The 57,007-nt window shown below is 72.8% G+C and carries 50 protein-coding genes (2 of these 50 cut by a window edge); 29 read left to right on the top strand and 21 right to left on the bottom strand.

The annotated features are described in order from the left end of the window. Positions 1-306, bottom strand: partial view of an O-methyltransferase gene (locus tag ACIG47_RS03615; protein ID WP_397416610.1) — the 5' portion only. The gene continues 267 nt to the left of window position 1, outside the view; 306 of the gene's 573 nt are visible here — the first part of the coding sequence; the start codon lies at positions 304-306; its stop codon lies beyond the left edge, outside the window. A 176-nt stretch (positions 307-482) separates the two neighbouring features. Between ACIG47_RS03615 and sigE the strand changes: the two genes are divergently transcribed. The 6 genes from sigE to ACIG47_RS03645 are packed head-to-tail and all read left to right on the top strand — an operon-like array spanning position 483 to position 5,560. Further along, positions 483-1,082, top strand: a complete 600-nt coding sequence (sigE, locus tag ACIG47_RS03620) for an RNA polymerase sigma factor SigE (RefSeq protein ID WP_397416613.1) — start codon at positions 483-485, stop codon at positions 1,080-1,082. Then, complete coding sequence (locus ACIG47_RS03625) at positions 1,082-2,032, top strand: zf-HC2 domain-containing protein (RefSeq protein ID WP_397429649.1); 951 nt, start codon at positions 1,082-1,084, stop codon at positions 2,030-2,032. Before sigE ends, ACIG47_RS03625 begins: the two co-directional genes overlap by 1 nt. After that, the gene (locus ACIG47_RS03630; protein WP_397429650.1) at positions 2,029-3,477 is read left to right on the top strand and encodes a trypsin-like peptidase domain-containing protein; all 1,449 of its coding nucleotides are present in this window, start codon (positions 2,029-2,031) and stop codon (positions 3,475-3,477) included. Before ACIG47_RS03625 ends, ACIG47_RS03630 begins: the two co-directional genes overlap by 4 nt. A 55-nt stretch (positions 3,478-3,532) precedes the next feature. Next, the gene (locus ACIG47_RS03635) at positions 3,533-3,913 is read left to right on the top strand and encodes a twin-arginine translocase TatA/TatE family subunit (protein ID WP_397416621.1); all 381 of its coding nucleotides are present in this window, start codon (positions 3,533-3,535) and stop codon (positions 3,911-3,913) included. 40 nt (positions 3,914-3,953) lie between these two features. Continuing rightward, positions 3,954-5,027, top strand: a complete 1,074-nt coding sequence (gene trpS / locus ACIG47_RS03640; protein ID WP_397429651.1) for a tryptophan--tRNA ligase — start codon at positions 3,954-3,956, stop codon at positions 5,025-5,027. Continuing rightward, positions 5,024-5,560 (top strand): 2'-5' RNA ligase family protein, encoded by a 537-nt coding sequence (locus ACIG47_RS03645; RefSeq protein ID WP_397416627.1) that lies wholly within the window; start codon positions 5,024-5,026, stop codon positions 5,558-5,560. The genes trpS and ACIG47_RS03645 overlap by 4 nt, the downstream gene beginning before the upstream one ends. 85 nt (positions 5,561-5,645) lie before the next feature. Here the strand turns inward: ACIG47_RS03645 and ACIG47_RS03650 are convergent, their stop codons facing one another. The 3 genes from ACIG47_RS03650 to ACIG47_RS03660 all read right to left on the bottom strand — a co-directional run bounded on the left by ACIG47_RS03650 (position 5,646) and on the right by ACIG47_RS03660 (position 9,214). Beyond that, positions 5,646-7,334 carry a peptidase inhibitor family I36 protein gene (locus tag ACIG47_RS03650; RefSeq protein ID WP_397429652.1) on the bottom strand — a complete coding sequence of 563 codons (1,689 nt, stop codon included), beginning with the start codon at positions 7,332-7,334 and terminating at the stop codon, positions 5,646-5,648. A 94-nt stretch (positions 7,335-7,428) separates the two neighbouring features. Further along, entirely contained in the window at positions 7,429-8,274 is an 846-nt protein-coding gene (locus ACIG47_RS03655; protein ID WP_397429653.1) for a peptidase inhibitor family I36 protein, read from the bottom strand. Positions 8,275-8,332: 58 nt separating this feature from the next. After that, on the bottom strand, positions 8,333-9,214 hold the full coding sequence (locus ACIG47_RS03660; protein ID WP_397429654.1) for a peptidoglycan DD-metalloendopeptidase family protein: 882 nt from the start codon (positions 9,212-9,214) through the stop codon (positions 8,333-8,335). 242 nt (positions 9,215-9,456) lie between these two features. Between ACIG47_RS03660 and ACIG47_RS03665 the strand changes: the two genes are divergently transcribed. Together ACIG47_RS03665 and ACIG47_RS03670 are read left to right on the top strand one after the other, a co-directional pair. Further along, positions 9,457-9,909: a hypothetical protein gene (locus ACIG47_RS03665; RefSeq protein ID WP_397429655.1), complete on the top strand. Its 453-nt coding sequence runs from the start codon at positions 9,457-9,459 to the stop codon at positions 9,907-9,909. Between the two features lie 82 nt (positions 9,910-9,991). Beyond that, complete coding sequence (locus tag ACIG47_RS03670; protein ID WP_397429656.1) at positions 9,992-11,065, top strand: hypothetical protein; 1,074 nt, start codon at positions 9,992-9,994, stop codon at positions 11,063-11,065. Positions 11,066-11,103: 38 nt separating this feature from the next. Here ACIG47_RS03670 and ACIG47_RS03675 read toward each other — a convergent pair whose 3' ends face one another. Next, positions 11,104-13,971, bottom strand: coding sequence for an AfsR/SARP family transcriptional regulator (locus tag ACIG47_RS03675; protein WP_397429657.1), 2,868 nt, complete (start codon positions 13,969-13,971; stop codon positions 11,104-11,106). A gap of 176 nt (positions 13,972-14,147) precedes the next feature. Between ACIG47_RS03675 and ACIG47_RS03680 the strand changes: the two genes are divergently transcribed. Next, complete coding sequence (locus ACIG47_RS03680) at positions 14,148-15,035, top strand: YihY/virulence factor BrkB family protein (RefSeq protein ID WP_397429658.1); 888 nt, start codon at positions 14,148-14,150, stop codon at positions 15,033-15,035. A gap of 40 nt (positions 15,036-15,075) precedes the next feature. Here the strand turns inward: ACIG47_RS03680 and ACIG47_RS03685 are convergent, their stop codons facing one another. The 4 genes from ACIG47_RS03685 to sdhC form a co-directional block, all read right to left on the bottom strand. Next, a complete protein-coding gene (locus ACIG47_RS03685; protein WP_397429659.1) occupies positions 15,076-15,834 on the bottom strand; it encodes a succinate dehydrogenase iron-sulfur subunit in 759 nt (252 codons plus the stop codon). Beyond that, complete coding sequence (gene sdhA, locus ACIG47_RS03690; protein WP_397429660.1) at positions 15,834-17,666, bottom strand: succinate dehydrogenase flavoprotein subunit; 1,833 nt, start codon at positions 17,664-17,666, stop codon at positions 15,834-15,836. The genes ACIG47_RS03685 and sdhA overlap by 1 nt, the downstream gene beginning before the upstream one ends. Positions 17,667-17,734: 68 nt before the next feature. Then, complete coding sequence (locus ACIG47_RS03695) at positions 17,735-18,199, bottom strand: succinate dehydrogenase hydrophobic membrane anchor subunit (protein ID WP_397429661.1); 465 nt, start codon at positions 18,197-18,199, stop codon at positions 17,735-17,737. After that, the gene (gene sdhC / locus ACIG47_RS03700; RefSeq protein ID WP_397416653.1) at positions 18,199-18,582 is read right to left on the bottom strand and encodes a succinate dehydrogenase, cytochrome b556 subunit; all 384 of its coding nucleotides are present in this window, start codon (positions 18,580-18,582) and stop codon (positions 18,199-18,201) included. Before sdhC ends, ACIG47_RS03695 begins: the two co-directional genes overlap by 1 nt. Positions 18,583-18,851: 269 nt before the next feature. Here sdhC and ACIG47_RS03705 point away from each other — a divergent pair, with 269 nt between their 5' ends. The 13 genes from ACIG47_RS03705 (at position 18,852) to deoC (ending at position 32,949) form a co-directional block, all read left to right on the top strand. Continuing rightward, complete coding sequence (locus ACIG47_RS03705; protein WP_397429662.1) at positions 18,852-19,985, top strand: mannose-1-phosphate guanylyltransferase; 1,134 nt, start codon at positions 18,852-18,854, stop codon at positions 19,983-19,985. 178 nt (positions 19,986-20,163) lie between these two features. Next, positions 20,164-21,393, top strand: coding sequence for an amidohydrolase (locus tag ACIG47_RS03710; RefSeq protein ID WP_397429991.1), 1,230 nt, complete (start codon positions 20,164-20,166; stop codon positions 21,391-21,393). A 161-nt stretch (positions 21,394-21,554) separates the two neighbouring features. After that, the gene (locus tag ACIG47_RS03715) at positions 21,555-22,301 is read left to right on the top strand and encodes a hypothetical protein (RefSeq protein ID WP_397429663.1); all 747 of its coding nucleotides are present in this window, start codon (positions 21,555-21,557) and stop codon (positions 22,299-22,301) included. Between the two features lie 234 nt (positions 22,302-22,535). After that, positions 22,536-23,612 (top strand): BMP family protein, encoded by a 1,077-nt coding sequence (locus ACIG47_RS03720; RefSeq protein ID WP_397429664.1) that lies wholly within the window; start codon positions 22,536-22,538, stop codon positions 23,610-23,612. Between the two features lie 135 nt (positions 23,613-23,747). Next, entirely contained in the window at positions 23,748-25,271 is a 1,524-nt protein-coding gene (locus ACIG47_RS03725) for an ABC transporter ATP-binding protein (protein WP_397429665.1), read from the top strand. A gap of 40 nt (positions 25,272-25,311) precedes the next feature. Next, complete coding sequence (locus tag ACIG47_RS03730) at positions 25,312-26,658, top strand: ABC transporter permease (RefSeq protein ID WP_397429666.1); 1,347 nt, start codon at positions 25,312-25,314, stop codon at positions 26,656-26,658. Beyond that, positions 26,655-27,953, top strand: a complete 1,299-nt coding sequence (locus ACIG47_RS03735; RefSeq protein ID WP_397429667.1) for an ABC transporter permease — start codon at positions 26,655-26,657, stop codon at positions 27,951-27,953. The genes ACIG47_RS03730 and ACIG47_RS03735 overlap by 4 nt, the downstream gene beginning before the upstream one ends. Positions 27,954-27,964: 11 nt before the next feature. Further along, complete coding sequence (locus tag ACIG47_RS03740) at positions 27,965-28,378, top strand: cytidine deaminase (protein WP_397429668.1); 414 nt, start codon at positions 27,965-27,967, stop codon at positions 28,376-28,378. Further along, the gene (locus ACIG47_RS03745; protein WP_397416668.1) at positions 28,375-29,760 is read left to right on the top strand and encodes a thymidine phosphorylase; all 1,386 of its coding nucleotides are present in this window, start codon (positions 28,375-28,377) and stop codon (positions 29,758-29,760) included. Before ACIG47_RS03740 ends, ACIG47_RS03745 begins: the two co-directional genes overlap by 4 nt. A gap of 84 nt (positions 29,761-29,844) precedes the next feature. Continuing rightward, positions 29,845-30,759 carry a hypothetical protein gene (locus tag ACIG47_RS03750; protein ID WP_397429669.1) on the top strand — a complete coding sequence of 305 codons (915 nt, stop codon included), beginning with the start codon at positions 29,845-29,847 and terminating at the stop codon, positions 30,757-30,759. Positions 30,760-30,772: 13 nt separating this feature from the next. After that, entirely contained in the window at positions 30,773-30,979 is a 207-nt protein-coding gene (locus ACIG47_RS03755; protein WP_397416672.1) for a hypothetical protein, read from the top strand. Between the two features lie 96 nt (positions 30,980-31,075). Beyond that, complete coding sequence (locus ACIG47_RS03760; RefSeq protein WP_397429670.1) at positions 31,076-32,227, top strand: adenosine deaminase; 1,152 nt, start codon at positions 31,076-31,078, stop codon at positions 32,225-32,227. Next, on the top strand, positions 32,224-32,949 hold the full coding sequence (gene deoC / locus ACIG47_RS03765) for a deoxyribose-phosphate aldolase (protein ID WP_397429671.1): 726 nt from the start codon (positions 32,224-32,226) through the stop codon (positions 32,947-32,949). Before ACIG47_RS03760 ends, deoC begins: the two co-directional genes overlap by 4 nt. 72 nt (positions 32,950-33,021) lie before the next feature. Here the strand turns inward: deoC and ACIG47_RS03770 are convergent, their stop codons facing one another. Then, a complete protein-coding gene (locus ACIG47_RS03770) occupies positions 33,022-35,772 on the bottom strand; it encodes a glycosyltransferase (protein WP_397429672.1) in 2,751 nt (916 codons plus the stop codon). 139 nt (positions 35,773-35,911) lie between these two features. On the opposite strand from ACIG47_RS03770, the gene ACIG47_RS03775 reads away from it, so the two are divergent. Next, a complete protein-coding gene (locus tag ACIG47_RS03775) occupies positions 35,912-36,523 on the top strand; it encodes a hypothetical protein (protein ID WP_397429673.1) in 612 nt (203 codons plus the stop codon). A gap of 15 nt (positions 36,524-36,538) precedes the next feature. Here ACIG47_RS03775 and ACIG47_RS03780 read toward each other — a convergent pair whose 3' ends face one another. Then, positions 36,539-37,351: a siderophore-interacting protein gene (locus ACIG47_RS03780; RefSeq protein WP_397429674.1), complete on the bottom strand. Its 813-nt coding sequence runs from the start codon at positions 37,349-37,351 to the stop codon at positions 36,539-36,541. A 114-nt stretch (positions 37,352-37,465) separates the two neighbouring features. Between ACIG47_RS03780 and ACIG47_RS03785 the strand changes: the two genes are divergently transcribed. Then, entirely contained in the window at positions 37,466-38,632 is a 1,167-nt protein-coding gene (locus ACIG47_RS03785) for a nucleotide sugar dehydrogenase (protein WP_397416684.1), read from the top strand. A 2-nt stretch (positions 38,633-38,634) separates the two neighbouring features. Further along, positions 38,635-39,624: a dTDP-glucose 4,6-dehydratase gene (gene rfbB / locus ACIG47_RS03790; RefSeq protein ID WP_397429675.1), complete on the top strand. Its 990-nt coding sequence runs from the start codon at positions 38,635-38,637 to the stop codon at positions 39,622-39,624. 63 nt (positions 39,625-39,687) lie between these two features. Here the strand turns inward: rfbB and ACIG47_RS03795 are convergent, their stop codons facing one another. Continuing rightward, positions 39,688-40,308, bottom strand: a complete 621-nt coding sequence (locus ACIG47_RS03795; RefSeq protein ID WP_397429676.1) for a dTDP-4-dehydrorhamnose 3,5-epimerase family protein — start codon at positions 40,306-40,308, stop codon at positions 39,688-39,690. Positions 40,309-40,350: 42 nt separating this feature from the next. Here ACIG47_RS03795 and rfbD point away from each other — a divergent pair, with 42 nt between their 5' ends. Continuing rightward, positions 40,351-41,256, top strand: a complete 906-nt coding sequence (gene rfbD / locus ACIG47_RS03800; protein ID WP_397429677.1) for a dTDP-4-dehydrorhamnose reductase — start codon at positions 40,351-40,353, stop codon at positions 41,254-41,256. 301 nt (positions 41,257-41,557) lie between these two features. Here the strand turns inward: rfbD and rfbA are convergent, their stop codons facing one another. After that, entirely contained in the window at positions 41,558-42,424 is an 867-nt protein-coding gene (rfbA, locus tag ACIG47_RS03805) for a glucose-1-phosphate thymidylyltransferase RfbA (protein WP_397429678.1), read from the bottom strand. A gap of 118 nt (positions 42,425-42,542) precedes the next feature. Between rfbA and ACIG47_RS03810 the strand changes: the two genes are divergently transcribed. Then, a complete protein-coding gene (locus ACIG47_RS03810; protein ID WP_397429679.1) occupies positions 42,543-43,610 on the top strand; it encodes an LCP family protein in 1,068 nt (355 codons plus the stop codon). Between the two features lie 9 nt (positions 43,611-43,619). Here ACIG47_RS03810 and ACIG47_RS03815 read toward each other — a convergent pair whose 3' ends face one another. Both ACIG47_RS03815 and ACIG47_RS03820 read right to left on the bottom strand, forming a co-directional pair. Beyond that, complete coding sequence (locus ACIG47_RS03815; protein WP_397429680.1) at positions 43,620-45,404, bottom strand: phospho-sugar mutase; 1,785 nt, start codon at positions 45,402-45,404, stop codon at positions 43,620-43,622. Then, positions 45,404-46,243: a purine-nucleoside phosphorylase gene (locus ACIG47_RS03820; protein WP_397429681.1), complete on the bottom strand. Its 840-nt coding sequence runs from the start codon at positions 46,241-46,243 to the stop codon at positions 45,404-45,406. The genes ACIG47_RS03815 and ACIG47_RS03820 overlap by 1 nt, the downstream gene beginning before the upstream one ends. 88 nt (positions 46,244-46,331) lie before the next feature. Between ACIG47_RS03820 and ACIG47_RS03825 the strand changes: the two genes are divergently transcribed. After that, entirely contained in the window at positions 46,332-47,870 is a 1,539-nt protein-coding gene (locus ACIG47_RS03825) for an NAD(P)H-quinone dehydrogenase (protein ID WP_397429682.1), read from the top strand. 454 nt (positions 47,871-48,324) lie between these two features. Here the strand turns inward: ACIG47_RS03825 and ACIG47_RS03830 are convergent, their stop codons facing one another. The 4 genes from ACIG47_RS03830 to ACIG47_RS03845 all read right to left on the bottom strand — a co-directional run bounded on the left by ACIG47_RS03830 (position 48,325) and on the right by ACIG47_RS03845 (position 53,376). Beyond that, positions 48,325-48,789, bottom strand: coding sequence for a hypothetical protein (locus ACIG47_RS03830; protein ID WP_397416704.1), 465 nt, complete (start codon positions 48,787-48,789; stop codon positions 48,325-48,327). A gap of 49 nt (positions 48,790-48,838) precedes the next feature. Beyond that, on the bottom strand, positions 48,839-50,911 hold the full coding sequence (locus ACIG47_RS03835; protein WP_397429683.1) for an acyltransferase family protein: 2,073 nt from the start codon (positions 50,909-50,911) through the stop codon (positions 48,839-48,841). Positions 50,912-51,037: 126 nt separating this feature from the next. After that, on the bottom strand, positions 51,038-51,538 hold the full coding sequence (locus tag ACIG47_RS03840; RefSeq protein WP_397416708.1) for an NUDIX domain-containing protein: 501 nt from the start codon (positions 51,536-51,538) through the stop codon (positions 51,038-51,040). 59 nt (positions 51,539-51,597) lie between these two features. Then, entirely contained in the window at positions 51,598-53,376 is a 1,779-nt protein-coding gene (locus ACIG47_RS03845) for an acetyl/propionyl/methylcrotonyl-CoA carboxylase subunit alpha (RefSeq protein WP_397429992.1), read from the bottom strand. Between the two features lie 378 nt (positions 53,377-53,754). On the opposite strand from ACIG47_RS03845, the gene ACIG47_RS03850 reads away from it, so the two are divergent. Then, a complete protein-coding gene (locus ACIG47_RS03850) occupies positions 53,755-54,747 on the top strand; it encodes a hypothetical protein (RefSeq protein ID WP_397429684.1) in 993 nt (330 codons plus the stop codon). Positions 54,748-54,809: 62 nt separating this feature from the next. Here ACIG47_RS03850 and ACIG47_RS03855 read toward each other — a convergent pair whose 3' ends face one another. Continuing rightward, positions 54,810-55,493 (bottom strand): Maf family protein, encoded by a 684-nt coding sequence (locus ACIG47_RS03855; protein WP_397429685.1) that lies wholly within the window; start codon positions 55,491-55,493, stop codon positions 54,810-54,812. Between the two features lie 105 nt (positions 55,494-55,598). Continuing rightward, a protein-coding gene (locus ACIG47_RS03860) for a DUF885 domain-containing protein (protein ID WP_397429686.1) crosses the window boundary here: on the bottom strand, positions 55,599-57,007 show its 3' portion. It continues 292 nt past the right edge of the window; 1,409 of the gene's 1,701 nt are visible here — the last part of the coding sequence; its start codon lies beyond the right edge, outside the window — the gene reads right to left on this strand; the stop codon is at positions 55,599-55,601.

Here is a 57,007-nt window from a genome sequence, read left to right on the forward strand (position 1 = left end):
CAGCCGGGGCAGCACGTCCCCCGGCCGCCCCGGGATGATGCGGGTGCGCTGCGGCGCGACGCCGTCCTCCGCGAACGCGACCCGCGCGGCCCGCTGGTGCTCCACCTCGCGGTCGATGGTGGTGAGCTGACCGTCGTGGGGCATGCCCCGCAGCAGCCAGAGCGCGGCGACGCCGGCACCCGTGCCGACCTCGACCACCGCGTGCGCCCCGGTCGCGGCGGCCAGCACGCGCAGCACCGCGCCGACACCCGGGAGCACGGCCGGCGTACCGAGCTCCGCAGCCCGTTCGCGGGCACGCAGCAGCACCTCGTCCTCGGGGACGAAGGCCTCGCTGTAGACCCAGGCCGCGACCCTGCCGTGGCCGGACGGCTCCGCTGTGCTGATGGCTTCCTCCGCTGGACCTGTCCAGATGTGTGCATCACGTGCGGCGTCAGGGTACAGCCCGTGGGAACGACTGGGCCGACACGTACGTTGAGAGGACGATGACTTCTGTGAGTACTCGCGCAGCAGATCCAGGTGCGTCGACCCCGACCGGGGCCGGCGCCGCCGACATGCCCTGGCAGCCGCCCACGTGGGAGGAGATCGTGCGGGAGCACTCCGCACGCGTCTACCGCCTCGCGTACCGGCTCACGGGCAACAAGCAGGACGCGGAGGACCTCACGCAGGAGACCTTCATCCGGGTGTTCCGGTCGCTGTCCAGCTACACCCCGGGCACGTTCGAGGGCTGGCTGCACCGCATCACCACCAACCTGTTCCTGGACGGCGCGCGCCGCAAGAAGCGCATCCGCATGGAGGCGATGGGTGACGACGACGGGCACGTCGCCGACACCGGTGACTTCGGCCGCCCGGAGCGCGGGTACGAGCACGCGAACCTCGACCAGGACGTGCAGCGGGCGCTCGACGCGCTGCGCCCCGAGTACCGCGCCGCCGTCGTGCTGTGCGACATCGAGGGCCTGAGCTACGAGGAGATCGCCGTGACCCTGGGCGTGAAGCTCGGCACCGTGCGCTCCCGGATCCACCGGGCCCGGGCCCAGCTCCGCGACGCGCTGGAGCACCTCGCGCCGACCCGCGGGGGTGCCTGATGGGGCACCTCGGCGACCTGATCAGCGCGCTGGCCGACGGGCAGCTGTCGCCCGCGGACACCGAGAAGGCGCTCTCCCACGTGACGACGTGCCGCCTGTGCGCCCGCGAGCTGGACACGGCTCGCGCGGCCCGGCGTGCGCTGTCCTCCGCCGCCGACGTCGTGCCGGACCCGGCCCTCACCGCACGTCTCATGGCGCTCCAGGCGAGCATCCCGCCCACCGACGAGGACCCGCTGCGCCGCCCGCTGCTGGGGCCGGACCCGCTCTCGGTCCCGGCCTGGCAGACGGCCTCGTTCACCGGTGGCGGCGGTTTCGACGGCAGCCTCGACAAGCCGGCGCGCCGCCGCCGGACCACCCGGATCGCGGCGCTCGGCGTGGGCGGCGTCGGGGTGCTGGGCCTGGCCCTCTTCACGCTCGGGGACGTCCCCGTGGTGTCCCCGCAGCTCTCCGCGCAGACCAGCATGACGATGCTCGGCCGCACGGGCCCCGACACCGCGGCGGCGGGCCAGGACGTGCTCGCCACGCTGGAGGGCGGTTCCGGCGGACGGACCTCTGCGGCGCTCGACTGGGTGGCGGACAACGGCTGGGTGGCCCCGTCCGACCTGCCCGACGGCTACACGGTCTCGGCCATGCGCCTCGTGGGCGACCAGGGACAGACGCTGGAGATCGACCTGACGGGCCCGTCGGGCCGCGCGGTGGTCCGGGAGCGTCCGGGTCAGCTCGCCCAGGACGGCGCGACGACGGTGGGCGGTGTCCAGGTGCTGGCCACCGAGCCCGCCCATGTGGCGTGGCAGTCCGACGACATGGTGGTGGACGTCGTCGCGGAGGCACCGGAGGAGGTGCTGAGCGAGCTCGTGGCGTCGTTCGGTGCGCATGGCTACGATGCCGGGGTCCTGCCCCGCATCGCCCGCGGGTGGCACACCGTGACAGGAGCCATCGAAAGCCCATGACCGACGAGAACCCGTTCGCGCCGCCCACGCCGCGAGCAGCAGTGCCTCCGCCGAAGGAACCGTCGGCCCCGGCCACCCGGTCCGACGCCGATGTCCCGGCGCCCGGTGCTCCGGTGGCCGGTGCACCGGCGGCGGGCGCCGAGGGCGAGCACGGGCAGGCGCAGGGCACCGCACAGCTCCCGGCGCGGCCGGTCGAGCGACCCACGGAGCAGCTCCTGACCACGGTCCCCCTGCCGTCCCCGGCGGCGCCGGACGAGGCCGGGCCGGCCGACGCGGCCACGTCGTACCCCGAGGGCTCGCATCCCGACGCCCCGCACCCGGCGCCGTCGCCGCGCACCCGTCGCGGGCGGCTCGGTGCCCGCTCCGTCGCGGCCGTCGTGCTGCTGGGCCTCGTCGCGGGGGCCGGCGGCGGGGTGGCCGCCTACGGCCTGCTGGACGCCCAGGACTCCGCCCGCCCGGCGGACGCCGCGCTCCCGGAGCCCGCCGCCGGTGCCACCCACGTGGACCGGCCGGAGGGGTCGGTGGCGGCCATCGCCGCCGCCGCGCTGCCGAGCGTCGTGTCGATCGAGGTGCGTGCCGAGCAGGGCGTCGCCACGGGCTCCGGCATGATCCTCAAGGCCGAGGGCTACATCCTCACCAACAACCACGTGGTGGCCGAGGCGGCGTCGGGGGCGGACGTCACCGTCACGTTCGCCGACGGCCACGAGCAGCCCGCCGAGCTGGTCGGCACCACGCCGGACTACGACCTCGCGGTGATCCGCGTCGACGAGACCGGCCTGACGCCGCTCGTGCTCGGCGACTCGGACGACGTCGTGGTCGGTGACTCCGTGCTCGCCGTCGGCTCGCCCCTCGGGCTGGAGGCGACGGTCACCACGGGGATCGTCAGCGCGCTGCACCGCCCCGTGAAGGCCGGCGAGGCGGCCGAGGCGGCGTTCATCGACGCGATCCAGACCGACGCCGCGATCAACCCCGGCAACTCGGGCGGCCCGCTGGTCAACACGGCGGGCGAGGTGATCGGCATCAACTCCGCCATCGCGCAGGGGCCGGGCACCGCCGCGGCCACGGGCAACATCGGGCTCGGCTTCGCGATCCCGTCCAACCAGGCCCGGCACACCGCCGAGCAGCTCATCGAGACGGGCACGGCGACGTTCCCGGTCATCGGCGTGCTGCTCGACCCCACCTACCAGGGCGAGGGCGTCCAGGTGTCGGAGGAGCCGCAGCAGGGCACGCCCGCGGTCACGCCGGGCGGCCCGGCCGACCAGGCGGGCGTGAAGCCCGGCGACGTGATCCTGGCGATCGACGGGCGTCCCGTGTCGGTGGCGGACGAGCTGATCGTCGCGATCCGTGCGAAGGCGCCGGGCGACCCGGTGACGCTCCAGGTGCGGTCCGGTGGCGACGAGCGCGAGCTGCGCGTCGTCCTCGAAGAGCGGTCGAGCGGCCAGTGAACGGGGTTCACCGGGTGTTCTCCGGCGCTTCCGGCGACACGAGTAGGCTCTGACCGTGTTCGGCATCAACGGCTGGGAATTCGTGATCATCATCGTGGTCGCGATGCTCGTCATCGGCCCGGAGCGACTGCCCGGCTACGCGGAGCAGCTCGGGTCCTTCGTGCGGCGTGGACGCGACATGCTCCAGAACGCGAAGGCCCGCGTGGACGACGAGCTGGGGCCCGAGTTCAGCGACGTCGACTGGTCGAAGCTCGACCCGCGCCAGTACGACCCGCGCAAGATCGTGCGCGACGCCCTGCTGGACGACGGCCCGTCGACCTGGTCGCGCCCGTCTGCGGCGGCGGCCGCGGCCGGCGCGGCGAACGGAACGCCCGCGTCGCCCGCCGAGGCGTTCGCGGAACCCGGGAAGGCGCCGTACGACGACGAGGCGACCTGACGATTCGGTGAGCGCGCATGGACCTGCCAGAATGTTGGCCATGTCCACCGAATCCCCGACCACGGCCGGCACGCCGGCAGGCGCCGACCGCGGTGCCGCGCCGCGCATCTTCTCCGGGATGCAGCCCACCGACGGCTCGCTCCACCTGGGCAACTACATCGGCGCCCTGTCGCAGTGGATCGCGCTGCAGGACTCCTACGACGCGCTGTACTGCGTGGTCGACCTGCACGCGCTCACGGTGAACCCGGACCCCGCACTGCTGCGGGAGCGCACGCGCCGCACGGCCGCGCAGTACCTGGCCGGGGGCATCGACCCCGAGCGGTCCATCCTCTTCGTGCAGTCGCACGTGGCGGCGCACGCGGAGCTCGCCTGGCTGCTGAGCTGCCAGACCGGGTTCGGCGAGGCCGGGCGGATGACGCAGTTCAAGGACAAGTCCGCCAAGCAGGGCAACGACGGGACCACGGTCGGTCTCTTCACCTACCCCGTGCTGATGGCGGCGGACATCATGCTGTACGACGCCGCGCTGGTCCCCGTCGGTGAGGACCAGCGCCAGCACCTGGAGCTCACCCGGGACCTCGCGACGCGGCTGAACGCGCGGTTCGGCGAGGGCACCGCCGTCGTCCCCGAGGCGCACATCGTCAAGGCCGTCGCGAAGATCCAGGACCTGCAGGACCCGAGCGCCAAGATGAGCAAGTCCAGCACGGGCGGCAAGGGCGTCGTCTGGCTGCTGGAGGACCCGAAGAAGGCGGTCAAGGCCATCAAGTCGGCCGTGACGGACGCCGACGAGTCGTACGGCGTGCGGTTCGACCCGGCCGAGAAGCCGGGCATCTCGAACCTGCTGACGATCTTCTCGGCCGTGACCGGCCGCGACGTCGACACCATCGCCAAGGAGTACGACGGCCGCGGCTACGGCTACCTCAAGGTTGACCTGGCCGACGCCGTCGTCGCCTTCCTGGAGCCGTTCCAGGAGCGGGCGAACACCTACCTCGCGGACCCCGCGCAGCTCGACAAGGTGCTGGCCGACGGCGCCGACCGGGCCCGCGCGATCGCCCGACCCGTGCTGGACCGGATGTACGAGCGGTTCGGGCTGTTGCCCGCGCGAGGCGAACGGTGAACCTCCCCGAGCGGGGACCAGGCCAGATCCGCATAGGGATCGCCATCGAGATCCCGGAGCCCTACGCCGCGGAGCTGAGCGCGGCGCGGGTGGCCGCGGACGACCCGCTCGCGAGGTTCATCCCTCCGCACATCACGCTGCTGGGTCCCACGGTGCTGGAGGCCGGCCAGCTCGCCGAGGCGCGCGAGCACCTCGCGGCCGTGGCGGCCGCCGCACCGCCCTTCCGGGTGCAGCTGCGCGGTACGGCCACCTTCCGGCCGATCTCGCCCGTGGTGTTCGTGGCCCTGTCCCAGGGCATCGCCGAGTGCGAGCAGCTCGAGTCGAGCGTGCGTTCCGGGATCCTCGACGGTGAGCTCCGGTTCAACTACCACCCGCACGTGACCATCGCCCACGAGGTGCCCGACAGCGCCCTCGACAAGGCGTTCGAAGCGATGGCGGACTACTCCGCCGAGTTCGACGTGGACCGCTTCTTCCAGTACGAGCACGGCGACGACGGGATCTGGCGCCCGCAGGCTGCGTTCCCCCTCGGCTGACGCGAGCCTCGGGCGCACGGCGCGGAAGCCGTGCGCCCGCCGCCCCGCCGCGCCGACGTCGAGGCCGGGGCGGCGGGGCGGGGCGTCAGCGCACCGTCGCCGACGCGGCGTCGAGCACGTGGCGGGTGCCGTGCTCGTCGACCAGCTCGAGCACGGCACCGTGTGCCGCGACCACGCGCAGCGCCCCGGTACCGGGCAGGTCCACGGTCCGGTGCGAGGCGGTCATCAGACCGGTCCCCGTCGTGGCGACCAGCACGCGTCCGAGGGTCCGGTCCTCGCCCGAGCGCCCTGCCCACACCATCAGCGTCCGGCCGCCGGCGTGACCGACCCACCGGTTGCTCCCGAGCAGCTCGGCGCCGCGCACCGGCGCCTCGGCGTCGTCGAAGATGCCGGCCGGCCAGGCGGCGGTCCGTGCCGCCGCGGACGCGACAGCCCCGGTCGTGTCCTGCCCGGCCGCCGCGACCAGGTCCTCCTGCCAGTAGATGCTGGTCGGCGCTCCCGGCGTGGTCGCGGTGCGGCTGTCGCTGTCCACCTGCTCGTCGAGCTGGAGCCACGACGCCGTGGGGGAGTTGTCGGTTCCCTCGCAGCCGCGCTGGTCACAGGCGCCACGCTGGGACATCACGCCGGGGAACGTCAGCTTGGCGCCCTTGCCGTAGGCGTAGAGCGACAGGAACTTCCACTGCTTCGCCTGTGACCCGGAGGTGGTGTAGATCTCGGGCAGCGGCTGGGCGGCGCCGCTGGTCGAGACGTACCAGATGGTGTCGGCGGTCAGTCCCGGGTTGCAGGATCCCGCTGAGGGGACCGACGTCGTCGGGCACCCGTCGGCACTGCCGAAGTTGACCAGCGGGGGACGGCCCGACACCCCGTTGTAGCCGTTGAGCCAGGCGCGGGACTGGGCGTTGAGCCCCGACGTCGAACCCCAGGCCTCGAAGTCGTTCGCGCCCCACGCGGTGGCCTGCGGGTAGCCCGCCAGGTCGGCGGCGGCGTTCTTGGCGGCCGTGGCGAGCGCGGCGCCCGCGGCACCCGTCAGGGCGCTGCCGGGCGTGTTGTTCGTGCCCAGGCCGATGCGCAGGCGGGAGGCGGTGTCCGACCCGGTGCAGTCGTCGTACCCCTTGCCCATCGCGACGACCATCTGCCGGGCGGCGGAGAACTGCCGGTCGGCCCCGCCGAAGTAGGACAGCACGTGCACCCCGTCCGACCCCAGGGTGGTCTTGCCGAAGGCCAGGACGACCACGGTGGTCTGCGTGCCGGCCCGGCTCGCGTCCCGGGTGCCCATCGTGCAGCCCGTGTCGTACGCCCAGCTCGTGTCCTGGACCGAGACGTAGTAGCTCGCGTGCGACGGCGGAGCCGTGACGAACGGGCCGAAGCGGTGCGAGGCGTTGTTGTTCTTCAGGGTGCTGTTGAGGTTCACCTTCGCGCCCGCGGCGACCTCCTGGTAGGTGCCGCCGTACTCCGAGTTGTAGTAGACCCGGACCGGCTTCGCCGAGCGGTTCCAGACCGAGGCGGCGTCGTTCTTGAGGCACAGGCCCTGGCCCGCGCCCGCGCCCTTGAAGTCGTAGCACGACGGCTGCTCCGTGCCGTAGTCGCCCACGGAGACGTCGAAGTCCGAGATCGACCCTGCGTGGTCGCTGTTGTAGTAGTAGCAGAACTCCCCGGCGTCGCAGAGGCCGTCGCGGGTCGCCGCCTGGGCTGCGGTTCCCGGTACGACGACTGCTGCGGCCACCGCGGCGGCGGTGGCCACCAGGGCGGCGAGGCGCCTCATGGTGCGTGACATGTTCTCTCCCGGTCGTGGGGTACGGGTCGTGCGTGGCCCGGCAGCACCAGGGGCGCGCCCGAGCGGGCACGCCCCCGGCACCGTCTCCGTCAGATCAGTGGTTGACCTGGAACCAGGGCTGCGCCCAGCCCAGGTAGGTGTAGCCCCACTCGCTCTCGACCTCTGCGATCGTGGCCGTGGAGATCCTGTTGTAGCCGTCGATGTCGTTCGAGACGAAGGTTCCGCCGCCGACCGAGATCATCACGTGGCCGTACTCGCCGCCGCGGAAGAACGCCAGGCCCCCGGCGGGGACGCTCCGGTCACCGGCGTTCCGGTGGGCCGAGGGGATCTGGCCCCAGTGCACGATGGCGCTCACCGAGCCGCTGTTGGCGTGGCCGTAGGCGTTGGCCACGAAGCGGTCGCAGAGACCGCCCCAGCCCGTCGCGCCCACCTTGCTGTTGGCCCAGGACACCGCACCGGCGCAGGTGCGGGGGTTGTCGAAGGAGTTCTTGCAGGTCTCCGTCCGCAGCGGCGTGACGTCGTGGGAGGCGTTGTTGTTCTTGACCGCGGCCGTCAGGTCGCGCTTGGCACCCGCCGCGACGGTGTCCCAGGTGCCGCCGAAGTCGGAGTTGAAGTGCACCCGCACCTGGCCGCCGGTCCGGTTCCAGACCGAGGCCGCGTTGTTCTTGATGCACTGGTTGTACCCGGCCTTGCCCGCGGTGCGGAAGACGTAGCACGTGGCCGGGTCGGTCCCGTAGTCGGCGAGGTCGGCCGCCGGGTGGTCGGAGATCGACCCGGCGTTGTCGCTGTTGTAGTAGTAGCAGAACTCGCCCGCGTCGCAGACGCCGTCGCGGGTGGCGGCCTGCGCGGGCGCGGCGGTCAGCGTGCCGACCGCGAGGCTGCTCGCGAGGGTCAGCACCGCCACGAGTCCTGTGGTGAGGCGCCTTCTCAGCTGTTCCATGCTCGTCTCGCTCTCGTCGTCGGGTTCAGGGGGCCGGGTCCAGGAGCCTGGCTCGGGTTCACGAGGAGGGGCAGCTGCTGGTCCGGGCCAGGTTCTTGGTCCCGTAGTAGATGGGGTTGCCGCTGGCGAAGGTGGCCCGGATGACGGAGCCGTCCTTCTTCTGCTCGTAGTGCAGGTGAGGCCCTGTCGAGCCGCCGGTCGAGCCGACGCGCCCGATCCAGGTGGTGGCGCTGACGTCCTGGCCCACCGAGACGTTGAAGCTCTGCAGGTGGGCGTACAGGGTCTGGTAGCCGCCCGCGTGGGTGATCACGATGTACTTGCCGTAGGAGGTGTTGCCGAGGTCGCGCACCGTGGTGACCTCGCCGGCGGCCGACGCGTAGACCTTCCAGCCCTCGTCCGGGTCGTGGTTGAAGTCCACCGCGAGCTGGGGGCTGTGGTTCGTGCGGGTCTGGGCGGACCAGGTCTCGCCGCAGGGGAACGGCACCTGGAACGTCCCGGTGGTGCGCAGCGGCGTGACGTCGTGCGAGGCGTTGTTGTTCTTGACCGCGGCCGTCAGGTCGCGCTTGGCACCCGCCGCCACCGTGTCCCAGGCCCCGCCGAAGCCCGAGTTGTAGTGCACCCGCACCTGGACGCCCGTGCGGTTCCAGACCGAGGCGACGTTGTTCTTGATGCACTGGTTGTACCCGGCCTTGCCGGCGGTGCGGAAGACGTAGCACGTGGCGGGGTCGGTGCCGTAGCTGCTGACGTCGGCCTTCCCGTGGTCGGAGATCGACCCGGCGTTGTCGCTGTTGTAGTAGAAGCAGATCTCGCCCTCGTCGCAGACACCGTCGCGGGTGGCGGCCTGCGCCGGGACCGCCGCCACGGTGCCCACCAGGAGGCTGCCCAGCAGCGCCAGCACCACCGCCAGCGCCTTGGCGGCGCGCATCCTTGTCCGTTCCATCACTTGGCTCCTCGCTCGTGAAGGGATCTCTCGTCGCGAGCGTGCGCCCGCGGTCTATGCGACACCTATGCGCGGTCTCACTCCTCCGGCGAAGACGGGGCACAGGGCGCGCGTAGGTGGTCGCCGCAGTCTGGGCGTTGCCCCGGCGCGGCCGTGGGCCGGCGTGCGACTGGCCCGGCCAGGAGACGTCGGACGAAGAGGCCCGGCGAGGTCCCGGGCACACCCGAGAGAAGAGGAACACCATGCGAATTCGATCGCGACTTGTCGCCGGCGGGGCGTCGGTGCTGCTCCTGACCACGCTGCTCGGCGCCGTCGGCGCAACGTCCGCCGAGGCCCGGTGCAACGGCGCGGGCAACGGGATCACCAGCACCATGTCCTACAACGGTGTCGAGCGGGCGCGGGAGATCCCGAACTCGGGGACGTGCAACAGCGACGGCGAGTACCACGCCACGCTGAAGGACGCCTTCTCGGACGGCAACACCGTGCGGTTCCGGTGGGACGGCAACGGTGACGGCAACTACACGACCGAGGCCTCCACGGGCACCTCCGTCGGGTTCGTCGCGACCGACAACACGAGCGCCGCCTACGAGCAGCTCTGCATGGTGACCGAGACCGGCACGCCGTACTGCGGGTTCGGCAGCAACTCCGCACGGGGCTGGGGCAACGGTGGCCGGGGTCTGAACACGGGCTTCTGACCCCAGGGCGCCGGCTGCCGGGGTCTGCGGGTCCCGGCAGCCGACGCCGTCCGTGCCCGGACCGACGAAGGGAGAGTCGTCCATGCGTCTGCGAGGTCCCCGGTGGTGCGCCGTCCTCACCTGCCTGATCGTGCTCGGGGTCCCGGCCTGCTCCGCGCCGCCGTGGGCCGAGCCGGTCGACACCCGCCTGCCTGCCGCCGCCCCCGTGTCCTGGACGGGGCCGTCGGGCGCGGACCGCCTGGTGCCCCAGCTCTTCTTCCAGGCCCGGCAGCCCGAGGGCACGACGGCCACGCCCGTACCGCTCTTCGAGGTCCTGCCCGACGACGACGTGCGGCTGCTGCCGACCGGCGAGGTCGAGGGCCTGGTGGTGGACGGCGTGCAGCCGACGTCCGACGGTGTGGTCCTGTACGGAACGGCAGGCGAGGACCCGGACGGGGGACTGCGGCGCGAGCTCGTGGTGCTCGACGACGCCGGGGCCGTGCGCTCACGCGAGGAGGTGTCGCTGGCGGGCCGGGGGACCGGGCTCCTCGGCGCGCCCGATGCCTCGACCACGATCCTGCAGCGGGTGGGGAAGGACGACGACGGCCTGCCGGCCGGGCCGGTCGAGGTGACGGTGCGCACCGCGACGGACGAGGCGGTGCTGGCGACGAGGCAGGATCCGGTGGCGGCCGGCGCCGTCGCCGGGAACCGGCTCGTGCTGGCCGGTGGTGGCCAGTCGTTCGACGGGGAACGGATGATCCCGTGCTGGGTCGAGGCGCTGCGGACCGATGTCGTGCGCGAGTCGTCCAGGGGCACCCGGACCGTGACCGACGCGCTCCCCGGGTGCGAGATGGTCCACGGACTGAGGATCTCGCCCGACAGCCGGTGGGCGGCCGTCGCGTTCCAGACGCAGGCTCCGCCGCAGATGCAGGTGTCGATCGTCCGCCTCGCGGACCTCGCGGTGGTCGGCACGCGCGAGGTGGGTATCCCGGTCGGGGCGTGCGACAGCTGCCAGTTCCCGGCGTTCGCCGGCTACCTGGGGATGGCGTGGGCCGACGACCGCACGCTGCGCGTGGCCCGGATGACCGACCTGCCGCTGACCATGCGCCAGGACCAGATCGCGGAGGAGCTGCGACGTCACCTCGACGTGCTGGCGATCACGGTGCCCGCCGGGTGACCGTGGCGGCGTCGGTCATGGCCCGGGCGTCACGGGGCTCACGGCGCGGGTGGTGCGACCAGCTCGCCGTCGAGGCCGTTCAGCAGCGTGCGGCAGCGGTCCTCCTCGTCCCACAGGCCGGCGAGGTGGAAGAGCCGGGCGGCCTCCGTCAGCGCGGACCCGGCCCCGGCGGCGTCGGCCAGGTCGGCGAGCACCGGCCCCGTCTGCAGCAGCGCCATGGCGGTGCACCGTTCGTCGTGCAGGTCCCGGAACAGCTCGAGGGACCGCTCCAGGTGCGCCGCTGCCTCCCGCGGACGGCCCGACTCGCGTTCGAGCGAGCCGAGGTCGCGCAGCGTGACGGCCTCACGGTGCAGGTCACCGGTCTCCCGGGCGAGCCGGAGTGCGGCGTCGTACCACGGTCGCGCCTCGGCGGGCCGTCCCTTCGCCACGAGGATCCGTCCGATCGAGCCCCGGAGCAGCGACTCCTTGGGCACGTCGCCGGTCTCGACCATCACCGCGAGCGCGGTGCGTGCGCACTTCTCCGCCTCGGTGAGGCGTCCGCGCAGCCGGTGGACGGTGCCCAGCCCGGCGAGCGCCAGCGCGGCGCCCTTCGCGTGCCCGGCGGACTCGTGGGCGGCCGCGGCGTCCCCGAAGTGCCGGGCGGCCTTCTCGAGCCCGCCGGTGTAGAGCAGGGCCTGGCCCAGCCCGCGCAGCAGCTCTCCCCGGTCGGTGGCGTCCAGGCCGGGGCAGGACAGCATGAGCTCGTGGCTGGTGCGCCAGTCGTCGTAGAGCGCCTGCTCGTCGTACAGGGGAGCCAGGGTGCTGACCAGGCGCCGCCCCGGTCGGGCCAGCGCCCATTCGCGGGCCAGCCGGACGGCCGCGAGCAGCGCCTGGCGCTCCGCGGCGAGCCAGGCCGGCGCGTCGGGGTCGACCTGCTCCGCGAGGTGCGCCACCGCCCCCGGGGGGTCCTGCGAGCCGGGTGCGTCGAGCGGGTCGAACAGGCTGGGCGGGCCGCCCTCGCGCTGGTGCCGCGCGAGGTGCTCCCACGTGCCCACGACACGCCGGGCGGCCGCGCGGCACACGTCCTCGCCACGGTCCAGCGCCCGTTCGCGGGCGTGGGCCCGGACGAGGTCGTGCATCCGGTAGCGGGCCTGGCCCACGGCGTCGTGCCGGGCCGGCTGCAGCAGACCGGCGTCGACCAGCAGGTCCAGGACCCGCTCGTGGTCGGAGTCGTCCGTCAGCGCGCCGAGCACCCAGCCGGGCACGTCGTGGGGGCCGAGCAGACCGAACAGGTCGAACCCGAGCTGCGCGTCCGGCGCCAGGGAGGTGACCGAGAGGTCGAGGCTGGCCCGCAGGTCGAGGTCGCCCAGGCGCATCTCGGCCAGGCGGTGGGACTCGTCCGAGAGCCGCAGCCGGAGCTGGCGCAGCGGCCAGGACGGACGCCCGACCAGCCGGCCGCCGATGATCCGGATCGACAGCGGGAGGTAACCGCACAGCCGCACGATCGCGCGCGCCTCGGCCGGCTCCTGCTCGATCCGCTCCCGGCCCACGATCCGGGCGAGGAGCTGCTCCGCGTCGTCGGGCGGGAGGGCGTCGATGTGCAGGTGGCGCGCGCCCGGCAGGTCGGTGAGCGTGGAACGGCTCGTCACGATCACCGTGGACGTGCCGGTGGGCGGCAGCAGCGGGAGCACCTGGGCGGCGGTGGCCGCGTCGTCCAGCACGAGGAGCGTGCTGCTGTCCGCGAGCATCGAGCGCAGCAGCGCCGAGCGTGCGTCGACGGAGCTCGGCAGGGGGTGCCCGAACCGGCCGAGCGAGTGGAGCATCGTCGCCAGGAGCTCGGCGGGCTCACCCGGGCTCGTCGACGTGCCGGCGAGGTCGAGGTAGAGCTGCGCGTCCGGGTGCCGGTCGCGGATCGACCGGGCCAGGTGCACCGCGAGCGTCGACTTGCCCGTCCCGGGTGCACCGCTCAGCACGACGACCAGCGGTGCGTCGGAGGACTCGTGCTCACGCACGAACGACTCCAGCTCGGCCACCTCCTGGGTGCGTCCCGCGAAGTCCGCCACGCCGGGCGGGAGCTGCCGGACCGGAGCGGCAGTGGTCCCCGCACCGGTGGCGGGCACGGCCCGGGCCGCCGGGCCGACGGCGGTGGCGGGCGCGCCGGCCCCGGCCGCGGACCCCGCGGCGGCAGGCGGCAGGTTCCGGTCCAGGATCTGCTGGTAGACCGTCTGGGTGGCCTGGCTCGGGTCGGTCCCGAGCTCCTCGGCCAGGGTCTCACGGAGCCGCCCGTACTCCTGGAGCGCCTCCGCCTCGCGTCCGGAGCGGTACAGGGCGACCAGCAGCTGGCGCCGGAGGTCCTCGCGGAACGGGTGCCGGGCGACCTGCTCGTGCAGCTCGTCGATGACGGCCGCGTGCTCGCCGCACTCGATGCGTGCCTCCAGCCGGTGCTGCTCCGCGGTCGCGCGCAGGTTCTCCAGCCGCAGGGCGAGCGCCGTCGCCACGCCGCCGGGCGGGTACCCGTCGAACGGCGCGCCACGCCACATGGCCAGCGCCTCGTCCAGCGCCTGCCGTGCACCGTCGAGCGCGCCCGTGCGGAACAGGTCGAGCCCGGCCTCGACGCCGGACGCGAACCGGTCCGCATCGACGCCGAGGGGACCGAGCGACAGCAGGTAGCCGTCGGTGGACCGCCGCAGCGCGGCGCCGTCGTCGTCGTGCAGGAGCTGGCGAAGCTTGTGGACGCTGCCGTAGACCTGGGTCGGGGCCGACTTGGGTGCGCGCCCCGCCCAGACGTCGTCGATGATCTGGTCCACGGGGGCGGGCCGCGGCGCCCGGGCGACCAGGCTGCCCAGCACCGCGCGGCCCCGGCCGGTCACGGGGTGCCATGTCCGGCCGTCGCTGATCTCCAAAGGTCCCAGGATCCTGACGCGCATGGCCGAGCTCCGTTCGTCCCCCCATGTGGACCGCCGACGTCGTCGCCGTCCCTCCGGCAAGGCCAGATGCTAGCCCGCGCGGCCGCGGGGGCGCCCCTGAAGTCGGGCGTGGCCGCCGACATGTCACGCCGCGTTCACGCCGCGGCAACCCCGGGGGACGCATAGGCTCTGACCCGATGAAGCGGCTGATCGAGCTCGGCAGGACGGTCTGGGCACGCTGGGAGGCGACGAGAGCCGCCCGTGCGCTGGACCGGTTCAACACGGCGAACGGGTCGGTGCTGAGCGGCGGCATGGCGTACGCGGCCCTGTTCTCCCTGTTCGCGGCCCTCGCCATCGGGTACACGGTGTTCGTGCGCGTGCTCGGCGGCGACGCCGAGCTGCGGGACGCGGTGCTGGCCCAGGTGGACACCTGGGTGCCGGGCCTCGTGGACACGGGCGACGGCGGCGTGCTGTCGCCGTCCGACCTCGTGCTCTCCACCGGCCTGAGCTGGACGTCGGTCGTGGCGGCGGTGGTGCTGCTCTGGTCGGCCACGGGGTTCATGGGTGCGCTGCGCAGCTCGGTCCGCGCCATGTTCGGTGAGACGGACAGTGCGGGCAACCCCGTCACGGAGCGGCTGCGGCAGCTCCTGGGCTTCGTGCTGCTGGGGGCCGGCGTGCTGGTCACCGCTGCCGCGAGCGTGGCGGTCTCGGCGGCGGTGCCGTGGCTGCTGGAGGCGCTGGGGCTCGACGGCGGCGCGGTCTCGTTCGCGGTGCGCGCGGGCGGAGCCCTGGTGACGCTCGTGCTCGACGCGGCGGTCGTGGCCGCGGTGGTGCGCTGGGTGGGTGGCGCGCGCCCCGTGCGCCGGGACCTCGTGGCGGGTGCCCTGGCGGTCGGCGTCGTCGCCGGGGCGCTGCGCTACCTCGGCACCGAGGTGGTCGCGGGGGCGGCGTCCCGCAACGCCCTGCTGGCGTCCTTCGCGGTGGTCGCCACCATCCTGATCCTGGTCAACCTGCTGGCCCGTGTGCTGCTCATGGCCAGCGCCTGGATGGCGGACCCGCCGCAGAAGCAGCAGGACCAGGGCTGAGCGCCCTGGTCCTGCTGCGGTGTCCTGCGCCGGGGTGGGATCAGAACGCGCGGGTGATCATCGCGCGCTTGACCTCCTGGATCGCCTTGGTGACCTCGATGCCGCGGGGGCAGGCCTCGGTGCAGTTGAAGGTCGTGCGGCAGCGCCACACGCCCTCCTTGTCGTTGAGGATCTCCAGGCGCTGCGAGCCACCCTCGTCACGGCTGTCGAAGATGAAGCGGTGCGCGTTCACGATCGCGGCCGGGCCGAAGTACTGGCCGTCCGTCCAGAACACCGGGCAGGACGACGTGCACGCGGCGCACAGGATGCACTTGGTGGTGTCGTCGAACCGCGCGCGGTCCTCGGGGGACTGGTAGCGCTCCTTGGAGGGCTCGTTCCCGGTGGTGATGAGGAACGGCATGATCTCACGGTAGGAGGCGAAGAACGGCTCCATGTCGACCACGAGGTCCTTGACGACCGGCAGGCCCTTGATGGGCTCGACGGTGATCGGCTTGTCGGGGTTGACGTCCTTCAGGAGCGTCTTGCAGGCCAGGCGGTTGCGGCCGTTGATCCGCATCGCGTCCGAGCCGCACACGCCGTGCGCACAGGAGCGGCGGAACGTGAGCGAGCCGTCCTCGTCCCACTTGATCTTGTGCAGGGCGTCGAGGATACGGTCGGTGCCGTGCGCCTCGACGGTGAAGTCCTGCCAGGTGGCCTCGTCGGACACCTCGGGGTTGAACCGCCGGATCCGCAGCGTGACCGTGAACGAGGGGATCTCGCCCGCGGGGGACGGTGCGGCGGCTTCGAGTGTGGCAGTCATCAGTACTTACGCTCCATCGGCTCGTACCGGGTCTGGATGACGGGCTTGGAGCCCAGGACGACCTTGTAGCCGTCGAACTCCTCGACGTGGTCGAAGTAGCCCTCCACGTGGCCCTCGGCCTGGTCCGACGCCTCGGGCGGACGTCGGTAGGCCATCGTGTGCAGCATGTAGTTCGTGTCGTCGCGGTCGGGGAAGTCCTCGCGGTAGTGACCACCGCGTGACTCCTTGCGGTTGATGGCCGCGACCACCGTGACCTCGGCGATGTCCAGCAGGAAGCCCAGCTCGATGGCCTCCAGCAGGTCGGTGTTGAACAGCTTGCCCTTGTCCTGCACCGACGCGTTGCGGTAGCGCTTCTGCAGCTCGCGGATGTCGGACAGGGCCTGGTTCAGCGACTCGCCGGTACGGAACACCTGGGCGTTGAGGTCCATGGTGTCCTGCAGCGCCTTGCGGATGTCCGCCACGCGCTCGCCCTCGGGCCGGTTGCGCATCTCGTCGAGCTGCGCCACCACCCGGGCCGTCGGGTCCTCGGGCAGGTCGTGGAACGACGCCGTCTTCGCGTACGCGGCGGCGGCCCGGCCGGACCGCTTGCCGAACACGTTGATGTCCAGCAGCGAGTTGGTGCCGAGGCGGTTGGAGCCGTGCACCGACACGCAGGCGACCTCGCCGGCGGCGTACAGGCCCTTGACGACGTTGACGCCGTCGCGCAGCACCTCGCCCTGGACGTTGGTCGGCACGCCGCCCATCGCGTAGTGCGCCGTCGGGTAGACGGGCACGGGCTCGGTGTAGGGCTCGATGCCGAGGTACGTGCGCGCGAACTCGGTGATGTCCGGGAGCTTGGCGTCGATGTGCGCCGGCTCCAGGTGCGTCAGGTCGAGCAGCACGTAGTCCTTGTTCGGCCCGGCGCCGCGGCCCTCGCGCACCTCGTTCGCCATCGACCGGGCCACGATGTCGCGCGGCGCCAGGTCCTTGATGGTGGGGGCGTAGCGCTCCATGAAGCGCTCGCCCTCGGAGTTGCGCAGGATGCCGCCCTCGCCGCGGGCGGCCTCCGACAGGAGGATGCCCAGGCCGGCCAGGCCTGTGGGGTGGAACTGGAAGAACTCCATGTCCTCCAGCGGCAGGCCGCGGCGGTAGGCCAGCGCCATGCCGTCACCCGTGAGGGTGTGCGCGTTCGAGGTGGTCTTGAAGATCTTCCCCGCGCCGCCGGTGGCGAAGATGATCGCCTTGGCCTGGAACACGTGGATCTCGCCGGTGGCCAGGTCGTAGGCGACGACGCCGGTGGCGTTGACCTCCTCGCCGTCCGCGATCTCCTCGGTGGTGAGGTCGTGGTCGGTGATGAGGTCCAGCACGTAGAACTCGTTGAAGAACTCGACGTCCTGCTTCACGCAGTTCTGGTAGAGCGTCTGGAGGATCATGTGACCGGTGCGGTCGGCGGCGTAGCACGCGCGGCGCACGGCGGACTGGCCGTGGTCCCGGGTGTGCCCGCCGAACCGGCGCTGGTCGATCTTGCCCTCGGGGGTGCGGTTGAACGGGAGGCCCATCCGCTCCAGGTCGAGGACCGACTCGATGGCCTCCTTGGCGAGGATCTCGGCCGCGTCCTGGTCGACGAGGTAGTCGCCGCCCTTGACGGTGTCGAACGTGTGCCATTCCCAGTTGTCGTCCTCGACGTTGGCGAGGGCCGCGGCCATGCCGCCCTGGGCGGCACCCGTGTGGGAGCGGGTGGGGTACAGCTTGGAGATCACCGCGGTGCGGGCCTCCTTCGACGACTCCAGGGCGGCACGCATTCCTGCGCCGCCGGCGCCGACGATCACGACGTCGTACTGATGGGTCTGCATCGGGCTCGATGCCTCCTGCTATGAGGTTCGGAGTGTGGGGCTGGGGGTGTGCCGGTCGTGCGGGAGCGCTAGGCCGTGCAGAAGGAGGCGAGCAGCTCTGCGGGCGCGTCCGGCGGGCACGCGTCGAACGTGAAGATCACGAGGGTGCCCAGCACGACCACGACGGTGAACGCCAGGAAGAGCAGGCCCTTGAGGATGCCGCGCGTCAGGTCCCGGGTGGCGTAGTCGTTGATGATGGTGCGCACGCCGTTGGTGCCGTGGATCATGGCGAGCCACAGCATCAGCAGGTCCCAGACCTGCCACATCGGGTTGGACCACTTGCCACCGACGAAGGCGAAGTCGATGGCGTGCACGCCCTCGCCGACCATCAGGTTCACGAAGAGGTGGCCGAAGATGAGGACGAGCAGCACCACCCCGGACGCCCTCATGAAGACCCAGGAGTAGAGCTCGTAGTTGCCGCGCGTCGTCTTGCGCCGTGCGTACGGGGAGCGCGGGGAGTCGACCTTCGCGACCGCTGCGGTGCCGTGTGTCATCAGTGACCCCCCGAGAAGACGTTGATGAGGTGACGCGGCAGGAAGCCCGCCATCGTCACGACGAAGAGACCGACGACCACCCAGAGCATCGTCTTCTGGTACCTCGGGCCCTTGGCCCAGAAGTCCACCAGCAGGATGCGGATGCCGTTGAAGGCGTGGAAGACGATCGCCGCGACGAGGCCGGCCTCGCCGAGACCCATGATCGGGGTCTGGTACGTGCCGATCGCTGCGTTGTACGCCTCGGGGGACACGCGGACCAGCGCGGTGTCGAGCACGTGCACGAGCAAGAAGAAGAAGATGAGCACGCCGGTCACGCGGTGCGCGACCCACGACCACATGCCTTCTCGGCCGCGGTACAACGTGCCTGCTGGTGCGGTGGGCACTTCGGGAGCCTCCTATGGCTGTCCGGCTGGGGGGTGGCTGGTCCCCACTGTAATGACAACTGGTCGCCTCGATCGCCGCCCGGCAGCCCTGACGGGCATCAAGACGCGGCCTTTGTGACTGATCCCACAGGGGAGATGTCGCCGCTTCGGGCACCCGTCAGGTTGCTCGTGCGTTCCGCCCGGGCCCGACCCTGGGATCAGCCAGGGTTCGCCCGGAATTCGGCGATCTTTGGCTGCGGGAACGGTGTCCGGCTGACATCCTGCGGGGCATGACTTCGGCCGCCGACCTATCGTCCCCGATCGACGACTTCTTCGCAGTGGTACCGGCCGGTGGGTCCGGTACCCGGCTCTGGCCGCTCTCGCGCGGCGGGGAGCCCAAGTTCCTGCACGACCTGGTGGGTGCGGGCGAGTCCCTGCTCCAGGCCACGGAGCGCCGGCTGCGGCCGCTGGCGGGCCCCGACGGCGTCGTGCTGGTCACCGGCGAGCAGCACGTCGCCGCCTGCCGCGCGCAGCTGCCCGGGCTGTCCGACGCCGCGGTGCTGGCCGAGCCCGCCCCGCGCGAGTCCATGGCGGCGATCGGCCTGGCGGCCGCCGTGCTGGAACGGCGGCACGGCGACGTGGTGATCGGCTCGTTCGCGGCCGACCACGTGATCAACGGGACGCGGGCGTTCCAGCTCGCCGTCCGCGAGGCCGTGGCCGCCGCGCGGGCCGGGTACGTCACCACCGTCGGCATCGCCGCGTCCCGCCCGTCCACGGCGTTCGGCTACGTGCGCTCGGGCGAGCCGCTCGGCGTCGAGGGTGCCCCGCACACGCTGCACGTGCGGGGGTTCACGGAGAAGCCCGACGCCGCCACAGCGCGCGCCTACCTCGCCTCGGGGGAGTACCGGTGGAACGCGGGCATGTTCGTCTCGCGCACCTCCGTGCTGCTGGGCCACCTCGCGCAGCAGCGCCCGGCGCTGCACGACGCGCTGCGCCGCGTCGCCGACGCCTGGGACACGGCGCGGCGGTCCACCGTGCTGGAGCAGGAGTGGCCGGGCCTGGAGAAGATCGCCATCGACCACGCGGTGGCCGAGCCGGTGGCCGCCGCGGGCGGCGTGGCCGTGGTGCCGGGCACCTTCGGGTGGGACGACGTCGGGGACTACAACTCGCTCGCCGTGCTCCTGCCGTCCGACGACGACCGCGGCGCCAAGGTGCTCGGCGACCCCGGCGACGTGCTCCGCATCGAGAGCGCGGGGTCGGTGGTGGTCCCGGCGTCGGGCCGGCTCGTGACGGTGCTGGGGCTGGACGACGTCGTCGTGGTGGACACCCCCGACGCGCTGCTGGTCACCACGCGGGCCCGGGCGCAGCAGGTCAAGGACGTCGTGGCGGCGGTGCGCGAGCGGGGGCGCGAGGACCTGCTCTGAGCCGCCCACCCGGTTCTCGTACGACGGGCCGGGGGTGCGTTTCAGGCTTGTCCGAATGGTGGGACGTATGCGCCCTGGCCGTGTCTCGCGGGGCGGACAGCGCTACCTTGAGATGGTGAACCCGACCCAGCCGCCCGTCAGTCTCGCCGATTTCGATCTGATCGTTTCGAACGACGAGATGCCGGTCGGCGACGTGCCCGGGGGCAACACGACGGACGTCGTCGCCGAGCTGGCCGCCCGGGTGGGCGAGCTGGCCGAGGGCCTCGACGCGGAGCTCGTCGCGTTCCGCCGCGACGTCCACGCGCACCCCGAGCTGTCCCGCAAGGAGACCCGCACCACGCAGGCCGTCGCCGACCGCCTGCGGGCCGCCGGCCTGGAGCCCCGGCTGCTGCCCATCGGCTCGGGCCTGGTCTGCGACATCGGCCCCGACCGCGGCCCCGACGGCGAGGGCCGGGTGGGTCTGCGCGCCGACCTGGACGCCCTCCCGCTGCAGGACACCAGCGGTGTCGAGTTCGCCTCGACGGTGCCGGGCGTCGCCCACGCCTGCGGCCACGACGTGCACACCACCGTGGTGCTGGGTGCGGGCCTCGTGCTCGCCCGGCTGCACGCCGAGGGGCAGCTGCGTCGCGGCGTCCGCCTCTTCTTCCAGCCCGCCGAGGAGGTCTTCCCCGGCGGCGCGGAGGACATCATCAACCGCACCTCCGAGCTCGACGGCGTGGACCGGATGGCCGCGCTGCACTGCGACCCGAAGTTCGACGTCGGGCACGTGGGCACGCGCATCGGGCCCATCACCTCGGCCAGCGACTCCGTCATCGTGACCATCACGTCGGCCGGCGGGCACACCTCGCGCCCGCACCTGACGGGCGACGTCGTGTTCGCGCTCGGCCAGGTCATCACCCAGACCCCGGCGGTGCTGGGCCGGCGCCTCGACCCGCGCTCGGGCGTGAACCTCACCTGGGGCGCCGTGCAGGCGGGCTCGACGCCGAACGCGATCCCCTCGACGGGCGTGGTCAAGGGCACGCTGCGCTGCCTCGACGTGCGCGCCTGGGAGAAGGCCGGCGAGCTGGTGCGCGAGGCCGTGGAGCAGGTCGTGGCCCCCTACCAGGTGGGCGTCTCGGTGACGGTCACGCACGGCGTGCCGCCGGTCGAGAACCAGACCGAGGCCACCTGCGACCTGGAGGACGCGGTGCGCGACGCCGTCGGCCCCGACGCCGTGCAGCTCACCGAGCAGTCCATGGGCGGCGAGGACTTCGCGTGGTACCTGCGCAAGGTCCCGGGCACCATGGCGCGGCTCGGCGTGCGCACCCCCGGCGGCCGCACGTACGACCTGCACCAGGGCGACCTCGTGGTCGACGAGCGGGCGATCGGTGTGGGCGTGCGGGCGCTGGCGCAGTTCGCCGCGCGCTGAGGAAAAGGCTTTCATCGCCGAGTGATCGGCGGGAGCTTACTGTCACGCGGGACGAGGCTCGATTCGTGAGTCTCCCTGTTGTGGGGGGTAGTTCGCACATGAGCATGCAAGAAGCCGTGAGTCGAGGAACCGCGTGGATCCGGGGTGCAGTTGCTTTGCCGATGGCGGTCTTACTCATCGTGACCGTCCTGCCGGCGCCAGCCCAGGGGGATCCTTCGAGTGCTGAAGTGGCCAGGGTGGAGGCGGCGACGGCCGTGGTGGTCCTGCAGTCGATCGACAGCACACGAAAGTTCTGGAGGGCGGCGGAGGTTTCGCCCCAGGTTCAGCGTCGGCTCGAGGCGGGCCTGCACGACGGCCGGCTTCCCGAGAGCATGCTGAGTGGCTCCGTACCCGTCGAGACGGTGTCGACCCGACAGGACGGAAACCGGGTCGACACGGCGATCTTCTCTGACGGGTCGGTGTCTCGGACCGTGGTCCAGGAGGAAGCGGGCGCGTTCGACCCCTCGGCTGTGGGCATCTCCGAGGACGAGTTCTCGGCCATGGCCAACTACAACGGATCGATCAAGAGCTGCAAGATCTTCAGCGGCTCAGGGTTCGCTCGACGTGAGGACTGTGCGGTGTCCGGTTCGAACGGTGGCGGGATCAAGCTCGGCTTCATCGCCGACTACACGCTCGTCCAGGGCGCGTACAACGACAAGATCACCGCACGTCACACGGCTTACCAGCAGTGCAACGGCGCGGTCTGCGATGCCCCGGTGTGGAACCGGTGGATCAAGGAGGAGAGTGCCAGTCGGAGCGCGCTGGTCTCGATGACCTCCCGGTGGGAAGTCGCGGGGGTGTCCAGCGGAACCGCCGAGCTGCGCTTGGTCGTCGGCAAGAACGTCGCCTCCGCGAGGTTGTCCGTCTGAAGGGGCGCTGAACCTGGGGGTGCCCGGCGCCGGGGGCCGCGCCGGGCACCCCAGTCTCGATCTCGCTGCCGGTCGGTTGGGCGAGAACTGTTGCTGTCGATGACGCTTCGGTAACGACTTACTCCGGTTACCGTCTCGAAACGCGAAATGCCAGATGCGCTGGCTACCCTCGGTGCGGTATAGGGCTCCAGATCCGTCTGGGACATCGCCCTCAGGATCATCGAAGGAGCACCAGTGAAGAAGGCTGTCTGGCTCACCGCCCTTGCGGGAGCAACGGCGCTCGCGCTCTCGGCGTGCGGCGCCGCCCCGGAGGAGTCCACTGGAGGCGAAGCCGCCAGTGACTTCAAGCCCTGCATCGTGTCGGACCAGGGTGGTTTCGACGACAAGAGCTTCAACCAGCTCAGTTTCGAGGGCGTGACGGCCGCGGCCGAGGAGCTCGGCACGACCGCCGTCGACGTGCAGTCCGCGTCGGAGAGCGAGTACAAGGGCAACGTCGAGTCTCTCGTCGGCGAGGGCTGCAACGCCATCGTGACGGTGGGTTATGCGTTGTCGGCGACCACCATCGAGTCGGCGACCGCGAACCCTGACATCGACTACATCATCATCGACGACGCTGCCGACGCGGACTTCGACGGCAAGGCCGACGCCGACAACATCAAGCCGATCCTGTACGACACCGCGCAGGCCGCGTTCCTCGCCGGCTACCTCTCTGCGGGCTACTCCGAGGCCGGCAAGGTGGGCACGTACGGTGGCCAGGAGTTCCCGACCGTCACGATCTTCATGGACGGTTTCAAGCAGGGCATCGACTACTACAACGAGACCAACGACGCCGACGTGGAACTGATCGGATGGGACGGCAAGAAGGGCTCGTTCACGGGTAGCTTTGCGGCCGACCCGGCCGCGAAGACCACGGCTCAGAACATCCTTGACCAGGGTGTCGACGTCCTGTTCCCGGTTGGTGGGCCCATCTACCAGGGCGCGATGGACGCGATCGCCGACTCGGGCGACGACGTGGCGATCATCGGCGCGGACGCCGACTTCTTCGAGACCGACCCGACCACACAGGATCTGGTCCTCACCTCGGTGCTGAAGAAGATGGACGTCTCCACCGAGGAAGCGGTCGTCGCCTCGGGCAACGGTGAGTTCGACCCGACCCCGTACGTGGGTACCCTCGAGAACGGCGGCGTGGACATCGCCCCGCTGCACAACTTCGAGGGCAAGGTGGACCCGGCCCTGTGGGACGAGGTCCAGGCGCTCAAGGAGTCCATCATCGCGGGCGACGTCGAGGTGGAGTCCTACCTGGCGAAGTGATCGTCCGGTGAGGGCACGTCAGGGCCCGTCGGTCGAATGACCGAGACTTGACGCAAGATGGTCCCGGGGGGCACGGCACGCGCCGTGTGCCCCGGGACCTGTCATGAGCAGGACCCCATTTCGGGAAGGATTTCTATGCGGCTCGAGCTGCGCGGCATCACCAAGCGCTTCGGCGCGCTCGTCGCGAACGACCACATCGACCTGGTGGTGCAGCCAGGCGAGATCCACTCGCTCCTGGGCGAGAACGGGGCTGGCAAGTCCACCCTCATGAACGTGCTCTACGGCCTGTACCAGGCCGACGAGGGCGAGATCCTCCTGGACGACGTGGTCCAGGACTTCGCCGGGCCGGGCGACGCCATGGGTGCGGGCATCGGCATGGTGCACCAGCACTTCATGCTCGTGCCCGTCTTCACGGTCGCCGAGAACGTCATGCTCGGCCACGAGCAGACCCGCGGTGGCGGGCGACTCGACCTGGACGCGGCCCGCGCGCAGGTACGGGAGATCTCCGCCCGGTTCGGGTTCCACGTCGACCCCGACGCCGTGGTCGAGGACCTGCCCGTGGGCGTCCAGCAGCGCGTCGAGATCATCAAGGCGCTGTCGCGGAACGCGGACGTGCTGGTCTTCGACGAGCCGACCGCGGTGCTCACGCCGCAGGAGACCGACGAGCTGATGGCGATCATGCGCCAGCTCCGCGACGAGGGCGCGGCCATCGTGTTCATCACCCACAAGCTGCGCGAGGTGCGTGCCGTGGCGGACCGCATCACGGTGATCCGCCACGGCAAGGTGGTGGGCGAGGCGTCACCCACCGCGTCGGACGCCGAGCTGGCCTCGCTCATGGTGGGGCGGTCCGTCGAGCTGACGGTGCACAAGGAGGCGCCCGCGCTGCGCGACAACGGCCTGGAGGTCAGCAACCTCGTGGTCACCAGCGCGTCCGGCACCGTCGTCGTCGACGACGTGAGCTTCGAGATCCGCGGCGGCGAGGTGCTCGTCGTCGCGGGCGTGCAGGGCAACGGCCAGACCGAGCTCACGGAGGCCCTCATCGGTCTCGAGAACGACGTGTCGGGCAGCATCCGGCTCGACGGCAAGGAGCTGGTGGGGCGCTCGGTACGCCGCATCCTCGACGAGGGTGTGGGCTTCGTGCCCGAGGATCGCACGCTCGACGGGCTCATCGGCGAGTTCACCATCGCCGAGAACCTCATGCTCGACCGCTCGGACGGCCCGCCGTTCGTCCGAGGTGGCGCACTGCAGCTCGCCTACCGCGACCGGTTCGCCCAGGAGAAGGTCGCCGAGTTCGACGTCCGCACCCAGGGCATCACCACGCCGGTCGGGCGGCTGTCGGGCGGTAACCAGCAGAAGGTCGTCCTGGCCCGGGAGCTGTCGCGCGACCTGCGGCTGTTCGTCGCCGCACAGCCGACGCGCGGCGTCGACGTGGGCTCCATCGAGTTCATCCACAAGCGGATCGTCGAGACGCGCGACGCCGGGGTGCCGGTGATGGTGGTGTCCACCGAGCTGGACGAGGCCGTGGCCCTGGCCGACCGGATCATGGTGATGTACCGCGGCAAGGTGGTCGGCATCGTGCCCGCGGACACCCCCCGGGACGTGCTCGGACTGATGATGGCGGGGATCTCGCCGCAGGAAGCCCAGGGAGAGGTCGCGTGAACCGGACGAGCAGCGCAGGTTCGCGCGGAGAGGAGACGGCGTGAGCACGCCCGAGCCGGGGACGAACCCCGGACAGCAGCCCGGTCTCGAGCCCGGGGAGGCCGAGGAGCTGGAGCAGGAGCGGGCACGCGTCTCCGGCGCGCCGGCCGCCGACCAGGTCCCTGACACGGCCGGCCGGCTGGCCACGGCGCTGCAGCAGACGATGACGAGCTCCTGGACCGTGTCCGTGGGCGCGGTGCTGCTCGCGGTCCTGGTGGGTTCGATCATGATCGTGTTCACGAACGACGCCGTGCGGGATGCCTCGAGCTACTTCTTCGCCCGACCCGGCGACACCTTCGTCGCGGTCGGCCAGGCGGTCGGCGGTGCCTATGCGGCGCTGTTCCGTGGCTCGGTCGTGAACCTCCAGGCGACGGACTTCGTCACGGCGATCCGCCCGCTGACGGAGACGCTCAGCTATGCGACGCCGCTCATCGCGGCCGGTCTCGGTGTGGCGCTCGCCTTCCGCGCGGGCCTGTTCAACATCGGCGGTCAGGGGCAGATGCTCGTGGCCGCCGCGGCGGCCGGCTGGGTCGGCTTCGGCGTGAGCGGTGTGCCGTTCCCGCTGCACCTGCTGCTCGCGCTCGTCGCGGGCATCGCCGCGGGTGCACTGTGGGCCGGGATCGCGGGCTTCCTCAAGGCCCGGACCGGCGCCCACGAGGTGATCGTCACGATCATGCTCAACTACGTGGCGTTCTACCTGATCTCGTACTTCCTGGCGACGCCCGGCCTGCTCCAGGCGCCCGGGTCGTCCAACCCGAAGACCCCGCCGACGCCCGAGTCGGCGCAGCTGCCCACCCTGCTGGGTGACCGGTTCAACCTGACGTGGGGCTTCGTGCTCGCGCTGCTCGCCGTCGTCGGCATGTGGTGGCTGCTCAACCGCTCGGCGACCGGGTTCGGGTTCCGCGCGGTCGGGGAGAACCCTCGTGCCGCACGCGTGGCCGGCATCGACACGAGCCGGGCCACGGTGAACTCGATGCTCGTCGCCGGTGGTCTCGTGGGCCTGGCGGGCGCCTCGCAGGTGCTGGGCGCGGTCACCACCGGTTTCAGCTCCGACGTCGACGCCGGGATCGGCTTCGACGCGATCACCGTCGCCCTGCTCGGCGGGTCCAGCCCGTGGGGCGTGCTCGCGGCCGGCATCTTGTTCGGTGCCTTCAAGGCGGGCGGGTCCACCATGCAGGCCGCCGAGGGCGTGCCGAGCGACATCGTGCTCGTGGTGCAGTCCCTCATCGTGCTGTTCATCGCGGCGCCGCCGCTGGTCCGCGCCATCTTCCGGCTGCCGGACCCGAACCGGCGTCGTGCCCCCAGGAAGGCCAGGGCCGCCAAGGACCGGAAGGAGGCGGCCGCGTGAGCGCCGACCACAAGACCACCCAGCTGGACGCGCCGCTCTCGGAGACGACACGCACGGTCACGCTCGTGTCGTGGAAGACGGCGGGCGTGCTGCTCACCGTGACCGTCCTGTACGCGCTGCTGCTCGTGGCCGTGCCGCACTCGGGCGACACCCGGTTCCTGCTGTCCCAGCGCAGCGACTTCTTCCAGATCCCTGTGATCGTGGTGCCCGCGGCGCCCCTGGCCTGGGGGTGCGGCGCCGTCCTCCTCGTGGTGACGGCGGTGGCGGCCGTGCTCACGGTGCGCCGGCGCACCACGCCCGTGTGGCTCGTCGTGGTCTTCGCCGCCGCCGCGCTCATCGGCTTCCTGGCCTGGGCCGGTGCGGGCAGCCCCCGCGACCTGTCGATCGTCGGTCTGCTCGGCGGCGCCGTGCTCTGGTCCGTGCCGTTCGTGTACGGCGCACTGGGCGGCGTCATCGGTGAGCGTGCGGGCGTGGTCAACATCGCCATCGAGGCGCAGCTCCTCGGCGCGGCGTTCACCGCGGCGATCGTCTCGTCGATCACCGACAGCGCCCTGATCGGCCTGGCCGCCGCCGTCCTGGCCGGGGCGCTCGTGTCGTTGGTGCTGGGCCTGTTCGCGATCACGTACCACGTGAACCAGGTGATCGTCGGTGTGGTGCTCAACGTGCTCGTCGTGGGGCTCACGAGCTTCCTGTACTCGCAGGTGCTCGTCCCCGGCGCCGAGACGCTCAACTCCACCACGCGGTTCTCGCCGGTGGCGATCCCGCTCCTGTCGGACATCCCGGTGCTCGGTCCGGTCCTGTTCCGGCAGCCGCTGCTGATCTACCTGATGTTCCTCGCCGTCCCCGCCGTCTGGTACGCGCTCAACCGCACCCGCTGGGGCCTGCGCCTGCGCGCGGTGGGCGAGCACCCCAAGGCCGCCGACACCGTCGGCATCGACGTGGTGCGCACCCGGTACAACGCGGTGCTCGTCGCGGGCGCCGTGGCGGGTCTCGGCGGCGCGTTCTACACCACCGTCCAGCTCAGCCAGTTCGGCGAGAACATGACCGGCGGCGCCGGGTACATCGCCCTGGCCGCCGTGATCTTCGGCAAGTGGGACCCGGTGCGGGCGGCGTTCGCCGGTCTGCTGTTCGGCTTCGCGTCCAACCTGCAGAACGTGCTGTCCGTCGTGGGCTCGCCCGTGCCCAGCCAGTTCATGCTCATGGTGCCGTACGTCGTCACCCTGCTCGCCGTGGCGGGTCTGGTCGGTCGCTCGCGGCCGCCGGCCGCGTCGGGCGAACCGTACGTCAAGGGCTGAGGATAGGGTCCGTGTCAGATTCTGTGGACTGGGTTGGCCTGCGCGCCGCCGCCCGTGAGGCCGTCGGCAAGGCGTACGCCCCGTACTCCGACTTCCGGGTCGGAGCAGCGGCTTACGCCGCCGACGGGCGCCTGCTGACCGGCGCGAACATCGAGAACGCGGCGTACGGGGTCACCCTGTGCGCCGAGTGCTCGCTGGTCAGCGCCCTGGTGATGTCGGGGGGCGGGCGGCTGGCTTCGTTCACCTGCGTCAACGCGCTCGGCGAGACGATCATGCCGTGCGGCCGGTGCCGGCAGCTCCTGTGGGAGCACGGCGGGCCGGAGCTGCTGGTGGACACCCCGCGCGGCGTGCTGCCGATGACCGAAGTACTGCCCCAGGCCTTCGGGCCGGGCGACCTGGACCACGTGCGGGAGGCAACCTCATGACCGAGCCGTTCGACGCCGTCGACATCATCCGGACCAAGCGCGACAACGCCGAGTCGCTGACCGACGCGCAGATCGACTGGCTCGTCGACGCCTACACACGCGGTGTGGTGGCCGACGAGCAGATGTCCGCCATGACCATGGCGATCCTCCTGAACGGCATGTCGCGGCCGGAGATCTCGCGGTGGACCCACGCGATGATCGAGTCGGGCGAGCGCATGTCGTTCTCCGGCCTGTCCCGGCCGACCGCGGACAAGCACTCCACCGGCGGCGTGGGCGACAAGATCACGCTGCCGCTCGCACCTCTGGTGGCGACGTTCGACGTGGCCGTGCCGCAGCTCTCCGGCCGCGGCCTGGGCCACACGGGCGGCACGCTCGACAAGCTGGAGTCGATCCCCGGCTGGCGCGCCGACCTGACGAACGAGGAGATGATGGCGCAGCTCGAGTCCGTGGGCGCCGTGATCTGCGCCGCCGGCGCGGGCCTGGCCCCGGCCGACAAGAAGCTCTACGCCCTGCGCGACGTGACCGGCACCGTCGAGGCGATCCCGCTCATCGCGAGCTCGATCATGTCCAAGAAGATCGCCGAGGGCACGGGCGCCCTGGTGCTCGACGTCAAGGTCGGCTCGGGCGCCTTCATGAAGGACCTGGACAGCGCGCGCGAGCTCGCCCGCACCATGGTCGACCTCGGGACCGACGCCGGCGTGCGCACCGTCGCCCTCGTCACGGACATGTCCGTACCCCTGGGCCTGACGGCGGGCAACGCCCTGGAGGTCCGTGAGTCGCTGGAGGTGCTGGCCGGCGGCGGGCCGGCCGACGTCGTGGACCTGACCGTCGCGCTGGCCGTCGAGATGCTCGACGCCGCGGGCCGCCCCACCTCCGAGGCCGACGTGCGCGAGGCCCTGGCCGACGGCCGGGCCATGGACCGCTGGCGCGCCATGATCGCGGCCCAGGGCGGCGACGTCGACGCGCCGCTGCCCGTCGCCAAGGAGACCGAGACGCTCGTGGCGCCGCGGTCCGGCGTGCTGACCTCCCTGGACGCGTACGCCGTGGGCGTGGCCGTCCGGCGCCTGGGCGCCGGGCGGGCGCGCAAGGAGGACGCGGTGCAGGCCGCCGCCGGCATCGAGATCCACGTCAAGCCGGGCGAGCGCGTGGCCGAGGGCCAGCCGGTCCTGACCATGCACACCGACACCCCCGAGCGGTTCGAGCGGGCGCGCGAGGCGCTCGCGGGGGGCTGGGACGTGCAGCACGAGAGTGCGGAGACGGTGCTGGAGGGCATCTTCGCCGGGGCCGCGGGCATGCTGGCGAGCATGGACGGCGGCGCGGGCGCCCTCGCCGGTGCCGGGCTGGTGCACGACCGGCCGGTGGTCCTGGACCGGATCGTCTGACCTGCGGGTTCGCGGTGCGGGGTCACCCGCGCCGCTCAGCGTGGCGCACCGGCGAGTCGGCCCGGCCCGGCATAGCCTGACGAGGTGCCGTCGACATTGCGCCTTTCGTCCCTGCTCGGTGCCGCGCGCGCGTTCGCTGGTCCGGTGCCCGCCCCGCCGCCCCGCGGTCGCTTCGAGCGGCCCGCGGTGCCCGACGACGTCGAGCGTCGCCTGGAGCTCGTGACCACCCGCGCGCGGCGCTCCGTGCTGGACCCGCTGGCGCGCGAGCGGGGCACGGGGACGGTCGGGTTCCCGCGGCGGCTGAACCTGCCGTCGCTCGACGGTGCGACGGCGGCCGCCGTGCAGGTGGACGAGACCACCTGCGGCGCCGCGGTGCTGGCCATGCTCGGGCTGGCCGGCGACCCGCGCGCGGCCCTGCGGCTCGCGAGCGACGACGACCCCGCTGACCGGTTCGCCCGGCTCCAGCACGCCGTGCACGCCGCGACCAACCGGCGTGGGCTGGTGGTGGCGGGCTGGCCGCGCACGTACGGCACGCCCCCGTGGGGCGCCGCGCGGTTCGCCAGCTACGGCGGCGTGCGGTACACGCACCGGGTGGCCGGGCCGCGGGCCCTGGTGGAGGCCGCGGTCGACGCCGCCCGCGCCGGGATCCCGGTGCCGCTGTACACGGGCGGCGACGTCACCGGCGGCTGGGAGTCGGCCGTGCCACGGCACGTGGTGCTGCTCACCCTGGCGGACGGCGAGGGCGCCGAGGGCAGCGCGGTCCTGTACGAGCCGTCCGGCGCCGGGCTGCACACGGTGCCGGTGTCGGCGCTCCTGGACCCGCCGCCGGCGACGTCCTCCGCGGTGTCGCCGTCCACCGCGGACCGCACGGCCGCGCGCGTGCGCAAGGCCCTGACCGCCGCGTTCGGCGGCTGGCCGCACGTCGCCTGGGTGCTGCTGCCCGAACGTCCGGGCCGGTGGCGGGCTGGCGCCACCCGGGTGACGATGGAAGCCGACTGACGAGGAGGCCCCCATGAGCACGCTCCCCGGCCCCGACTCCTGGCGCGACGCAGGCCTGGACCCGCCCGCGGACGCCGAGGTCGACAGCACGCACGAGCCCGACGAGTACGTCCCGGACGCCCCGCGCCCGGACAACGACGGCGACGCCGACGAGGCGGACGTGGTGGAGCAGGCGCTCGACGCCTCGGCCGACGAGGACGAGGCAGCCGGACCGGACTGAGCCGGACCGGGTCGAGCCCGACGGGTCCTGACCGGACCGAGCCTGACGGGTCCTGACCGGACCTGCCGTGTCGGTGGCAAACGGTAGGTTGTCAGCATGACCATGCAAGACCCCGGGGCGCGCCCCGGCGAGGCGCTGATCCGCGCCCTGCCCAAGGTGGTGCTCCACGACCACCTCGACGGCGGCCTGCGCCCGCAGACCGTCCTCGAGCTCGCCGACGCCGCGGGGCACCCCCTGCCCGCCTCCGACGCGGACTCGCTCGCCGCCTGGTTCCGGGACGCCGCGGACTCCGGTTCGCTCGTCCGGTACCTCGAGACCTTCACGCACACGATCGCCGTCATGCAGACCGCGGACAACCTGGCGCGCGTCGCCCGGGAGGCCGTGCTCGACCTGGCGGCGGACGGCGTCGTCTACGCCGAGCAGCGCTGGGCGCCCGAGCAGCACCTGGCGGGCGGCCTGTCGCTGGACGAGGCGGTCGAGGCCGTGCAGGCCGGCATCGACGACGGCATCGCGGCCGCCGCGGCCGACGGGCACCTCATCCGGGTGGGCCAGCTCGTGGGCGCGATGCGGCAGGCCGACCGCTGGCAAGAGGTGGCCGACCTCGCTGTGGCGCACCGGGACCGCGGCGTCGTGGGCTTCGACATCGCGGGGCCGGAGGACGGGTTCCTGCCGTCGCGCCACCTCGCGGTCTGGCGCTTCCTGGCCGAGCACGACGTGCCGGTGACCATCCACGCGGGCGAGGCCGCCGGCCTGGACTCCATCGGGCAGGCCGTGCACCTCGGTCAGGCCGACCGGCTCGGCCACGGGGCCCGGATCATCGACGACATCGCGTTCGTGGCAGACGGTGACCCGGCCGAGGCCGGTCTCTCCGGCGACGGCCACGGTGGCGCGGCCGACCTGGGCCGCCTCGCGCACTGGGTCCGCGACCACCAGATCCCGCTCGAGCTGTGCCCGGTGTCGAACCTGCAGACCGGCCTGGCCGAGTCGATCGCCAGGCACCCGATCACGCGGCTCAAGGAGCTCGACTTCGCCGTCACGCTCAACACGGACAACCGCCTGATGTCCCGCACGTCGATGACGCACGAGATGAAGCTCCTCGTCGACGAGGCGGGCTGGACGCTCGACGACCTCGTGGACGTCACCGTCACGGCCGCCTGGGGTGCCTTCATGCACCACGACGAGCGGCGCGACCTCGTGGAGCAGGTCATCCTGCCCGGATTCCAGAAAGTCGAAGGTGCCCTCGTATGACCGCTGACCTGCCCCGCGACAAGGCGGCCCTGGCCGCGTACGTGGACCACACGCTGCTCAAGCCGGAGGCGACCGCCGCCGACGTCGCGACCCTCGTGGAGGAGGGCGCGCGGCTCGGGGTGTTCTCGGTGTGCGTCTCGCCGTCCTTCGTCTCGCTGGCCGTCGAGGTCGCGGCCGGGCGGCTCGCCGTCGCGACGGTGTGCGGCTTCCCGTCGGGCAAGCACATGACCGACGTCAAGGCGTTCGAGGCGGCCCGCTCCGTCGCGGACGACGCCGACGAGGTGGACATGGTGATCGACGTCGGCACCGCGCGGTCCGGCCGGTTCGACGTGGTGCAGGCCGACATCGCGGCCGTCCGGGCGGCCGTCCCGGCCGACCGGGTGCTCAAGGTGATCATCGAGTCGGCGGCGCTGGACGACGAGCAGATCGTCGGCGCGTGCAAGGCCGCGGAGGCGGCGGGCGCCGACTTCGTGAAGACCTCCACGGGCTTCCACCCCGCCGGCGGCGCCTCGGTGCACGCCGTGTCGCTCATGGCGCAGACGGTGGGCGCGGCCGGCGGTGGCCGGCTCGGTGTGAAGGCCTCCGGCGGCATCCGCGACCTGGACACCGCGCTCGCGATGATCGAGGCGGGCGCCACCCGCCTGGGCCTGTCCGGCACAGCGTCGGTCCTGGCGGGCTTCGACGCGGCCGGGGCCGCCCCCGCCCCGTCCGACACCTACTGAGCCCCGGTGTCGAGTGCTGGATGTTCGCCCTTCTGACCGGCGAGAAAGGGCGAACATCCAGCACTCAACGGGTCAGCGGCGGGTGGCCAGCCAGGTCTCCGCGGCCTGCCAGTGTTCCTTGAGGAGCACGTAGCGGTCCTCGTGCCACGGCTTGACCGGCCCCGCCCAGTGGATCAGGCCCGGTTCGGTCACGACCTCCTGCGTCGGCCACGCGTTCCACCGCGGTCCGAGGGGCTGGTAGCGCGACCCGGCGTACGCGTTGAGCACGTCCTGGTCGTTGAGCCCGTACCGCTCGGCGTAGGGCACGAACTCCTCCGTGAACCGGTCGGCCCGCATGACCGCCAGGTCCAGCACCAGGATGCCCGCGTTGAAGCCGTGGTACCCGTACCGGTGGCGCTGCGTCATGGCGCGCACCAGGTCCCGCGCGGCGCCGGCGTCGTGCCCCAGCAGGCGCGTGGAGCGGATGACGTTCCCGATGCCGTGCCGGTAGTTGTACGAGATCGAGGGCCGGGCCGCCAGGGGAGCCCCGCGCAGGTCGGTGTCGTACAGCTCCGCCAGATCGGCCACCGCCAGCGCGTCCAGGTCGTGGTAGACGACCCGGTCGAGGTGCGGCAGCAGCTCGGGCAGCAGCAGCCGGTCCATCGTGGCGACCGTGATGTGCTTGAGCATGCCGAGCACGGCCCCGTAGCCGATCCCGTCGCACGCGTACCACTCGAACGTCACCTCGGGGAACAGCCGGGCCAGCCGGTCGTGGTCCGCGGGCGTGTGGTCGCGGGTGAGCGCCACGACCCGGACCGGCCGGTCCGTGTGCCGCACCACGCCGGCCACGACCACCTCGAGCTGGGTGCGCAGGTTGCCGTCGAGGGCGACGGCGACGTTCACGGGCCGTCGGTGCGAACCCTCCGGACCGTCCGTCCGGCTCCCCGCCCGGGGCGCGGACGCCTCCACCACCACCCGCGTCGCCCGCACGGCCGCCACGATCTCGGCCACCGAGCACGTGCCAGACGGCGACGGCACCGGCGCGTCGTGCACCGCCCTCGCCCGCGCGACCTCGTCGGCCACGGTCTCGCGCCACGTGGCGTACACCTCCTCGCGGGAGGCGCCGGCGAGGATCGCGGCCATGGCCGGCGCGACGACGGAGCGGATCCGCTCCTGCATGGCGCGGCGGCCCGCCTCGTCGGCGTCGAGCAGGCCCGCGAACCGGATGTCGGCGTCGTTCCGTGGCCGGAAGTCCACGTCGGCCCCGACGGCCCACGACGGCAGGAACGCGTGCAGGCGGGAGGTGACCACCCGGGAGTACCGGCCGCGGTAGGCGTCCAGCAGGCCGACGGCGTGCCGCACGTTGCGGTCGAACGGGGCGTGCCGCACCGAGGGGTGCAGGTGGGTGACGAGCTCGGCGCCCGTGTCGTGGTCGGGCACCGGGGTGTCCACGTACACGGCCGGAGCCCCGGCGGCGGGCGGTGGGGCGTCCGGGAACAGGGTGTCGACCGTCGTGGTCAGGCAGCCGCTGAAGAAGGCGGGCACGCCCGCGTTGAGCAGCAGGTGCACCGTGGTCCAGTCCCGGCAGCCGATCGGACCGTGCGCCCGCAGGTACTCGACGGCGGCGGGGGTCAGGATCGCGTGCTTGTTCACGTGGAACGACACGAACAGCGGCAGCAGGTTCTCGTGGAACGGGAAGTCGAAGCGCAGGTCGAACTGGCTGTGCATGTACCAGCCGAACGCGAGCATCCACGTGCCCGGGGGCACGGCGTCCAGGTGGGACATGTCGCGCTGCACCAGCGTGAGGTGCACGTCGGCGCCCGGCCCGGGCAGGGCGTGGTCGGGGCGCACGCGCCCGGCGAGGTAGCGCACCGGCTCGGCGACGGCGTCGTCGCCGTGCAGGCGCAGGCCCTCGTGCCGCAGCAGGTGGCCCAGGCTCGCCACGGTCTGCACCGTGTCCCCGATGTTGCTGGACGACACGTGCTCGTCCGGCGCCTTGTAGTCGAGCACGGCGAACGACACGTGCCCCGCCGGCACCCGCGCCGGGGCGGCGGGCCGCAGGGCCTTCTCGATCCAGGGCGCCAGATGGTCGATCGAGGCCTCGACCTCGTCGGTGCGGCCGGGCCCACGGCGTGCCGCGTCGAGGGCCTCGGCGGCCGGTCCGGGCTCGTCGGCCACGAACAGCAGCCGCGCGATCTCCAGCAGGGTCGCGGCGTCGGTCACGGCCCCGTGCCGCACCCAGTCCGCCGCGGTCCGGGAGACGTCGTCGTCCGCCATGGCGATGCCGGCCCGGAGGTACTCCGCCGGGGCGAGGCGGGCGGCGTCGTCGGGGCCGAGCTGCCGCAGCAGGTCCCACGCGAGCTCGCGCAGGCCCGCGCGCTGGGCGACGAGCGCGGCCCCCGCGACGCCGGCCCGGCGCGTCCCGGGGTGCGTCATCAGCGCGTGGCACAGCGACCGCCACTGGGCGGTGTCGAGGCGGCGGGCGCCGCGGATCGACGTCGTGACGGCCTCGTCGATGGGGAGGCCGCGGCGGAGGGCGGCGGTGAGCACCGCGTCGCCCGAGGGCGGCTCGGGCCGTTCCTGGAACGGCCGGTCCGCGGCGCGGTCCGGCGCGGACCAGACGCCGCGCGGCTGCCGGTTCGCCTCCTTGGCCGCGGCCCAGGTCTCCTGGTCGGGCGTCGGCAGCGGCCGGGCGTCGGGGAGCGGACCGGGGTGGTCGGGATGGGGGTTGTGCAGGGGGTCCGCGGCGGCCGCGAGCAGCGCCTCGGCGATCATCTCGTCAGCGGCCGGGACCTGGTGCGCAGCCTCACCGGACGCGGCGAGACGGCGGCTTTCAGGGGACATGAAGACTCCTCGGGGGTCGACGGTCAGAGTGGGTACCGTCGCCCCGGTGAGCGGTCCGGCGTGCAACGCCCGGCCGACGGTGGCCAGAGCGTAGTGGTGCCGGGTTACGGCCCGGCGACGTCTCGGTAGGCTGCCGGACATGTCTGCGCAACAACCTGCTGACCAGGGCGTATCGCCGTCGATGCCGTCCGTGCCCGGCACCCTCGTGGGCAGCCGGATGCGCAAGTGGGACGGCGGGGACCACTGGCGGTTCGACGCCAGGTACCTGGGCCGCGACGAGCACGGGACCTGGCTCGGCTACCGGCCCGGCACGTACTTCAGCAGGCCCGGCCTGGCCTACCACGCGAAGAGCCCGGGCCTGGTGGTCTTCGGCCCCGTCGGCTGGGTCGCGGAGCTGCACCGCGGCCACCCGCGCGGCACGCTCCTGTACATCGACCTCACGACCGTGCCCGAGTGGCACGCCGTGCCGGACGCGGACGGCGGGCCGGAGTTCGTGGTGACCGCCGCCGACATGGACCTCGACGTGATCGCCCGGACGCCGGGCAGCCGGGACGCCCGCCGGTACGGCGAGACGTACATCGACGACGAGGACGAGTTCGCCGAGCACAGCGTGCGCTACGGGTACCCGCCGTCCGTGATCGAGCGCGTGCGCAGCGACGCCGACGCCCTCCTCGCCGCCGTGCGGGCCGGTGAGCCGCCCTACGACGGCGCCACGGCGAAGCGCTGGTTCGCGGTGCTCGACGGGCTGTGACGCGGGCCGCGGGGCCTACCGCGCGCTGAGGACCAGGTCGTCCTGCTCCACGGCCGCGCGCCACTCGGCCTTCTCGGCGCGCCAGTGCTCGTCGTCCCGGCCGCGGCGCCAGTAGCCCGACGCCGAGAGCAGGTCGCGCGGGACGCCCAGCGTGGCCCGCGCCCAGCGACGCAGGTCGCGGACGCAGCCCGCCTCGCCGTGCAGGAACGCGTGCGGTACGCCGTCGGGCAGCTCGGCGGCCTGCACGGCGTCGGCCAGGGCGGCCCCGGCGGACCGGTGCACCCAGGTGACGTGCAGGTCGGCGGCGCTCGCGAGCTCCTGCTCCTCGGTGGCGTCCGAGACCTCGACGAAGACGTGTGCCACGGCGCCGTCGGGCAGGGCCTCGCAGGCGGCCGCGATTGCCGGCAGGGCGGACTCGTCGCCGGCCAGGAGGTGCCACGGGGCGTCGGGGGACGGCGCGTAGTCGCCGCCCGGCCCGACGAAGGCCACCTCGTCGCCGGGCCGCACGCGCTGGGCCCAGGGGCCGCCGTAGCCGACGTCGCCGTGGGTGACGACGTCGATGTCCCAGCCGGCCTCGGTCACGCCGCGGACGGTGTAGGTGCGCAGCACGGGGCGGCCCTCGGGTTCCGTGGGCTCCGCCATGACCAGCTTGACGTAGCGGTCCGCGAACGGCGTCGGGTCGACGGCGGTCAGCGCCGTACCGCCGATCGTCACCCGGATCATGTGCGGGGTGAGGTGCCGGACCGCCGTCACGGTCGCCGTGGTGCGGACTCCACGGCGGGGCTTCTCGGCGGGTACGGGGCTGGTGTGAGGCGGGGTGGATGGCATGGTGAGGCAAGCCTAACCTCGTGCGCCTCCGGTCGCCGGTGTGGCGTGCGTCACGCGGTCGCCCACGCTCTAGCATGGGGTCCGTCATCGACCTTTCCTGTCAGGAGTCCCGTCGTGAAGATCGCTGTTGCCGGCACGGGGTACGTCGGCCTGTCCAACGCGGTCCTGCTCGCGCAGAACCACGAGGTGTGGGCGCTGGACATCGACCCGGCCAAGGTCGAGCTCGTCAACGCGCGCCGTTCGCCGATCGTCGATGCCGAGCTGGAGGAGTACCTGCGGGACAAGCCGCTGGACCTGACCGCCACGCTGGACCGGGACGAGGCGTTCACCGGCGCCTCGGTCGTGGTCGTGGCGACGCCGACCAACTACGACGAGCAGACCAACTTCTTCGACACGTCGTCCGTGGAGTCGGTGATCGGCGACGTGCTGGCGCGGGCCCCCGAGGCGACGATCGTGGTCAAGTCGACGGTCCCCGTGGGGTTCACCGAGCGTCTGCGCGCGGAGCACCCCGACGCGGCCGTCCTGTTCTCGCCGGAGTTCCTGCGCGAGGGCCGGGCCCTGTACGACAACCTGCACCCGTCGCGGATCGTGGTGGGCGACCGGACCGACCGGGGCAAGCGGTTCGCGGACCTGCTCCTGGAGGGTGCGATCACCAAGGACGTCCCGGTGCTGCTGACCGACCCCACCGAGGCCGAGGCGATCAAGCTGTTCGCCAACACCTACCTCGCGCTGCGGGTGGCGTACTTCAACGAGCTCGACACCTACGCCGTGACCCGTGGGCTGGACACGGCGCAGATCATCGAGGGCGTGGGCCTGGACCCCCGGATCGGCTCGCACTACAACAACCCGTCGTTCGGCTACGGCGGGTACTGCCTGCCCAAGGACACCAAGCAGCTCCTGGCGAACTACGCCGACGTGCCGCAGAACCTGATCAACGCCGTCGTCGACGCGAACACGACGCGCAAGGACTTCGTCGCGGCCGACATCCTGCGCCGCGGGCCGCGGACCGTGGGCGTGTACCGCCTGGTGATGAAGTCGGGGTCGGACAACTTCCGGGCCTCCAGCATCCAGGGCATCATGAAGCGCATCAAGGCCAAGGGTGTCGAGGTCATCGTGTACGAGCCCACGCTGACCGAGGACGAGTTCTTCCACTCCGAGGTGGTGCGGGACCTGGACGAGCTCAAGTCCCGGGCCGACGTCATCATCGCCAACCGCCGCACCGAGGCGCTGGACGACGTGGCGGACAAGGTCTACACCCGCGACATCTACGGACGGGACTGACGATGCGGGTACTGGTCACCGGCGGCGCCGGCTTCATCGGGGCGAACTTCGTCCGCCAGACCGTCCGCGAGCGGCCGGACGTACGGGTCACGGTGCTGGACGCCCTGACCTACGCCGGCGACCGGACCTCGCTCGACGGCACGGGGGTCGAGCTCGTCGAGGGCTCGATCACCGACGGTCCGCTCGTGGACCGCCTCGTAGGGGAGTCGGACCTCGTGGTGCACTTCGCCGCGGAGTCCCACAACGACAACTCCCTGGACGACCCGACGCCGTTCGTGCAGACCAACCTGTTGGGCACGTTCACGCTGCTGGAGGCGGTGCGGCGGCACGGCGTCCGGTTCCACCACATCTCGACCGACGAGGTGTACGGCGACCTCCCGCTCGACACCCCGGAACGGTTCACCTCCGGGACGCCGTACAACCCCTCGTCGCCCTACTCGTCGACCAAGGCCGGCTCCGACCTGCTGGTCCGCGCCTGGGTGCGCTCGTTCGGCATCCGGGCCACGATCTCGAACTGTTCGAACAACTACGGCCCGTACCAGCACGTCGAGAAGTTCATCCCGCGCCAGATCACCAACCTGATCGACGGTGTGCGGCCCCGGCTGTACGGCGCGGGCCGCAACGTGCGTGACTGGATCCACGTCGAGGACCACAACTCCGCCGTCTGGAGCGTCATCGAGAAGGGCCAGGCCGGGGAGACCTACCTGATCGGGGCCGACGGCGAGACCAGCAACCTCGACGTGGTGCGCACGCTCCTGGAGATCTTCGGGCGCGACGCCGACGACTTCGACCACGTCACCGACCGCCCGGGGCACGACCTGCGGTACGCGATCGACGCGAGCCGCCTGCGCACCGAGCTGGGCTGGTCCCCGCGCTACACGGACTTCCGCGAGGGCCTGGAGGCCACGGTCGACTGGTACCGCGCCCACGAGTCCTGGTGGCGCCCGGCGAAGGCGGCGACGGAGGCCAGGTACGCCCGCACCAACCAGTAGCCGTCTCGTCGAGTGCGGGATCCTCGCCCTCCTGGCACACGAAAAAGGGCGAAGATTCCGCACTCAACGAGGTGGCAGGGACGTGACGTAGGTGCGGACCTCGTCCAGCGTGGGCAGGAGGTTCTGGGCGCGGGCCTCGGCGAGCGTCGGGGCCGCCGCGTCCTTGTCCGACAGGAGCGGCGTGAGCGGGGTGCCGTCACGAGCAGTGTCGGGCCACTCGATGCCGAGCTCCTCGTCCAGCGGGTGGATGCCGTGCTCACGGCCCGGCGCGTACCCGGCCGAGCACAGGTACAGCACGGTCGAGCCGTCCTCCAGCGACATGAACGCGTGCCCCAGCCCCTCCGGCAGGTAGACGGCGCGGCGGTCCACGTCGTCGAGCAGGACGGCGTCCCACACGCCGAAGGTGGGCGAGCCCACCCGGATGTCGACGACGACGTCGAGCACCGCGCCGCTGACGCACATCACGTACTTGGCCTGGCTGGGCGGCACGTCGGCGAAGTGGATGCCGCGCAGCACGCCGGCGGCCGACACCGAGCAGTTGACCTGCTGCAGGTCGAAGGCGTGCCCTACGGCGTCGGCGAAGGCGCCCGCCCGGAACGCCTCCAGGAACAGTCCCCGCGGGTCTCCGTGCTGCTGGGGGGTGATCTCGAACGCGCCGGGCACGGCCAGCTCGCGGTACTTCATGGCTCTCCTCGCGGGGTTCGGATGCGGCTCTAGGATCTTAGGGTGGCTGGAGCCGGAGTGACCAAGGGACCTGGACCGACCGACCCCGCAGGAGCCGCGCAGCGGTGGCTCGTCGTCGGGGCCGCGGGCATGCTCGGGCAGGATGTGCTGGCCGCGGCCACCCGCGCGGGGCACGAGGTGTCCGGCGCCGGGCGGGCCGAGCTGGACGTCACGGACGCGGTGGCGGTCCGCGGGGCGGTGGCCGGCTACGACGTGGTGGTCAACTGCGCGGCGTGGACCGCCGTGGACGCCGCCGAGGAGCACGAGGCCGAGGCGTTCGCCGTCAACGCGACGGCCGCCGCCCACCTCGCGCGTGCCGCAGCCGCCGCGGGTGCCCGGCTGGTGCACGTCTCGACCGACTACGTGTTCGACGGCGTCGCGACCGAGCCCTACCCGGAGGACGCGCCGGTGGCGCCCCGCTCGGCGTACGGCCGCACCAAGGCTGCCGGTGAGTGGGCGGTGCGCGCGGAGGCGCCGGACGCCGTCGTCGTGCGCACGGCGTGGCTGTACGGGGCCGGCGGCAGGTGCTTCCCCCGGACCATCGCGCGCGTCGCGGGCGAGCGGGACCGGCTCAGCGTCGTGGACGACCAGACCGGGCAGCCCACCTGGACCGCCGACGTGGCCGACCTGATCGTCCGCCTCGTCGCCGCGCGGGTGCCCGGCGGGATCTACCACGGCACGTCGTCCGGCCAGGTGACGTGGTGGGGCTTCGCGCGAGAGGTGGTCGCGTCGGCCGGGCACGCCACGCCCGTCGACACGACGACGAGCGCCGAGTACCAGCTCCCGGCGCCGCGGCCGGCGTACTCGGTGCTGGGGCACGCCCGGCTCCGGGCGGTCGGCGTGGAGCCGATCGGCGACTGGGCCGAGCGGTGGAAGGTGGCGGCGCCGGAGGTGCTGGGGGCACCGTAGGGCCGGCGCACCGTAGGGCCGGCGCAGCGTAGGGCCGGCGCAGCGTGTGCGGGTCGTGCGCCGTCCACGGCGGCCTCGGGGAAAGGTGCCTCGCGGAGGCGGGTTGCTCTGAGTAGACGTTGTCTACGGTCAGCAACACGACTGCGCGGGGCACCTTTTCCCCGGAGGCCCCCGGCACGAGACAGCGGCACCAGCCGGACCGGGCACCGGGCACCGGGTGCCCGTGTCCCGTGTCCCGCGTCGCGTGTCCCGCGTCGCGTGTCCCGCGTCGCGTGTCCCGCGACGGTTGGGCGCTACGAGGTCACTGCTGCTCCAGGAGGCTCAGCAGGTAGCTGCCGTAACCCGACTTGGTGAGCTTCTCCGCGCGGACCCGCAGGTCGTCGTCCGACAGGAAGCCCCGGCGCCAGGCGACCTCCTCCGGGGCCCCGATCTTGAGGCCCTGGCGCCGTTCGACGGTGCGGACGTAGTCGGACGCCTCGAGCAGCGAGTCGAACGTGCCGGTGTCCAGCCAGGCCGTACCGCGCGGCAGTACCTCGACCTGGAGGCGGCCCTGGCGCAGGTACTCGGCGTTGACGTCGGTGATCTCGTACTCACCGCGCGCCGAGGGCTTGAGCGCCTTGGCGATGGCGACCACGTCGTTGTCGTAGAAGTACAGCCCCGGCACCGCGTACCTGGACCGGGGCCGGGCGGGCTTCTCCTCCAGGGACAGGGCCATGCCCTGGTCGTCGAACTCGACCACCCCGTAGGCGGAGGGGTCGGCCACGCGGTAGGCGAAGACGGCGCCGCCGTCCAGGTCCGCGAAGCGGGTCAGCCGGGTGCCCAGACCGGGGCCGTAGAAGATGTTGTCGCCGAGCACGAGGGCCACCGAGTCGTCACCGAGGAACTCCTCGCCCAGCACGAAGGCCTGGGCGAGCCCGTCGGGCGACGGCTGGGCCGTGTAGCTGATCGAGATGCCGAACTGCGAGCCATCGCCGAGCAGCCGCTGGAACTGGTCGGCGTCCTGCGGGGTGGTGATGACCAGGACGTCGCGGATCCCGGCCAGGATCAGGGTGGACAGCGGGTAGTAGATCATCGGCTTGTCGTAGACCGGCACGAGCTGCTTGCTGATGCCCTGCGTGATCGGGTGCAGGCGGGTGCCGGAGCCGCCGGCAAGAATGATTCCGCGCATGGGGCGGATCTTGCCATGCGCAGGTGTCCTCGGCCCCGCGGGGAGCGGGGGTGAATCGGGGGTGATGTCTCTTTCGGGGTGATGCGCCCGACCTGCCCGCAGCGGTAAGTACGTGGGTATGCATGCACCCGAGCGGATCGACGACCTGTTGTCCGCGGCCGAGCCGGCCCCCGGCGTCCGCCCGAGCGAGCGCCGCCCCCGGGGCAAGGGCTTCGTCGCGGCGCTCGTCGCGGGCGCGCTCGTGCTCGTCGGCGCCAGCGGGGCCACGGCCTGGTTCGGCTACCGGATCTCGCTGGACGAGAAGATCGAGCGCATCGAGGACCCGTTCGCCGGCCTCGACGAGGCCGACCGGCCCGCCCCGGCGCCGCAGGGAGCGCCGGCCCCCGTCAACATCCTCGTGCTCGGGTCCGACAGCCGGATCTCCGCCGGCGACCCGTCCGCGTGGGAGTTCGGCGCCCAGCGCACCGACGCCATCCTGCTGTTCCACCTGTCCGCCGACCGGAAGTCGGCCGCCGCGATCTCCATCCCGCGCGACTCCTGGGTGCCGATCCCCGGCTACGGCGAGGCGAAGATCAACGCGGCGTTCTCCTACGGCGGTCCCGCGCTCATGATCGAGACCGTCGAGGACCTGACGGGCGTCCGCATCGACCACTTCGCGGTCAGCGACTTCGAGTCCTTCACGACGCTGACCGACACCCTCGGCGGTGTCGAGATCACGGTGCCCGACGGCGCGGGCGGCTCCGTCGTCCAGGAGATGACCGGCCAGGAGGCGCTGGAGTTCACGCGTGAGCGGTACTCCCTGCCGAACGGCGACTTCGGGCGCGTGCAGCGGCAGCAGGCCTGGATGCGGGCCATCGTCACCCAGGCCACGGCCGACAAGAACGACCTGCCCAAGCTGTCCCGGTTCCTCGAGGTGGCGCTGCGGTCCGTCGCGGTGGACGAGAACCTGACCATCGACACGATGCTGGAGCTGGCGATCAGCGCCCGCGACCTGTCCACGGGCGACATCACGTTCCTGACCGCCCCCTACGCGGGCACCGGGCGCAGCGCGGACGGCCAGTCGACGGTGGTGCTCGACCGGGAACGGTTCGACCCGCTCATGCAGGCCGTGGCCGAGGACCGGCTGCCCGGGTACCTCGCCGAGTCCCCGGACGGCATCGACATGCTGTCCGACGTCGTGGAGTGACCCGGCGGGTCACAGGCCCAGGGCCGCCCGCACGTCCGCACCCACCCGGGCCAGCCGGTCCCGTGCGGCGACCCGCGCCTCGGACAGCGCGGCCGCCGAGGCATCGGGCTCGACCGGCGCGACCACCTCGATGTAGCACTTGACCTTCGGTTCCGTACCGCTCGGCCGCACGATGACGCGCGTGTCGTCCGCGGTCAGCAGCACCACGCCGTCCGTGGGCGGCAGGCCGTCCGTCCCCTCGGCGAGGTCGCTCACCGAGTCCACCGGCGAGCCCGCCAGCGCCGACGGCGGGGACGTGCGCAGCGCCGCCATCGTCGACCCGATCCCGTCCAGGTCGTCGAACCGCGCCGACACCTGCCCGGTCACGTGCAGACCGCAGGCCCGTGCCACGTCGTCGAGCAGGTCGAGGAGCGTGCGGCCCTGCGCGGCCAGCCGGCGCGCGAGCTGTGCGACGGCGACGGCGGCCGACAGCCCGTCCTTATCCCGGACGTGCTCAGGATCGACGCAGTAGCCCAGAGCCTCCTCGTACCCGAACACGAGGCCCGGCGTGCGGGAGATCCACTTGAAGCCCGTGAGGGTGGTCGCGTGCTCCAGGCCGTGGGCCGCGGCGATGGCCGCCAGCGCCCGCGACGACACGATCGAGCAGGCCAGCGTGCCGCCGGTCCCGGCGCTCACGGCCCGCTCGGCCGCGTCCCAGCCGAGCAGCATGCCCACCTCGTCGCCGTGCAGCATGCGCCAGCCCTGCGACGACGCCGTCTCCGCACCCTGGTAGGTGCCGTACTGCGGGTCGAGCACGGCGACGGCGCAGCGGTCCGCGTCCGGGTCGTTGGCGATGACGAGGTCCGCGTGGGAGTCCTGCGCCAGGGCGAGGGCCATGTCGATCGCGCCCGGCTCCTCCGGGTTGGGGAACGCGACGGTAGGGAAGTCCGGGTCGGGCTCGGCCTGCTCCTCCACGGGGACGACGTCGGTGAAGCCCGCCTCGGCGAGCACCCGGGCGACCGCCTCGCCGCCCACCCCGTGCAGCGACGTGGTGACGATGCGCAGCCGGGGGCCCGTCGCGCCGTCGTGCAGACCGGCGACGGCCGCGTGGTAGGCGTCGGTGATCTCCGGCCCGAGCACGGTCCAGCCGGACTCGGCGCGCGGCACGTCCTTTGCCGCCCGCACCAGGGCGATCTCGCCCGCGATGAGAGCGTCGTAGGGCGGCACGATCTGCGCGCCCTGGCCCGCGTCCGTCACGACCCGGCCGCCCAGGTACACCTTGTAGCCGTTGTCGGCGGCGGGGTTGTGGCTCGCGGTGACCATCACGCCGGCGTCGGCCGACAGGTGACGCACGGCGAAGGCCAGCACCGGCGTCGGACCGGGCTCCGGCAGGAGCAGCACCTCGGCCCCGGCCGCGACGAGCACGGCCGCCGTGTCGCGGGCGAAGTCCGCGGAGCGGTGCCGGGCGTCGAAACCGACCACGACGCGCGGGGTGCCCTGCACGTCGGCGGCGAGGAAGTTGCCCAGGCCGGCCGCGGCGGCGATCACCACGGCGCGGTTCATGCGGTTCGGCCCGGCGGCCATCGCGCCCCGCAGGCCGGCCGTGCCGAACTCGAGCGGGCCGGCGAAGCGGTCGGCCAGCTCGGCGAGCGCGACGCGGCCCGAGTGGGGGTCCGACGTCCGCGCGATCAGCGCGTGCAGCTCGCCGACGTCGCCCTGGTCGACGTCGGCCGCCATCCAGGCCTCGGCGCGCGCGACCAGGTCCGGCGCCGAGAGGGTCCCGGTCGCGGTGGGCGGGGTGGCGGGCTCGGTCATCAGAGCTGCTTGACCACTCGGGCGAGCAGGTCGCTGATCCGCGGGCCGGCCTCACGGCCCGCCTCCAGCACCTCTTCGTGGGAGAGCGGGCTGGGGCTGATCCCGGCGGCGAGGTTGGTGGCCAGTGAGATCCCGAGCACGTCCATCCTGCAGTGGCGTGCGGCGACGGCCTCGACCGCCGTCGACATGCCGACCAGGTCGGCGCCCAGCAGGCCCGCCATCTTCACCTCGGCCGGCGTCTCGTACTGCGGCCCGTGGAACTGTGCGTACACGCCCTCGGGCAGGTCCGGGTCCACGCTGCGGGCGAGATCGCGCAGGCGCGGCGTGTAGATGTTCGTCATGTCGGCGAACTTGGCGCCCTCCAGCGGGGTCTGCCCCGTGAGGTTGAGGTGGTCCTTGATGAGCACGACCTGTCCGGGGCGCCAGCCGATGTGCACGCTGCCGCAGCCGTTGGTCAGGATCACCGTCTCGCAGCCAGCGGCGGCCGCGGTGCGCACGCCGTGGGCCACGCGCCGGATGCCCCGGCCCTCGTAGAGGTGGGTGCGGGAGCCGAGCACGAGCGCGTGCCGGACGGCGCCGTCGGGCCGCTCGATCCGGATCGAGCGCGTGGTGGACCGGTGGCCCTCGACCGCGGGCTTGGTGAACCCGGGGATCTCGGCGGTCGGGATCTCGGCGACGACGTCACCGATCAGCTCGGCCGCCCCGCCCCACCCGGAGCCGAGCACGAGCGCGACGTCGTGCCCCGAGACCCCGGTCTTGGCGGCGATGTACTCCGCGGCGGCCGCGGCCACGTCGAAGGGGTCGGTGGTCGGGTCGTCGAGGTCTGGCTCCGTGCTCATGGTCCGAGGTTATCGCCACTTTCCCTGTGGCACGCGCCCACCGGGTGGGCGACTTCGTGACATCCGGCGACGATGCGAGAATGGGGCCGTGACCCCCCTCGATCCCACAGCAGTCCCGCCCCACGTCGTCGTCGTAGGTGGCGGACCCGGCGGGTACGAGGCGGCCCTCGTGGCCCGCAGCCACGGTGCGCAGGTGACCGTCGTGGAGCAGCAGGGCCTGGGCGGCGCGGCAGTCCTGACCGACGTGGTGCCGTCCAAGACCCTCATCGCCACCGCCGAGTGGATGACGATCGCCGACCGCGCCCCCGAGCTCGGCATCCGGATGCCCGACGACGTCGTGGACCCGGCCTCGGACGTCGACGTCTCGCTCGCCACCGGCGGCATCCCCGTGGTGTCCGCCTACGGCGTGCCCGCGCTGGGCGGCTCGGCGGTGCAGGCGGCGGCGTCGGCGGCCGAGAAGCGCAAGCACCTCGTGGACCTGCAGGCCGTGAACAAGCGCGTGCTCGCGCTGGCCCGTGCGCAGAGCGCGGACATCCGGGGCCGGCTGGAGCGCGAGGGCATCCGGATCATCGCGGGGAGGGGCCGGCTGGACGGGCCCTCGCGCGTGGTCGCCGAGCTGCCCGGCGGTGGCACCGAGGTGCTGGAGGCGGACTCGATCCTCCTCGCGCTCGGCGCCACCCCGCGCACCCTGCCCACCGCGGTGCCCGACGGCGAGCGCATCCTCACCTGGACGCAGATGTACAACCTGCGTGAGCTGCCCGAACGTCTGATCGTGGTGGGCTCGGGCGTCACCGGGGCGGAGTTCGCGGGCGCGTACAACGCGCTCGGGTCCGACGTCGTGCTCGTCTCCAGCCGCGACCGCGTGCTGCCGGGCGAGGACGAGGACGCCGCCGAGCTCCTGGAGGGCGTGTTCCGCTCCCGCGGCATGACGGTGCTGTCCCGCTCGCGGGCGGCGGGCGCCGTGCGCACCGACGACGGCGTGGAGGTCACGCTGGCGGACGGTCGCGTGGTGCACGGCTCGCACGTGCTGGTGGCGGTCGGCGGCGTGCCGGCGACGTCCGGCCTGGGCCTGGAGGAGGCCGGGGTGCGGCTGTCGGAGTCCGGGCACGTCGTGGTGGACCGGGTCTCACGGACCTCGGTGCGCGGCATCTACGCCTCGGGGGACTGCACGGGTGTGCTGCCGCTCGCCTCCGTGGCGGCCATGCAGGGCCGCATCGCCGTGGCCCACGCCCTGGGCGACGCCGTCCAGCCGCTCGCGCTGCGCACGGTCGCGTCGAACATCTTCACGGCGCCCGAGATCGCGACGGTCGGGTACAGCGAGGAGAAGCTCCGCGCGCAGAGCTCGAAGTACATCACCACGACGCTGCCGCTGGCCCGCAACCCCCGGGCCAAGATGCTCGGCATCCGCGATGGGTTCGTGAAGCTGTTCGCGCACCCCGAGGCGGGCGTGGTGCTCGGGGGCGTGGTGGTGGCGCCGCGGGCGTCCGAGCTGATCTTCCCGATCACCCTGGCGGTCCAGCACCGGCTCACCGTGGAGAACGTCGCGTCGGCGTTCACGATCTACCCGTCGCTCTCGGGGTCGATCGCGGAGGGCGCGCGGGTGCTGGACGCCCGGGTGGGCAGCTAGGGCGTCGCCGGCGGAGCTCTCCGCGTGGCCTCGTGCGGTGGGCGTCGTCCCGTGCGTGCCTGCTCTGCGTGTGCGGGCTCTGCGCGTGTGGGCCCTGCGCGTGCCTCCTCTGCGCGTGCGGGCCCTGCGTGTGCCGGCCCTGCGTGTGCCGGCCCTGCGTGTGCCGGCCCTGCGTGTGCGGGCCCCGCGCGGCCCGGGTGCACCTGCCCCTCGGGGGTGTGTTGCTCTGAGTAGACATGTTCTACGGAGAGCAACACAGCTCCGCGGGGCGGTTCCCTGGGGTGCTTCGTGCTTCGTGCTTCGTGCCTCGTGCCCCGTGCCTCGTGCCCCGCGGCTCGTGCCCCGCGGCTCGTGCCTCGTGCCTCGCGCCCCGTGCCTCGCGCCCCGTGCCTCGCGCCGCGCGCCTCGTGCGCTACGTCTCCGACTCTGCCGGTTGCCCGCCCGAGCCCGCGGCTCAGGCTACGGACGCGTCGAGGACGATCTGGCCGCCCTCCACCTTCGCGCCCGAGACGGTGAGGCCCGGGACCTTGACCTCCAGGAGGCGTTCGACGTCGACGGCGATCCGCGCGTCGGGCTGCACGTCGACGACGCCCGGCGGCAGACCCTGCTTGGCGATCTCCTGCTCGATCGGCGCGGCCGCGAGGCTGAGCAGCCGGTGCGCCGGGAGCCCGGCCGCGTTCACCTCGACTGTCAGCGTGGCGACGCCGCGCTCGAACCCGGACAGGCGCACGTCGGCCCGCACGATCGGGGCGATCTTCACGGCCAGCTTGAGCGGGCCGGGCAGCGTCTCCAGGCGGCGCAGGTCGGCGACCACGCGGATCACGTCCCGGTCGCCGACGACGGAGCTGATGACGGGCGGAGCCTGCCCGGCGATCCGCGCCAGGCCCAGCACCTCTTCGGGAGCGATCCGGATGTGCACGAATCGACCCTATAGCAGCGGGCGGTCCTCGTCCGGGAGGCGGCCGGGCTCAGGGCCGCGAGGCGGACTCCGCAGGGAAGAGCCACGGCGCCTCCGCCTGGAGCGCCTCGGTGAGCATCGGCTGCAGCGACCGCAGGAACGTGTTGGTGAGGTGGCTGCCGTCCCGGTAGACGAGCACGTTGCCGATCACGGCCGGGCAGCGGTCGTCCGACTCGCGGCAGTACCACCGGGTGAGGTCGACGTGCACCATCGACGTGGGTACCCCCGGCGTGGTCAGCGCGGGCGAGACCTCGGGGTACACCTCGGACCGGGTCAGGTCGCAGAGGCCGCTGCCCACGCCGTGCTCGGCGAGGCAGTCGAGCACCAGGGGGTCGTGGCCGCCGCGCGGGTTGTCGCGGAGGCCGATCAGCCGGACACCGGCCCGGTCCAGGAGCTGCCACGCGGCGACCTGCTCGGGCGGGACGGTCTCCAGCTCGCCGTCGTAGTGGGTGTGGGTGCCGTCGACGACCATCGCGTCTGGCTGCAGCTCCCGCGCCAGCTCGATCACGTTGTCGCCCCACAGCACGCAGCCGTGCTCGGGCTCGGGCACGTGCTTGACCCGGCACTGTCCCTTGCCGGCGAGGACGAGCCGCCAGTCGTGCTCCCGGGCGATCTCCAGGAACGTCTCGGACCACTGGTACAGGTGGGAGCCGCCGGCCAGCAGCACGGTCGCCGTCGGCTGCTCCGGTGCGTACAGGTCGCACCACAGGGCCTCGTCGAGACCCGGTCCGCTGCCGTGCTCCTGGACGCACCGGCCGTCGGTGAAGAACTGTCCCTTGTCCGCCTGGGCGGCCCCGAGCGCCGGCCGCAGGTCCGCGGCGGGCACCACCTCGGCGGAGCCGAGCGCCGACGCGCCGGGGTGCTGCGTGTCGACGACGCCGAACTCCTCGGCGGCCTCCGCCGTCTGCTCCCGCAGGTCGGCCTGCAGGCCCAGCACCGGTACGACGACGAGCGCCGTGGCGGCCACCGCGGCCGTGAGCGAGACCAGTGCCCGGCCGGCCGGGAGCACGCGGGGGACGGCGCGCGCCGCGGGCCGGGCCACCAGACGCAGGGTGAGCCACGCCAGGACCACCGAGGCCGTGAGCACGAGGGCGGCCTCGCGCCAGCCGACCGCGTGCGCCCCGGTCAGCGCGAGGAGGAAGATCAGCACCGGCCAGTGCCACAGGTACAGCTCGTAGGAGATGTCGGCGAGGAACCGCAGCGGGCGGAAGGCGAGCGTGCCACGCGGCCCCCAGGACGACGGCGTCCCGGCCCCCGCGATGACGAGCAGGGCGCCGGCCACCGGCCAGAGGGTCCACGGGCCGGGGAACAGGGTGCCGCCGTCGAGCACGAAGCCCGAGGCGACCACGAGACCCAGGCCGAGCCAGGCGCCGACGGCGCGCACCCGTCCGGGGGTACCGAGGGGGACGAGCCCGAGCAGGGCTCCGGCACCCAGCTCCCAGAACCGGGTGGCCGTGTGGAAGTAGGCCACGGGCTGCTGCACGGCGCTCAGGTGCACGGCGTAGGCGAAGGAGGCCGCCGTCGCGAGCACCACCAGCGGCAGCAGCACGGTGCGCACCCGCAGCCGGGCACGCCGCACCGCCACGCCGACCAGCAGGACGACCAGCGGCCACACCAGGAGGAACTGTCCCTGGACCGACAGCGACCAGAAGTGCTGCAGGGGGCTCGCGGCCGGGCCCGCCGCGCCGTAGCTGAGCTCGTTCGCGATGAGGTCCCAGTTCTCCACGTACAGGGCGGAGGCCACCACCTGGCGCAGGATGCTCTCCCAGTGCGACTCGGGCAGGAGCAGCCAGGTGGCGGCCGCGACGGCTGCGAGCACCACGAGGGCCGACGGCGCCAGCCGTGCCGCGTTGCGGGCCCAGACGGCACCGAGCCGGAGCGACCTGTCGTCGGCCCGCCGCACGAGCGAGCGCGTCACCAGGAACCCGGAGACCACGAGGAAGACGTCGACGCCGCCCGAGACCCGTCCTGCGCCGAAGAGGTGGAACAGGACGACGAGCACCAGGGCGAGACCGCGGAGCCCGTGGATCTCGGCTAGCCGGACGCCGGGGCGCGGAGTCGTGCCGGCGGGGAGAGGGGGCACGTGTCACATTCTTGTGCCGTCCGGGGTGCCCCGCGGTGCGGGGAGCGGATGAAATCTGGTTGCGGTCCGGTCACGGCGAGATGTCTTGCCGCAGGTCAGCCGGGTCTGGGCCGGCCGCACCGGTCGTCAGCCGAGCAGAGCGAGCAGCCGCGGCAGGGACTCGCCGAACGCCGGCAGCAGGGTCAGGCGGTCCAGGTCGGCGAGGCTCACCCAGCGCACCTCCAGGCTCTCGGGGTCGGCCGCCCGCGGCTCGACGCCGTACCCGGGGGCGACGTCGGCCACCACCGTGGTGTACGACCAGGCCGGGTGCTCCAGCACGTGCGTACCCACGACGTGCACGGCGGCCGGGTCGATCGCGGCCTCCTCGGCGGCCTCGCGCAACGCGCCGGCCGACGGCTCCTCGTCCGGTGCCAGCGCGCCGCCGGGGATGCCCCAGGTGCCACCCATGTGGGACCACAGGGCCCGGTGCTGGAGCACCAGGTGAGACGGCACCCCGTCGTCGTCCCGGCGGGCGAGCAGCAGGCCCGCCGCCCCGAACAGGCCCCAGTGCCGGTGGTCCCCGCAGGTGACCCACCCGTCGCCGTCGTGCCGGTGCAGGTCGGGCGGGGGCAGGATCGGGTTCGGCACGGCCTCAGTCTGTCAGGTCGGGCCGGGACGTGTCTGCGACCGTCCGGTTCGGCACCTGCTCAGTCGACGATCTCGCAGAGCGCCGCACCCGCGGTCACGCCGGCGCCCGGGGCCGCCGTCAGGGAACGGACAGTGCCGGCACGGTGCGCCAGGATCGGCTGCTCCATCTTCATCGCCTCCAGCACCACGACGAGATCGCCCTCGGCGACCTGGGCGCCCTCCTCGACGGCCACCTTCACGATGGTGCCCTGCATGGGGGAGGCCAGCGTGGTCCCCGCCGAGCCGCTCGACGCCTTGGCCGCGGAACGGCGGGCCGGGCGGCGGGCCGCGTTCGCGGTGCGGGCCCGGCCGGCGGCGACCCCGAGGCCCGCGGGCAGCACGACCTCCAGGCGGCGTCCGCCCACCTCGACGACGACGCGCTCGGCCATGACCTCGTCGGCCTCGGCCTCCGCCTCCGGGGCGGGGGCGGCCGGGGCGAGGGTCTTGAGCTCGTCGGCGAACTCGGTCTCGATCCAGCGGGTGTGCACGCGGAACGGCGAGCCGTCCGCCGGGACGAACGCGTCGGCGTCGAGCACCGCCTTGTGGAACGGGACCACCGTGGGGATGCCCTCGACCACGAGCTCGCGCAGCGCACGGCGCGCCCGCTCGACGGCCTGGGTGCGCGTGGCGCCCGTGACGATCAGCTTGGCGATCATCGAGTCGAAGGCGCCGGAGACCGTGTCGCCCGCGACGACGCCCGTGTCGACGCGCACGCCCGGGCCTGACGGCCACGCGAGGGTGCTCAGGCGGCCCGGCGCCGGGAGGAAGTTCGCGGCCGGGTCCTCGCCGTTGATGCGGAACTCGATCGAGTGCCCGCGGATCGCGGGGGAGTCGTAGCCGAGCGGCTCGCCGGCGGCGATGCGGAGCTGCTCACGCACCAGATCGATGCCCGTGACCTCCTCGGTCACCGGGTGCTCCACCTGCAGCCGCGTGTTCACCTCCAGGAAGGAGATGGTGCCGTCGAGGCCCACCAGGAACTCGCAGGTGCCGGCGCCCACGTAGCCCGCCTCGCGCAGGATCGCCTCCGAGGCGGTGTACAGCGACTTCTCCTGGTCCGGGGTGAGGAACGGCGCGGGCGCCTCCTCGACCAGCTTCTGGTGCCGTCGCTGCAGGGAGCAGTCGCGGGTGGACACCACGACGACGTTGCCGTGCGTGTCCGCCAGGCACTGGGTCTCCACGTGGCGCGGCTTGTCCAGGTAGCGCTCCACGAAGCACTCGCCCCGGCCGAACGCGGCCGTCGCCTCACGGACCGCCGACTCGTACAGCTCCTCGATCTCGTCGAACGTGCGCGCGACCTTGAGGCCGCGACCGCCGCCGCCGAACGCCGCCTTGATGGCGATGGGCAGCCCGTGCTCCTCGGCGAAGGCGCGCACCTCGGCGGCGTCCTTCACCGGGTCGGGGGTGCCGGGCACGAGCGGCGCACCGGCGCGCTGCGCGATGTGCCGCGCGCTCACCTTGTCGCCCAGCGCCTCGATGGCCGACGGTGGCGGGCCGATCCAGACCAGCCCCGCGTCGATGACCGCCTGCGCGAACTCGGCGTTCTCGGACAGGAAGCCGTAGCCGGGGTGGACGGCGTCGGCCCCGGAGCGGCGCGCGACGTCGATCAGCTTGGCCGGGTCCAGGTAGGTGTCCGCGGCGCGGGCGCCGCCGAGCGCGAACGCCTCGTCGGCGATGCGGACGTGCAGCGCCTCGCGGTCCTGGTCGGCGTACACGGCGACGGACGTCAGCCCCGCGTCGGCGCATCCACGGGCCACGCGGACGGCGATCTCACCACGGTTGGCGATGAGCACCTTCGAGATGGTTCGGGGCAGGCTGGAACTGGGCACGGCTCACCGTAACCCGGGTATCCGGGACCTATGTACCGCCTCCGGGCACCCGGGAGAAAGTCTGGGGAGCAGACCAACCCCGGAGCGACGCGTTTGGAGGATCCACACATGGCGTGGGCACTGTCCAGTCCACTGAGCCGCTCCACCTTGTCGGTATCGGGTAAACCTCGCCTCCGAGGTGGTGAGCGCGGGCGTGGTGGCGGTATGAGTCCGCAGAGTGCAACCATCTCTGCACTCACCTGGTGGGGACCGCCGCGGGAGGGTGACCACAGGCCGGTGGGGGCGGGGGTTGTGCACAGGGGGCGGGGTCGGGTGCCTCGGACGGGGACCGGGCCGTGTGGGATGGGCGGCATGCGACCAGGACGGAAGATCCCCGCGCGGCTGCTGGCGGATGCCCGCGCGCAGGAGGGGCTCGTGGACAAGGCCCAGTGCGACGCCGTCGGGCTCGACAAGTACGCGGTGGGGCGGTTGATCCGGACGGGACGCTGGGCCCGGGCGGCCCGCTGCGTCTACGACACCGCCCCCGATCCGGTGGAACGACGGCGGCGGGACGACTACTACGACCACGTCCGCCGTCGCGCGGCATGGACGGGCATGCTCGCGGTGCCCGATGGCATCGCCACCGGTGCGTGCGCGCTCGCCCTGTACCGCGTGGCCGGCCTGCCCGCACGGCTCGTGCCGGAGGTGGCCCGCCCAGGCGGTAAGGACGCGGCGGTGGGACCCGCGGTCGTCCTCCGCAGGTACCGGTCGTTCCCGACGGTGCGGTACCGGGGCCGGAGCATCGCGTCCTTGGCATCGGCCCTGGTCCAGGGACTTCCGGGGCTGACGCGTGGCGAGAGGGTCGCGGTGCTGAGCAGCGTGCTGCACAAGGAGCTTCTCGACACGGCAGCCCTCGACACCGTGGCCGGCATGATGCGACGACGACGGGGTTCGGTACAGGCCCTCACAGCGTTCCCCCTGGTGTCTGCCCTCGACGAGTCGCCTGCGGAGACGGCCGCTCGCCTCTCCTGCCTGGACCACGGCGTGCCGCCGGACGGCCAGCAGGTCACGTTCCTGCTGGGTGATGTGTTCCTGGCCAGGGTTGATCTTGCGTGGCGCCTGCCGGGCGGCCGCTACCTGGTGGTGGAGATCGACGGGCGCGCCTTCCACACCGGCCGGGTGATGCTCGCTGACGACTCGCTGCGGCAGAACGCGCTGACCGGCACGGGCCGGCTGATCGTCCTCCGGTACCCGGCGGCCCAGGCGCTGGCCGGTGGCATCGGCAAGGATGTCGCCGCCCGCCTGGCCGGCCTCTCCTGGACCCGGGGAGCGCCGCTGCCCCCGTCGGTGGACCTAGCCGAATGAACGCGGGAGTAGTGGCGGAATGACGCCTCGGAGTGCCACCAAGCCCGCGCTCATCGTCGCGGTCACGCGTCGCGGAGAGTGCGCCACGGGATGTTCAGGTCCGTCAGGAGCTCGCGGAGGAGGGGGAGGCTGATGCCGACCACGCCGTGGTGGTCGCCCTCGATGCGTTCGACGTACGGGCCGCCGAGGCCGTCGATGGTGAAGGCGCCGGCCACGTACAGCGGTTCCTCGGTGGCGACGTAGGCGTCGATCTCGTCGTCGTCGATGTCGGCGAACCAGACGGTGGTGGAGCTCGTCGAGCCGATGGTGCCGCCCGTGCCGCCGGAGGCGTCGTCGCGCAGGTCCACCACCCAGTGGCCCGTGTGCAGCACGCCCTTGGTGCCGCGCATGGCGCGCCAGCGCTCGCGGGCGGTGGCGGCGTCGGCCGGCTTGCCCACGATCGTGCCGCCGATCTCCAGCATGGAGTCGCAGCCCACCACGATGACGTCGCTCAGGTCCTGGGCGAGCGCCGCCACGGGCCCGCCGTCGTCCCGGGACTCCTCGAGCCGGGACGCCACCTCCTCGGCCTTGGCCTGCGCCAGGACCAGCACGGCGTCGGCGGGGTCGAGCTCGCCGAAGCGGTCGGCGGCGTCGGCGAGGACCTTGTCCTCGTCCACGCCGGACACCACGACGTCAGGGGTGACTCCGGCGGACCGCAGCGTGGCGAGTCGGGCGGGAGACTGGGAGGCGAGGACCAGGCGTGGCACCGCGCAACAGTAACGAGAATCCCGGCCGGCGAGACAGGGAAATGACGGATCCGGCGGAAGTGACCCCGGTCACTCCCGCCGGATCCGGCGCGCGCGGGACGGGCGTCAGGCCAGCGCGACCTGCAGCGTGTCCAGCCCCACCGACCCGAGGTTCAGCGCCCGGGCGTGGAACGACTTGGCATCGAACTGCTCGCCGCGACCGGCGGCGGCCGCGCGGGCCTCGTCCCGCGTCTGCTCCCAGAGGCGCTGACCCACCTTGTACGACGGCGCCTGCCCCGGCCAGCCCAGGTACCGGTTGAACTCGAAGCGCACGAACTGCTCCGGCATGTTCACGTTGGCCAGGAGGAAGGGCCAGCCCTTCTCGGCGGTCCAGGTGCCACCGCCCCACTGCTCGGGGGCGGGCAGGCCGAGGTGCACGCCGATGTCGAAGACGACGCGGGCCGCGCGCAGGCGCTGGGCGTCGAGCATGCCGAGGCGGTCGCCGGGGTCGTCCATGTAGCCGAGGTCGGCCATGAGACGCTCGGCGTAGAGGGCCCAGCCCTCGCCGTGGCCCGACACCCAGCAGGCGAGCCGGCGCCAGGTGTTGAGCGTCTCGCGGGCGAACACGGCCTGACCGCACTGCAGGTGGTGGCCGGGCACGCCCTCGTGGAAGACGGTGGTCTTCTCCCGCCAGGTGTTGAACTCCGTGACACCTTCCGGCACGGCCCACCACATGCGGCCCGGGCGGGACCAGTCGTCGCTCGGCGGGGTGTAGTAGATGCCGCCCGACTGCGTCGGCGCGATCATGCACTCCAGGGCCAGCACCGGCTCCGGAACGTCGAAGTGCGTGCCGTTCAGCGCCGTGATCGCGGCGTCGGACGTCTCCTGCATCCAGGCCTTGAGGGCCGCGGTGCCGACGAGCTTGCGCGCCGGGTCGGCGTCGAGCGCCGCCACCGCCTGCTCCACGGTGGCGCCCGGGCCCGCGATCTGCGCGGCCACCGACTCCTGCTCCGCGACGATCCGGGCGAGCTCCTCCAGGCCCCACTGGTACGTCTCGTCCAGGTCCACGGTCGCGCCCAGGAAGTACCGCGACCACAGGGCGTACCGGTCGCGGCCCACGGCGTCGGCCTCCGGGGCGCGCGGTGCGAGGTCGCGCTCCAGGAAGTCCGCGAGCCGGGCATACGCCTCGCGGGCGGCCGTCGCGCCGTGCTCCAGCTCCTTGCGGACCAGGCTGCACGCGGCGGAGTCGTCCAGGACGGCGTCGACGGCCTCGCCGCGGACGAGCGACGCGAAGAACGAGTCGTTCCCGGCCAGCTCGCGGGCCTGCGTCACGCACTCGCGGACCTGGCGGATCGCCGCCACGTTCCCCTGGGCGGCCGCCGCGGTGAGCGACTCGACGTACCCGTCGACGGCGTCCGGCAGCGCGTTCAGGCGGGACGCGATGTTCTCCCACGCCTCGACCGAGTCGGTGGCCATGATGTCGAAGACGTCGCGGAGCCCCTGCACCGGCGACTCGATGTTGTTGAGGTTGCGCA

Source organism: Promicromonospora sp. NPDC052451 (assembly GCF_044547525.1).
Classification (GTDB): Bacteria; Actinomycetota; Actinomycetes; order Actinomycetales; family Cellulomonadaceae; genus Promicromonospora.

Coding starts and splice junctions, on each gene's coding strand:
- ACIG47_RS03850 (WP_397429684.1), top strand. CDS start 53,755: ATGCGACCAGGACGGAAGATCCCCGCGCGGCTGCTGGCGGATGCCCGC.
- deoC (WP_397429671.1), top strand. CDS start 32,224: ATGACCGCTGACCTGCCCCGCGACAAGGCGGCCCTGGCCGCGTACGTG.
- ACIG47_RS03810 (WP_397429679.1), top strand. CDS start 42,543: ATGCATGCACCCGAGCGGATCGACGACCTGTTGTCCGCGGCCGAGCCG.
- ACIG47_RS03770 (WP_397429672.1), bottom strand. CDS start 35,772: ATGTCCCCTGAAAGCCGCCGTCTCGCCGCGTCCGGTGAGGCTGCGCAC.
- ACIG47_RS03710 (WP_397429991.1), top strand. CDS start 20,164: ATGCCGGTCGGCGACGTGCCCGGGGGCAACACGACGGACGTCGTCGCC.
- ACIG47_RS03680 (WP_397429658.1), top strand. CDS start 14,148: ATGAAGCGGCTGATCGAGCTCGGCAGGACGGTCTGGGCACGCTGGGAG.
- ACIG47_RS03665 (WP_397429655.1), top strand. CDS start 9,457: ATGCGAATTCGATCGCGACTTGTCGCCGGCGGGGCGTCGGTGCTGCTC.
- ACIG47_RS03795 (WP_397429676.1), bottom strand. CDS start 40,308: ATGAAGTACCGCGAGCTGGCCGTGCCCGGCGCGTTCGAGATCACCCCC.
- trpS (WP_397429651.1), top strand. CDS start 3,954: ATGTCCACCGAATCCCCGACCACGGCCGGCACGCCGGCAGGCGCCGAC.
- sdhA (WP_397429660.1), bottom strand. CDS start 17,666: ATGCAGACCCATCAGTACGACGTCGTGATCGTCGGCGCCGGCGGCGCA.
- ACIG47_RS03650 (WP_397429652.1), bottom strand. CDS start 7,334: ATGTCACGCACCATGAGGCGCCTCGCCGCCCTGGTGGCCACCGCCGCC.
- ACIG47_RS03760 (WP_397429670.1), top strand. CDS start 31,076: ATGACCATGCAAGACCCCGGGGCGCGCCCCGGCGAGGCGCTGATCCGC.
- rfbA (WP_397429678.1), bottom strand. CDS start 42,424: ATGCGCGGAATCATTCTTGCCGGCGGCTCCGGCACCCGCCTGCACCCG.
- ACIG47_RS03685 (WP_397429659.1), bottom strand. CDS start 15,834: ATGACTGCCACACTCGAAGCCGCCGCACCGTCCCCCGCGGGCGAGATC.
- ACIG47_RS03775 (WP_397429673.1), top strand. CDS start 35,912: ATGTCTGCGCAACAACCTGCTGACCAGGGCGTATCGCCGTCGATGCCG.
- ACIG47_RS03670 (WP_397429656.1), top strand. CDS start 9,992: ATGCGTCTGCGAGGTCCCCGGTGGTGCGCCGTCCTCACCTGCCTGATC.
- ACIG47_RS03655 (WP_397429653.1), bottom strand. CDS start 8,274: ATGGAACAGCTGAGAAGGCGCCTCACCACAGGACTCGTGGCGGTGCTG.
- ACIG47_RS03675 (WP_397429657.1), bottom strand. CDS start 13,971: ATGCGCGTCAGGATCCTGGGACCTTTGGAGATCAGCGACGGCCGGACA.
- rfbB (WP_397429675.1), top strand. CDS start 38,635: ATGCGGGTACTGGTCACCGGCGGCGCCGGCTTCATCGGGGCGAACTTC.
- ACIG47_RS03630 (WP_397429650.1), top strand. CDS start 2,029: ATGACCGACGAGAACCCGTTCGCGCCGCCCACGCCGCGAGCAGCAGTG.
- ACIG47_RS03815 (WP_397429680.1), bottom strand. CDS start 45,404: ATGACCGAGCCCGCCACCCCGCCCACCGCGACCGGGACCCTCTCGGCG.
- ACIG47_RS03660 (WP_397429654.1), bottom strand. CDS start 9,214: ATGGAACGGACAAGGATGCGCGCCGCCAAGGCGCTGGCGGTGGTGCTG.
- ACIG47_RS03715 (WP_397429663.1), top strand. CDS start 21,555: ATGGCGGTCTTACTCATCGTGACCGTCCTGCCGGCGCCAGCCCAGGGG.
- ACIG47_RS03695 (WP_397429661.1), bottom strand. CDS start 18,199: ATGACACACGGCACCGCAGCGGTCGCGAAGGTCGACTCCCCGCGCTCC.
- ACIG47_RS03725 (WP_397429665.1), top strand. CDS start 23,748: ATGCGGCTCGAGCTGCGCGGCATCACCAAGCGCTTCGGCGCGCTCGTC.
- ACIG47_RS03705 (WP_397429662.1), top strand. CDS start 18,852: ATGACTTCGGCCGCCGACCTATCGTCCCCGATCGACGACTTCTTCGCA.
- ACIG47_RS03745 (WP_397416668.1), top strand. CDS start 28,375: ATGACCGAGCCGTTCGACGCCGTCGACATCATCCGGACCAAGCGCGAC.
- ACIG47_RS03780 (WP_397429674.1), bottom strand. CDS start 37,351: ATGCCATCCACCCCGCCTCACACCAGCCCCGTACCCGCCGAGAAGCCC.
- ACIG47_RS03625 (WP_397429649.1), top strand. CDS start 1,082: ATGGGGCACCTCGGCGACCTGATCAGCGCGCTGGCCGACGGGCAGCTG.
- sigE (WP_397416613.1), top strand. CDS start 483: ATGACTTCTGTGAGTACTCGCGCAGCAGATCCAGGTGCGTCGACCCCG.
- ACIG47_RS03820 (WP_397429681.1), bottom strand. CDS start 46,243: ATGAGCACGGAGCCAGACCTCGACGACCCGACCACCGACCCCTTCGAC.
- ACIG47_RS03755 (WP_397416672.1), top strand. CDS start 30,773: ATGAGCACGCTCCCCGGCCCCGACTCCTGGCGCGACGCAGGCCTGGAC.